Genomic DNA, 57671 nt, shown 5'->3' with positions numbered 1-57671 from the left:
GGGTTTAAAATAAGAAGGTAATACAGATTTATAGGAAAAAGGAGCCTGCTTTTAGATCTATGATTGATCAAAACAGGCTCTTAAATTTTTTTGTTGTGGGTGTCAATGGTATACCGAAAATCTTAAACCTGCGTCCAAATTGCTTTCGTATAAGCAATCTTCATTCCTACCCTTTCCATATTTTTTTGACTGACACTTCCGTACGCAGCCTGACCTACAATCAAATGACAATTGTGTTGATTCGCTTGCTGAAGTCTCTTTAATAATAATGAATTGTGCACCCCTATATTTCTTAATGCCGGAATCGTTGCTGAAGCGGCGAGTGTTCCAATACCATCATATTCGAATAAGACGCCCACTCCGGCAGGTACTCCTTTAACACTTGCAATGTAAAAGGTCCAATGCTTATTGTTATGTAAAACTTTATTATTTTGAGCGATATGTTCATTTAAGAACGATGGCATGTTAAATCCTTTTGTATAAATGTCTCCGAAGATATCAAATTCATTTTGTTCGAGTTCACGGATAGAAACAGATGCATCTGTCGAGTTTAAAATGAGTTTATTCGATAATGCACCACAGAGTGCAGTATGGAACCCACATTGAAAGTACCCCTTGTCAGAAAGGAATTTTAACAGCTTGGTAGAGGATTGTGCAGGAGTTATTTCAAATCTGGCCGGGATTTGTCTGTTACTATAAAAATCTAAAATAGAATCAATATGCTCCGTGTCGTCTTCGCTGATTCCCTTAACAGTATTAAATGAAGGGCCAGGAATATTCTTTACTGAAAATGCCGTGGCACTGCCGAACCTTTGTATTTCAACATCCATTGGATTTCCGTCAATTTCTTTAACAGCCTTGAGCCTGGATTCTAAAGCATCTATTTCCGATTGTTCTATTCTTCGAGCAAGATGTTCTGTTAAAACAAAGGACATTGCTACACCTCATTATATGTATTTATAATTAAGATTTAATTTTCATACAATCTCTCACTGATTCTATTAACTGCTTAAAAATAATTTACAAATAATGGTGAAAACCCAAATTGCTGAATGTTATTTTCCCATAGAAATCCCCCTCGTACATATCATATCCACAGGGAGAAAACTTGGCAACAGCAACATGTAAATTGTTCTAAAAAAGGGGGGCTTTTTTTGTTAATTCCTTTTCTCTTTCTATAAGGATCCCGGGAGAGAACGCTTTTTATATAAGTACATAGGTGCTACTTTTCCACAAAATGGAAAACTAGCTTTACAATACATACAAGTTATCTATTATAAAATAATGTTAAGTAAACTTTCCGTCAGGGAGGGAAGCTATGGCTGAAAAATCGACTGGAAGAAATACGAAAAATACACGGGATTAGACAAGAAGAACTTGCTAATGCCTTGGAGGTAACAAGACAGACCATTGTCTCTCTCGAGAATGGAAAATACGCTTCTCCTGTTAAGTTAGCTCTAACATCTGAAAAAGTGACAATAAAATGGTAGTCCAAATAAAGCATTCTGGAGGAAAACTCCCAATCTAGCAATACTAATATAACAAAACGGAGAAATTCAGGTTTTTTGTAATAAATCTATTGATCTTGTAATAAAAACCCTCTATCTTGGTAATCCTTGTAACAGACACTTAAACGTGTTGTAACTGCATTGGCTATTGGCATGTGGTACGATAGGCAATGTTAGAAATTGAAGGAGGGAATACCGAATGAAGAAATTAGTAGTTTCATTCGTAGCAGGAATCATGATTGCTGGCACTGCTGTAACAACTGTTTCAGCACAGGAATACGAGGTGGAAAAAGGGGACAGCCTTTGGATGATTGCCAATGAAAACGACATTACTGTAGAAGAATTGATAGAATTAAATGACTTAAACACTTCTACAATTCATCCAAACCAACTGCTCCTTATTAATCATAAAGAAAAATATAAAGTAGAAAAAGGCGATACATTGAATGCTATTGCAAATAATCACGATGTAACCGTCTCTAACTTGAAAGACTGGAACGAGCTTTCCACAGACCTGATCGTTATTGGTCAAGAACTGCTCATTCAGAATAGCAACGTGGATCAGGACAATGCTTCTGAATCAAATACAAATGAAAACACGCAAACAGCGGAAGAAACAAATACATCAAATGAATCTTCTTCCAGCGCGGGTTCTTCATCTGAAGCAACAGCTTCATCCAATGAATCAGCAGCGTCCAACAGTCAGGAACAACCAGAGGGACAAACCTTTTCCGTAACAGCTACAGCTTACACAGCAAATTGTGATGGCTGTTCGGGTATCACATCCACTGGAGTGGACTTAAACAATAATCCGGATGCGAAAGTAATTGCGGTAGATCCAAACGTGATACCATTAGGTTCTGAAGTATATGTGGAAGGATATGGATATGCCACAGCTGCCGATGTAGGCGGTGCCATCCAGGGCAATAAAATTGATATCCACGTCCCGACAAAGGATGAAGCCTATAACTGGGGCGTACGCACAGTAGACGTAACTATTGTAGATTAATATTAAAAAGGAAAGCTATCTTTATTAAGATACTTTCCTTTTTTATTTTTTATTAAACTTATATTTTTCATACTAGGATATAATGGTAGTGGAGTGGTTATTATCATCCACTATTTCATTTGGTTCATGTTCATAATTAAATCCTACAACCCCAATACCAATAATCAACATTAGAAATAAAGCGACTAATAGTTTACGCATCGTTCTTCCTCCAAAAAATATCTCATAATAAAATTATAATAGAATTTCGGCAAAAAAACTATCTATTTTTATAAAAATAACACGGTAAAAACTGTTAATATAAAATAGCTGTTTTGAAATAATATCCGCTTGAGTTACTTCCCAAAAACACAGGAATACCTTCTAGTTCTTATCGTCTAATCTGCTTGATATGTCTGATATTAGGCACTATACTCAGATAATAGAAAGAAACAAATCTGAGGAGTGTAAAGGAATGAAAGAAAAAACTAGTAGGAGTTCGAGTGTTGACAAAGCACTGCTTTTATTAAATTGTTTTACCGAGAAGAGCTATAGCTTAACACTTGATGATATAGCCAAGCTCACCGGTATCCCACGATCAACAGTATTTAGAATGCTGACTTCTTTAGAGGATTATGGGTATATAAGTAGAGTTAAACTCTCAAATAAGACATGGTATAGCCTAGGTTATACATTTCTTGAAAAAGGCCTAATGTTACATCGAAATTTAGATATTCGGGAATATGCCAGGGAAAGCATGATATCCTTAAGAAATGAACTGAATTTAAATGTACAGCTTGCAATCCAGGAGGGCGTAGATGCTTTATACATAGAGCAAATCCAGTCATGGCGGCCGATTAGACTATATCCAGCTATTGGGAGAAGAGCTCCTTTGTATGCCGCGGCTTGCCCGAGAATATTACTCGCCTTTTTAGATAAAAGTGAACAGAATAGAATACTAGAGCACTCTGATTTAAAGATGTTTACACCGAACACACCAAAAAGGATAGATGAGGTCAAAAATCTATTAGAAGAGATCAAACAGCAGCATTATAGCTATAGTTATGGAGAATTATTTGAAGGAACGATTTCCATCGCAGTTCCTGTTTTTTATCCATCAACAACCAATATTATGGCAGCTTTAAGTATTGTAGGGTTAGAATCGGATTTTGAACAGGATCATGACATCTTTATATCAAAATTACAAAAGGCAGCAGTAGAAATCTCTGATAGGATAAGTAAATAAATTCAAAAAATTATATCTTGAAGGAATTTTTTTATCTCCTGTAGAGTGTCCTGGTTTTTGCAGTTATATTAATGAAAAAAAGCCAAGAACCCATATGAATACTGGATTCCTGGCTGTTTCTATTTTTCATACATTTGTTGAGTTTTCCTTTTTTGATCACTCCTTAAATTTTCATATTACTTCTAAAGACATGTATTTCTTCCAGAAATCTAAATCTAATTCTTTTCTAATATCGGCAAGTATTTCAATCATAATGGTCAAACAGATAATGATTTTCCTGTATATGGCTACACGATGCCTTTTTTAGTCTGTCATGAAAGCTGTAATTGATGCTGTTGGTTCATTTGTTTGACCTTTTCTTCAAAATGAGCAATTAGACCATCACACTTTTATTACAGTTCATCAAGGAACCCAAGGGATTCAACTGTTTTGGTTGGTTTTAGATTGATTATTTGGTAACCATATCCCGACAGCTATATTGCCATGTACGATAGATAAATAAGTACGACCAGTTTTTTTGTTTTTCACTTTTTTGAGAAATATCTGTGCAGCTTCGTTCTTGTAATTCCTTATGTATCTAATATTATTTCGTTATATTCAACAATAGTGAACAAAATATGACAACCAAACAAAATAAAAATCCCGATACCAATAATACTATCAATGGTTTTGGGTAAATTATTGATATAAGTGCCATAAAAGTAGGGAGAAATAAAATTTTTTAAATAATTTAATTTTTTTGTTGAAGGAATTTGTTATCTCCTGTAGAATATTTAATATAATGGGATTTTAATATCATTATATGGGATGGAGGAGAAGTGAATGCAAACTGAATCAACTTCAGTTCTATCAAGTAAGTTAAAACGTGGTTTGGGTTTCGTTGATTTATGGAGTATTGGTGTAGGTGCATTAATTGGTGGTGGGATATTTACTGTCATTGGTCCTGCAGTTGCACAAGCAGGACCAGCTTTATTTATTGCGTTTGTTATAGCAGGGATAATAGCAATACTGTCATCAATGAGTTATGCGGAATTGGCTTCCATTTGGCCTTACCAAGGAGCTTCGTATGCATACTCTAAGTATGCATTTAGTCCGATATCACCTCATTTGGGTAAACTCGTAGCCTTATGGTGTGCTGGACTATATTTTTTATCGTTTGCTTTTGCAGCAGGTGCTGTTAATTTAGGGTTTGCAGGTTATTTTAATTATATCTTTCCGGGGTTACCACCATCGATAGTAGCACCTGTAGTTTCTATTGTTATTACCGGATTACTATTAATAGGGATTAAAGTAACTGGGAAAGTGAATACATTTTTTTCGATTATCCAAGTAATTGCATTGTTTGCTATTGCAGCCATTGCATTGTTTGCTAACCCAACAGGTCCATTTCAGTATTCTGAGTTATTGCCAAATGGATGGACTGGTGTTTTTGCCGCTACAGCACTTATTGCATTTGGTCAAATGCAGGTGGAAGCAGTGCTGACATTGGGTGAAGAAGCGAAAAATCCAAGAAGAAATCTACCTTTGGCGCAAATTTCAGCCCTGGTAACAGCTGTTGTGTTATATGTCTTCACTGGCTATGGAGTAGTTTCATCTTCATCACCTGTTGACCTTGCAGCATCTAGCGCCCCATTGTCATTAGCAGTTGAAAACGTCTTACCAGGGATTGGAGCAGTATTAATTGCAATTGCTGCTTTAACAGCAACAGGAACTTCAACTATTGGCTGTTTACTGGGTTCATCTAGAATGCTCTACGCTGGTGCAAGAGAAAAAGCATTTCCAGCAACTTTTGCAAAAGTAGGGTCAAAATCCGGGGTTCCAACAAATGCAATTATTTTTACTGGAGTAATTGCTTTAGCCGCAACATTTTCAAGTATTATTGGTTATGCAGAGGCTATTGGTTTACTAGTTAGTGCAGCTGTTTTTGCCAACTGGTTTATGATGGCTATTATAAATATTGCATTAGTGGTTGTGAGGGTGACGAGAAAAGATTTGAAACCATCCTTTCGCTATCCAGTAAATATTAAGAATATACCAGTCTTAGCGATTGTAGCTACATTCGCCTGTTTATGGATTCTTACCTATATTGAACCACTACCACTATTAATAGGCATTTCTTGGATTTTACTATTAACGATCTGGTATTTTGCATATGCGAAAAATCGCTGGGAATTCCTTGATGAGAGGGAAATGGAATTAATCGCTAAATCTAACGAAAACTAACATCAATTGAAAGAGGGATATTTCATGAGAAATTTATGGTTACAGGAAAACAAATGGGAAGATGTTGAAAATTACTTGAATGAAAATCAAACGATCATTATACCTTTTGGAAGTGTGGAGCAGCATGCGAAACATCTTCCGTTAGGTACAGATGCTTTCTTATCACAACAAATTGCCGAGGATGTAGCTAAACAAACAAATACATTAATTGCTCCGCCATTATGGGTAGGTTGGGCGCCTCATCATATGGCTTACAAAGGAACCATAACATTAAGACCAGAAACCTTAACAAGTGTAGTAGAAGATATGTGTGAAAGTTTAATATATCACGGATTTGAGAAAATTATTTTAATAAATGGTCATCGTGAAGCTAATTTACCTCCAATTAAAATTGGAATGACGAAAGTAAGAAACAAAACAGGTGCATTCATGGCAATCGCAGACCCGTTCTATATTAATGCTCAAAAAGGTAAGGAATTGAGCGAAGTGGATGAAGGAGGAATTGGTCATGCTGAAGAATTAGAAGCTTCACAAATGTATTATCTATTTCCCGATTTGTGTGAACCATCTAAGTCTACCAAAAACATACCTGAACATCACCGTTTTTTACAACATGATCCTCATGTAGAAGGGGATAGAATGATTACTGCAAGTGATGTAGCTAGCTATAAAGAAGCCACTAAAGGTATTGGGGTTATGGGGGATGCTACATTAGCGACTAAAGAAAAAGGAAAAGCATATCATGAATCATTGGTCAATAACATTGCAGAGTTTATAAACTACTGTGAGGGTAGTGTAGAAGTTAATATTCGCAATCAGAAGGTTCCTCTTTGATTTAAATGAGATTCATCATTATTCGAGAAATAAATAGATTATATGAGCGACCACCTTGAGGTAACTCATGTTTACTATAAATGAATTTTGTGAAAAGTTAATACCTCCATCATTAAAGGCACAAAATAAAAAGATGTTAAGTAGTTTTTGATGAGGAAAAAAGTATAAGTATATATATTCTGATGAAAGATAAAATATGGAATTTACTTCTTTTACGCTTAACGATTTTCATTAAACATTTGGATTGCTTTATGTTAAACTAAAAAATAGTGAGAAGAAATGAGACTTTGAAATACGTAAGTACAATAATGAAAGCGTTTATTGGAAAACCTAGTTTATCGTGAGGTCTTGATGGCGAAACAAAACCTAGTTGCAATTATGCAGGTAAGAAAGCTCTATACTTACCTGCCAAAAAAGGAGGACATTATAAATGTCGAGTAAGATACTTGATACATTTTTAGATGAAAATCTTGCAGAGTTGAAAGAAAAAGGCTTATATAATGAAATTGAAACGGTTCATGGTGCAAATGGGCCGGAAATCAATATTGATGGGAAAAAGTTAATTAACCTGTCATCCAATAACTACCTTGGTCTAGCTACAGATGAGCGGTTAAAAGAGGTAGCCAAAAAGGCAGTAGACTCCCATGGTGTTGGAGCAGGAGCGGTAAGAACGATTAATGGCACACTTGATTTGCATATAGAACTGGAAAAAAAGCTGGCCGAATTTAAAGGTACCGAAGCAGTGATTTCTTATCAATCCGGCTTCAATTGTAATATGGCTGCTATTTCTGCAGTGATGGATAAACATGATGCCATTCTTTCTGATGAATTAAACCATGCTTCCATCATTGATGGCAGCCGTCTGTCCAAAGCAAAAATCCTGCGGTACAATCATTCCGATATGAAAGATCTCCGTGAAAAGGCAAAAGAAGCAAAGGAATCAGGTCAGTATAATAAAATAATGATTATTACAGATGGTGTTTTCTCCATGGATGGGGATATCGCAAAGCTTCCGGAAATTGTGGAAATAGCTGAAGAATTTGACTTAATTACGTATGTGGATGATGCACACGGTTCCGGCGTGCTCGGAAAGGGCGCAGGCACGGTAAAACATTTTGGCCTGCAGGATAAAGTGGATTTTCAGATGGGTACACTGTCCAAAGCAATCGGGGTCATCGGCGGCTATGTTGCCGGTAAATCCAATTTAATTGACTGGTTAAAAGTCCGTTCCCGTCCATTTTTATTTTCCACTGCTGTTTCACCGGCGGATGCGATTGCAAGTACAAAAGCGGTTGAACTGCTGATGGAAAGCACAGAACTTCATGATAAGCTGTGGGAGAATGCGGCGTATTTGAAAGCAGGTTTGAAGGAGTTAGGTTTTGACATCGGCGAAAGTGAAACACCGATTACGCCTGTTGTCATTGGGGATGAAAATGATACGCAGAAATTCAGTAAACGCCTATATGAAGAAGGGGTTTACGCGAAGTCGATTGTATTCCCGACAGTGCCGCGTGGAACAGGACGGGTAAGAAATATGCCGAGTGCAGCCCATACAAAGGAAATGCTTGATCGTGCCATTCGGATATATGAAAAAATTGGTACGGAAATGGGCTTCTTAACACGTTAATTTGTATAGAATGAGAAGGGATTTAAGTAATGAAGAAAATTTTAGTAACAGGGGCGCTCGGACAAATTGGCTCCGAGCTTGTGGAGAAATTACGTGAAACTTACGGAACATCAAATGTCATCGGGACGGATATTCGAAAAGATGAAGAGAAGGTGGAAGAAGGTCCTTTTGAAATCGTGGACGTAACGGATGCGGATAAATTATTTTCCGTTGCAAAAAAAAATCAAGTTGACACCGTTATGCATTTAGCGGCTTTATTATCTGCCAAGGCGGAAGCAAACCCAAAATTTGCCTGGGACTTAAATATGGGAGGCCTAATCAATTCGCTGGAGGTTGCGCGGGAGTTGGATTTGCAATTTTTCACACCAAGCTCCATCGGGGCATTTGGCCCTTCCACGCCGAAAGATCAAACACCTCAGAAAACAGTGCAGCGTCCTACAACGATGTATGGGGTCAATAAAGTAGCAGGTGAGCTGCTTTGTGATTATTATTATCATAAGTTTGGTGTAGACACGAGAGGTGTTCGTTACCCAGGCTTAATTTCCTATGTTTCGCCTCCTGGCGGTGGAACGACAGATTATGCCGTAGAAATATATTATGAAGCAGTCAGGAAAAAGTCTTACGTATCAGATATAGACGCAGGTACCTATATGGATATGATGTACATGCCGGATGCGCTTCAGGCTATTCTTCAATTAATGGAGGCAGACCCGGAAAAGCTGGAGCATCGCAATGCTTATAATATTTCAGCCATGTCTGCCGCACCAGAGGATTTTGCCATAGCCATCCGAAAACATATTCCTGATTTTAAGCTGACTTATGATGTCAATCCGGTGAAACAAAATATTGCAGAAAGCTGGCCAAACAGTTTGGACTCCTCAGCAGCAACAGAGGAATGGGGCTTTAAAGCAGGATATGATATAGATAGTATGACAAAAGATATGCTTGAAAAATTGCATGGTAAGTAATGCTGAAAAACGTTTCCTTGCCGTAGAAAAAATGCCAAGTAACATCACAAATAGCACACAAATTGGATTTGCTTATAACAACTGTTTTTTTACACCCGATTTAACATTAAAAACGCTTGGATAGGTTATTGGACTTATCCAAGTGTTGTTTTGTTTTTATTGTTATTTCCACAATTGCGTCCTTTTCATGAACAAACAAAGGTAAACTCTTGTTAGCTGTATAGCTGATAAAATATTATTTTGGCTCTTCTGTTGCAAGCCACGCTCCCAACCCAATCATTGTCAATCCTGATAATTGATTCATTAGTTTATCTTTATTGAAAGAGCCATTGATTCTTGAGAGTAACCAACCAGCAAATGCATATATCCAGGCACAAACAAATTCAATCAAGATATAAGAAATACCTGTGATGAAGATTAGTATAGGAATATTGCCAGCTTGAACACTAATAAACTGGGGTAAAAATAATGCAAATAATATATAAGCCTTAGGATTAGACATTGCTACAATAAATTCTTGTTTAATCGCTTTTTTTACTGAGTGAATATCCTCTCCTTTTTTTGTTGCTGCACTTTGACGAAGCATTTGTATACCTAATACAATTAAATACACGACACCGATCCATTTTACAATCTGAAAAAAGACTGATGATGCTGTTAAAAGGGTTCCTAAACCTAAAGCTACAGTAACAACCATTAACAGGAAAGCACTGAACCGACCACTCACAGCACTTATTGTCACTTTTATGCCTGGATTGTATCCATTTCTTAACGATAATATTTGATTTGCCCCAGGAGTAATTGCCATGATTATAGAGGCTGTAATAAAGGAACCCCAGGTAATGCTACTCAGATTTGAAACATTAATAAGTAAAATTAGGATAATTGGAAATAAAACAAAGAAAACAATTATCAAAAACAATTTGAGATTCACTATCGCACCCCCTAAAGTGAATATACGTTGTCTAACTGTTGTACTATTCCCTATGTCAGGTTTGAAACACCACAAAATCTTTATTCCGTTAAATGGCCCGTTCGCAGAATTAATAACTGCATTGTTAATATAGCTTTTTACACATATTTAACAATCCGACTTCTTTCTAATACTTCAATACAATGTCAAATTGAATTCTTGGTTCCTGGCTGGTAATTAGTGCAATAATGGCATCTACATCCAGAACGAACTCATATCCAACAATAATAACAGGGCGCTGCTTAGTTTGACGTGTTCCTTTAAAAAGAACATCTGCCAACCCAACATCACCTTGCTTCATTTTACTGCTCATTGTATATGTCAATCTCCCCGTTATCCCACCAGGAGTTATTTTCGCCAATAATATAACATCCGTAGCCATATATTTTGCCTTGATTTTATCGAGTACCTTTTGCCTTTATTGTTCACTCAACATGTCAAATTCTTTTATGATTTTTTCGGGAATGGACATATTACATACTTCCATTACGTTATACACTTATTATACCAAAGCAGGGCTCCGTTATAAATCATGTGCATAAAAGAATCGTACAGGATTATCGGAAACGAAGGTAAAGGAGATCATAGTTGAGTTGGAAAAATGGAGCGGTGCACGCATGATCAGAAAACACATGATAAATTTTTCCACCCAGCAAAAAAGCGCCCTTAACAGAGCGCTCTTCTTTTAACTCGCATACATTTCATCCACTTGTTTCTGCAGTTTTTCATCTGCTACATATTCATTGTAGCTCATTTCTTTGTCGATGATGCCATTCGGTGTGATTTCGATCAGTCTGTTCGCGATTGTTTCCACAAATTGATGGTCATGTGACGTAAACAGAATCGAACCTTTAAATTTGATCAGCCCATTATTCAATGACTGAATCGATTCGAGATCCAGGTGGTTTGTCGGCTCATCCAATAACAGCACATTGGCATTGGAGAGCATCATTTTCGACAGCATGCAGCGCACCTTTTCTCCACCTGACAGGACACGAGCTTTCTTCAATGCTTCTTCCCCGGAAAACAGCATTCTTCCCAGGAAACCGCGCAGGAATGTTTCCGTTTCATCGTCCGGCGAATATTGACGCAGCCAGTCTACAAGCGGCATATCATTATTTTCGAAATAAGCCGCATTATCCTTTGGAAAATAGGACTGGGATGTCGTAACGCCCCATTTATATGTGCCGGCATCCGGCTCCATCTCGCCCATCAAAATTTTGAACAATGTCGTTTTGACTATATCGTCTTTTCCTAAGAGAGCAATTTTGTCATCCTTATTCATTGTAAAACTAATATTATCCAATACTTTTTTGCCGCCGATTGTCTTGGTCAGTCCCTCTACACGAAGCAGATCATTGCCAATTTCACGTTCGGGCTGAAAAGCAATGTACGGATATTTCCGCGATGATGGTTTAATATCATCAAGCGAAATATTATCCAGCATTTTCTTCCGGGATGTTGCCTGTTTTGATTTGGACGCATTAGCACTAAACCTGGCGATGAACGTCTGCAGTTCTTTAATTTTCTCTTCCTTTTTCTTATTTTCCTGCTGTGCCATTTTTGAAGCCAGCTGACTGGATTCATACCAGAAATCATAGTTGCCAATATAAATTTCAATTTTTCCAAAGTCAACATCCGCGATGTGTGTGCATACTTTATTTAAAAAGTGTCTATCATGAGAAACAACAATAACTGTGTTTTCAAAGTTAATCAGAAACTCTTCCAACCATTGAATAGCATGGATATCCAGGCCGTTTGTCGGCTCATCCAAAAGTAAAATATCCGGATTCCCGAATAACGACTGGGCAAGGAGGACCTTTACTTTTTCATCGTTAGATAAGTCAGCCATTTGCAAATCATGACGAGATTCAGGAATACCAAGCCCTTTTAAAAGAATCGCAGCATCCGACTCAGCTTCCCAGCCATTCATTTCGGCAAATTCGCCTTCGAGTTCTGCAGCCCGCATGCCATCTTCTTCGGAAAAATCACCTTTCATGTAAATGGCGTCTTTTTCCTGCTTGACAGCATATAATTTTTCGTGGCCCATTAGCACTGTTTCCAGGACTTGAGATGCTTCATAGGCAAAATGGTCCTGTTTCAAGACGGCAATTCGTTCACCGCTGGAAAGGGATACCGATCCCGTTTGCGGCTCAACCTCACCGGACAGCACTTTAAGAAAGGTGGATTTACCGGCACCATTGGCACCGATCAAACCATAGCAGTTGCCGGGTGTGAATTTCAGATTAACATCTTCAAATAACTTTTTATCACCATATCGTAAACTAACATTCGTTACATTGATCATCCGTTAGTAAGCCTCCATTAAAAAATTGTACCAACGCTAGCTTACGGCATTTATTGGGTTTCGTCAATATCAACGGAAAAAGCGTAAAATTTAACTTGTATATTTGCGCTTTTTTGGCAGATAAGAAATTGCAAGCTTCCCTTGTCTGCATAAATACAACTAAGGCATGCACCGAAAATCCTTGGCGAATGACAAGTTTTCTAATATAGTAGAACATAAGGGGAAATTAAATGGGGAGGGAGAGAAAGGTAGTGAAGGAAAAAGAAATTTATTTTCTTTTTACAGATACGGGGAGTTTGCTGGCAAAAGTAATTAATCAAATTACCGGGCATTCATACAATCATGTTTCCGTCGGTTTTGATGAAGCATTGCAGGAAGTTTACAGTTTTGGCAGAAAAAATGAAAAAAATCCTTTTATCGGCGGATTTGTGAAAGAAAATATAAATTGTGATTTCCTGAAAAATGCTGTTTGTGAAATTTACAGTTGTAGCGTATCAGCAGAAGAGTGTGAGACTATTTTTCGTAAGATAAAGGAAATTCAAGCCGAAAGCAATCATTATAAATATAATTTTATTGGCCTGTTTGGTATCTTGCTGCAAATTGAAATTAACCGGAAATGTGCCTTTTTTTGTTCACAGTTTGTAGCAACGGTAACAGAAGACACAGAGATATTTAAGTTTTCCAAACCGGCCTGTTTTGTTACACCGGCTGATATACGCTCACATAAACAGCTAAAGCTATTATATAAAGGAAAGCTTTCCGGCTATACAAATACATTGCTCCAGAAAGAAGATAAAGCGGATCTCAAGGATTACAAAGACAATCATGCTTTTGGAAAAAACGAAATAATGGTTACCAGGTAAAATTGCCGGTTTTCTGAAAAAATGGCTGGATGTTCCTATTTTTTCCAGCCTCAAATCTTTTACATGTTAAATATACATACATATAACGGCTGAATATCAGGGGAGTGAGCTGAACATGGAAAAAGGCAGTAACTACCGATTATTAAAATTGAGGGAATTATTATTTGAAGAAACCGATGAACAGCATGAACTGGGAATCAACGAAATAGCTGAAAAACTGCGTCAATTCATTCCGGACAAGCCGATTGATCACCGGACAATTAAACGCGATCTGGAAATTTTGGATAAAATTGATTTTGAAATCATGCGGAATGACGGAAAATATGGAAAGATTCTTTACAGTCATCAGTCCAGGCTGTTTGAAACGTACCAGCTCCGCTTGATTATTGATGCCATTTTGTCTGCTCGATTTGTCACCACCAATGAAAAAAAGAAGCTGATAAAAAAGGTAAAACAATTAACTAGCAGGCAAATTGCCAAGACATTGCCTGAGCCAATTCTGTTCAGTCAGTCGGCAAATATGGATTATGAGCAGGTGAAGCTGAATATTGACTTTGTTCACCGGGCTATCTCGGATCAAAAAGTATTGGCCTATCAATACGGAAAGTTCAATATAGACAAGGATTTTGAGTACAATCGTGATGGGGAAATTTATTTTGTTGACCCCTATGCATTGATTTGGCAAAATGATTACTATTATTTGATTGGCCGTTTCCGCAGAACGGATGAAGTAAGGCATTACCGGCTTGACCGTATGCGGAATATAAGTATTTATGATAAAAAATTTAAAAAAGAAGATTTCAATCTGCAAAGTTATGTCAATCAAAGCTTTCATATGTTTGCCGGCGAAGAAATCCGGATCAAGGTCCGCTTTCATAATGATCTCGTGAACGTCGTCTTGGATAGATTTGGACGCGATGCGGATATTAAAGCAGAAGGAGAGGAGCATTTTATCCTGTCCACCAAAGCCAAATTATCGGATGGATTAATTAATTGGATTTTGACATGGGGACACAAGGCAAAAGTGCTGGAGCCGGAGCACCTGGTTGAAACAATGAAGGACAAGATTGGGAAAATGATGGAAGTGTATGAATAAAATAGTATAGGGGAATTATCACTGTTTCAAGAAAAACCGGACATCTATCATTGTCCGGTCTCAAATCCTTCCAGGTCGATCCCAAGTGTTCGGTATGGCACATTGATTTTAAAAGCCAGATTATTCCCTTCTAGATCAATATGCTCTACACCTACGACAAAGTTACTGCGGATATCCATATCAGTTACTGCAACGTAAATCTCTTCTTCATTCGGATTAATACTTACCCATTCCGGCATCGGCAAATGGCGTTTCATATATTCCATAATACGCTGGTTGGGCAGTTCTAATAAGCCGACGGAGATCGAACGCTGCTGTAAAATTAAATCCCCATTTTCCTGGACAATGGGTTCAAAATGAACGGATAGAGGGACGGTAGAGGAAAATACGGGCAGTTCTCCCATCAAATGTACATCCTCATCCAAGTTTATATGATAACTATGATTGCTTCCGGCCGAGACTTGCTCTATATAAGCGTTCACCAGATCATTTAAATTATCCTTTGTCGTTCTTACGACAAACTCCGAGCTTTCATACGGAATTTCACTTTGTATCGTGGAATAATCCGTCTCGGACACTGGCCAAAAAATTAATCCGGCAACGACAAGAAGCAGCAGGCTATTAAATCCCAGCAAGATAAAGAAGGACCGCTTCCATTTATTTCTCTTCATTCTTTTATCTGACCTGTTCGCCATTGTTATCATCCTTCTTCATCTGTCAAATAATCCAAAACACGCTGTGCTATTCTACGGTAGCCTTCATCATTTGGATGAAAATTATCCGCTGCGAATAATTCCTCATCATGATCCTCAAATAAATCTTCAATGGGTATAAACGTCATCGAATCAAAATCATCGGAAACTGTTTCTCCGGTTTCATTCCACTCATTTACAATCATGTTTAGTTCGGAAATATCTTGAAAGTATTTGTCAAACGGATTAAAAAAGCCGAGTAAAAATATATTTGAACGGGGATTGATTTCTTCCATTCTTGAAAAGATCTCATAAAGTCTTTCTTCATAAAGCCCATTTTCATGGATGAAATCCTGTATCTGCAAATTTGTTATATTTTCTCTGAGCACGCTCATTACATCATTGGCACCAATCGTTACGAGTATAATATCCGCCTGCCCTATAGCCTCTTCTACTTCCGGATCTTCCAGTCTTGCCAAAAGCTGATCACTGCGGTTCCCCCGTACACCTAAGTTTTCAAAGGTAACCAGCTCCTCCTCCGCATTAATGGAACGCTCTAAAAGGCCTACATAGCCACCTTGTTCCCGGCTGTCACCAACCCCTTGCGTTAAGGAGTCACCTATGGCAAGGATGTTTAATCTTCTGCTGGATAAGAAATCAACCGTTGCATTCACTGCTTCAGACAAAGCACCCTGTAACTGATCCTGTGTATTTTCTCCTTCGTTTTCTTCTTCCTCAGGCTGACCTTCTCCATCCACTGGTTCTGCCTGATGTTTTTCACCATTCTCTTGCATGATTTCTTCCTCATCTTCTTCAAGCGTTATGTTCTCAAAATCGATCCTTGGCTCGTTTATAAAAAATAAAATGGATGTACCAATTAATAAGCATGCAATAACAGCAGTAATATATAACTTTTTCTTCACGTCAATCACACCTGGCTGTTGATAAATAGTATATGTTCATACCCTTCATTGTCTCATGTATAGTTGATTTAAGAAAGTATTTTCTAAAGGGTTTCCACAATCTGGGGCACAATGCGCAACGTAATTTTTTTTGTAAAGAGATCAACAGCCGTTACCATAAAGTGTACCATTTATAATTTTTCCAACAATATTGAAAAGTAAACCTGTAACAGGGTTAGTCCTTTGATTTATAAAAAATCGTAATTAATTTTATGTAGTACCTTGCATAATACAGTAGTTTATGTATAATAATAATTACAGTACTGTACAATGTATAGTAGTGAAAAAGTAAAGGAGCAAGGACACATGAATATACAATTTAAAAAAGGTGTTCTGGAACTATGTGTGCTGGTGCTTTTGGATAAACAAGACCGGTACGGCTATGAGCTTGTACAAAAAATTTCCGAGAGAATTGCCGTATCGGAAGGCTCCGTATACCCATTATTAAGACGGCTGGCAAAGGAAGGATATTTTACGACCTATTTGCAGGAATCCAAGGAAGGCCCTTCCCGGAAATATTACAGTCTTACGGACAAGGGAAGGGATTATTTAATGCAGCTGCGGAGTGAGTGGATTACATTTTCCGCCGGCGTAAATGAAGTGATTAAGGAGGGTGCGCTTGATGAATGAAAAACAATTTTTAGCAGAGCTTAAATCAGGATTGCATAAGCTGCCTGAATCAGAAAGAGAAGATATTATCATGGATTTTGAGGAACATTTTTCGATTGGAAAGGAAGGCGGAAAGACAGAGGAGGAAATTTCGGAAGCACTTGGCTCTCCCCAGCAGATTGCCAAGGAGATGAAGGCTGCTTATTATCTTGAACAAGTTGACCATGTTTCTTCAGCAGGAAATATATTCCGGGCAGTCTGGGCAACAGTTGGTTTGGGATTTTTTAATTTAGTCTTTGTACTTGGACCATTTATTGCACTGCTCGGGATAATTTTTGCCGGCTGGATCACAGCTTTTGCATTTATAACTGCCCTGCCGCTCGTACTCATTCAAGCACTTACTTCACCTGGATTGTTTTTATGGTTTGATGTATTTACCTCCATCGCCCTATTAGGGGTGGGGTTAATTCTCTTGATCGGCATGCTGTATGTAACCCGGGTGTTTTCGAAAGGGTTTGTACGGTATTTACACTTTAATACCAGGCTTGTCAAAGGAGGGATGAAGGATGCTTAATGTAAAAAAGGTTTCCTTGATTGCATTATTGTTAATCGTTGTTGGCGTTATAGGAGCTATTTTAACTTTCAGCCTGAATGAAGAAATGACGCTTACTGAGGAAAGAGAAGTTGATGCAGCAAATATAGAAAGAATTGATATTCAAATAGATAATGGCAGCGTAAATATTTTCCCGACGGATGCAGCACAGGCCACAGTCAGTTTGGAAGGGGTGGTAACGGCAAGGGATGAACCAAACTTTTCGGTCGAAACAGAAGGGGATACCTTAGCAATCCAAGTTGAAGAGAAATGGAGATTTTTTCGAATGGATCTCTTTTCAGCTTCACCAGGGCTGAATATATATCTGCCTGAGAAAAGTTATCAAATTCTCACCGCAGATATGAATAATGGAGCATTTCGGGCAGAAGATCTGTCCGTGAAAGAAATACGGGTAGAAAACGATAATGGGAGCGTCGGATTAGATAGGATATTGGCTGAAACAACAAATGTAAGCACGGCCAACGGTAAAATTGAATTGCATCATGTAGAAGGAGATATTGAAAGTAGATCAAATAATGGAGCCATTTCACTTGCTGTTGGAGATTTGGATCGTGATTTGAATCTGGAAACAGATAATGGCAGGATTACAGTTCAGACAGAAAGTGAACCGACAAATGCGGTCATTGATGCCCGGACAGATAATGGAAGGATCACGGTTTTCGGTAATTCAGACTGGGATACGATGATCGGAGATGGAGATCATGAAATTAGACTGAGAACAAATAACGGGAGAATAACGGTAGAGCATTAATTTTTATGTCAGCATGTAACGAGAAAAATAAGAAGAAGGCATACACTGTTACAGACTGGTGTATGCCTCCTCCATTAATAGCTTTATTTGTTAGCAGCTACTACGTTTACTGTCCGCTGCGTAAACGTGCAACTTCGTCAAAAGGGTTTTTCCCTGTAATTACTGTAATCCCCGCAGCCCGTGCGTGATCTATTGTTTCCTCATTTCCTTCAGGCTGTTCCACGAGCAGTACTTTTCCCTGTTTATTAATAAATTGCTCGATGGTGCCTGCTGGCAGCTCTGTTCCATTGATCCAAACCGCATCAACCTGAGGCTCCTCTACTATGTTTGAATAGGAATCATCAGCAGATTCTCCGATAGATACGAGCTTAAACCCGAATGATTGCAGTTTTGCTGCAGTGTCCCCGGCTTTGTTTGCCTCTGCAAGGGCAATTACTTTTTGCCTTGGAGCACCTTCACTTCGATCGAATGGAGATGAGAATAACCAGTTAGAAGCATCTTCTTCTGATACCTCGAATACCGCTTCTTCACCGGTTGCCTTGGCAATGCCCTGATCCAGTGTGAAGAGAATGTCCTGTGCCGATTCCAGTCCAACAGAAAGCCGTACAAGTTCCTCTGTTACACCGGTGGAAGCGAGCTGTTCCTCATTTAACTGCTGATGCGTCGTGGAAGCAGGATGGATAATCAGTGATTTCGCATCTCCCACGTTGGCGACATGGGACCATAGCTCAATATTGTCAATTAATTTTCTTCCTGCTTCTCTGCCGCCCTTAATGCCAAACGTAATGATGGAGCCAAATCCACCACGCAAGTACTTCTTCGCCAGGTCATGGGATGGATGCTCTTTCAGGCCGGGATAATTCACCCATGCAACAGCAGGATGTTTCTCTAAATATTTTGCTGTTTCCAGTGCATTCTCATTGTGACGTTCAATCCGTAAATGCAATGTTTCCAGCCCTTGTAAAAATTGAAATGCATTTTGCGGACTTAAAGAAGCACCGGTATCTCTTAGTAGCTGTACCCGCAATTTGGTAGCAAAAGCTGCAGCCCCTACATCAGCAAACCGTAGTCCATTATAGCTTTCATCCGGTTCGGTAAAGCCGGGGAATTTCCCATTGTCCCATTGAAATTTGCCGCCATCAATGACAACACCACCAATAGAAGTACCATGGCCGCCAATCCATTTCGTTGCGGAGTGGACGATAATATCCGCCCCCCAATGAAATGGTTTGGAAAGCGGGGCAAAAGTGTTGTCAATGATTAACGGAATGCCGTGTTCGTGCGCTACTTCAGCTACATTTTCCACATCAAAAATGTAAAGGCTCGGGTTTGTAATGATTTCGCCAAAAATAGCTTTCGTTTTGTCGGTGATTGCCGATTCAATTTCTTCTATATTTGTGCCATCAACCAATTTTACGTTGATGCCATAACGTGGCAATGTATGAACGAACAGGTTATAGGTTCCCCCGTACAGATTGCTGTCTGCAATGATTTCATCTCCGCTGGAAGCTACATTTAAAATGGCATAAGTGATCGCAGCCATCCCGGAAGCAGTGGCCACTGCAGCAACCCCGTCTTCCAGCTGAGCCACCCGCTCTTCAAAAGCACCAACAGTAGGATTCATAATGCGGCTGTAAATATTTCCCGGCTCCGCGAGTCCAAATAAATTTTGGGCATGCTCCGTGTCACGGAAAACATAGGATGTCGTTTGATAGATTGGCACAGCACGTGAACCTGTGGCAGGATCAACCTCCTGGCCACCGTGAAGTAATACTGTTTCTGGTTTTTGGTAATGAAAATGAGACATGATAAATTCCTCCTTGAGTTTGTTTTTTTAAGTTATCCTCAACTATTGATGCTATCTGGAGGAAGAGGAGTACAATGAAAAAGCCCTCTTCCTAAGAAGAGGGCGTTATGTAACCGGTCCTCCTCTTATCTTCCAGATCGGACTTGATCTGTAGGATTTAGCACCAGAAAAGCAAGTGTCACTTGTCTTCAGGTTGCCGGGCTTCACAGGGCCTATTCCCTCCACCACTCTTGATAAGAGATTTACTTTTTAAATTACTGACTATTATATGGGTGAAGCATTGCCGTTGTCAAGGATTATTTTGAAAAGAGTTGGGCGAGTAATTGAAAACTACTGTCAGTGCCATGTTTGTTTTTCAGTGGATCAGCATAAAAATAATTATTTTCTTTTAGCCAAGTCTTCTAACCAATCAGTGAAGATTCTGCTAAGTACCAATGAAAATATAAATGCTAACAGGAGTGAAATTACGCCTACAAAGAAAGAGAGGGCTCTATTATAGAAAAATAGGTCCGCTATGCTGCTCGCTATAAGGAATAAAGTCGCAAAAATAATTATAAATGAAACCACATGAATAAAAGGTCTAAACTTTAGTTTCATTTTTATCACTCCTGTTAGTCTTTTTTCAGTCCATACTGCTGTAATAAATAAAAAGAAGATGTGAACTAAAGATTAATTTTGCGTAAGATTTCATTCTTCATATAAATCTCCATTATTATCTTCTTACAGAAGGCAATATGTTATCAAACGTAATTTTGGTGATAAATAGATTAATTAAAAGGACAGTAACAATTGTTGATAACCGGTAAAACTGGTTTTCAAAGGTGAAAAAGTAATTAATGAAAAAGAAAATAATGCTGGTTAAGGTTGTATAAAAAGGAATTGCGATCATAAAGTAACTGACTTTATTCATTTGGAGCCTCCTTTTTAAAAGGCAAAGAATGGATCGTAATTTAGCTTACAACCCATTGTTGACTTTCCCCCATTATTTAAGATCCCTTCATAGGTTAGAATAGGAATTATTAAGTAATGAAATATTGTTGATTTCATTTGTGATTTCTGTATTAACTGCCAATCAGGCTAAGATATTTCATCTAAAAATTACCTTCTTTCGTATTTTTAATTCTAAATAAGAAAGAACGCCTAGTAACAATGATATCCACGCACTTGCCAGAATGATAAAATTGCTGTAAACGAAAAAGTAACCAGCAAAATAAATAATACCCAATAACGTCATCACTTTATAAACTTTCAAGTGAAGTGATCGACCGGTATCATTTTTATTCGAAAACAGAAAAGCAGCTATAATGATGGCAATTGTTTCATTAAATATGGTTAAAGTAATTAGCACATGAGATACAATATAAAGTGGCAGCATAATTTCTGATGTAAATACAAAACTAAGCAAATAAAATAAGTAAATAAGTGCAGAGACTCCAATAACTTTTATCAATGCACCGGTTCTATGTTCATTATTGACCATAGACTTAAAATAGAATCCAGTTATGTTTTCTACTTTTGATTCTTTTGTTTTATGTACCCACCAAATAATCCCTTGCTGTAAAAGAGCTACAAACAGTACAAGTAATGCTCCATTCAAACCGTTTTCAGCATACACCCAATTTGCCCACGGGTCTACCGTGATTTGAAGCTGTTCTTCAAACATTTCTTACCTCCGTATTATGAACTCTTGTGCTTATATACATATAACCAAGACATCTCAAAAGAGTAAATTATAAAGTTAGACCAAGTAAGTTATAATTACAACTATTACAGTAGCAATTACTACCAAAAGCGTCCAGTTATTGTTAAAATAGATTGCTTTGGTTCTTCTGAGTATTTCCACTCAAAAAATGCTCTAACGATGTAATCACAAACGGTTAAAAGGACTACTACAATAACAATTAAGTAAATTGAAATATTAGAATTACTTATTATGTACCCAAGGAAAAATAAAAGGATAATCATAGAGATACTTCTTAATCCCCAATCAACTTTTCGGTGTAATCCATTTATATGATTATATGAAAAAGGCATTTTTCTTACTTTCTCTACTTTGAGTGCTCTTCTTAATAAGCGTCTAATTAGCGTGTTAATGATAGCCGTGAAATAAAATTATTCCTTATCTTTACCAAATCATATTGTCCCCCTTAAATCTTCCTTTATAATTATTTAAACCTATAATGAAAGTGTAATTGTTTCGTAACTATTTTAATAGTATGATTGTTTTAGGTGGTTGTGCTGTAGAATCATTTTGACGCAATTTAAAATTCATCCACTCATTGTGGCGTATCATATTAAACGAAAAATATTAGAGTACACAACTTATAAATTTTATTGCTAATCTTTATTTTTATTTAACTTTTTAATACAATCAACTATATATAATGTGCAAGCTACAATTAATACACTTAAAAAAATAAACCCCATATATACTGGACCAAAATAACTTGTACTAGGGTTATTATCAACCCCTGGGAATAAGAAACCAACGTTGCCACCTATAATAAATATAAATACATAACTACAAATTACTGTTATAAGTATCGCTTTCAAGTTTTTAACTCCTTTCTATTTTAAATAAATACTCAAAATTCCCATTGAATAATATGAATATTTGCAGTTAAACAAATATAATTTTAAATTATTCTACCAGAAAAATCCTCTTAAAACTAGGTATAAACTAATTTTAAGGGTCAGTTAAACAATATATTATTTTAATTAGGGTTAATTTGACACACGCGCATCTTCCCACGCTTGTGCTACAGTTTGCATTCCCCAGTTAAAGTTTATTGATCCATAACCTGGTATGGAAAATCCAGGACTAATGCTGAGAGTAGTGTGCCCATAAGCTGCATAGGCTGATAAGTCCTTTCTATTAGCGCTATTACCTCTTAAATCAAAATGGCCACTTCCTGAACGAGCCCACCAATAGTTATCATCTTGTGTCATAGAAATTCTTACACCTCTACCAGCAGAATTTGGTCCACTATTTGATAATATAGTCCCGGTTCCATACCGAGTTCCTGGTGCTCCAGTTTGAGGCACATATGTTACAGACGCACGACTACCAGTAACAGACCAGTCATTCCAAGAAACTCCAATTATATCAGTCGTTTTAAATACTGGAACCCCACTCCAGGTCCAAGTAAATCCCAACCTTGCATTAGTTCTATTTGTAGAACTGTTATGAGTCACATAATGTGCATTGAGTCTAAGATTTAAAGTTGCTGCTAGTCTAATAGTTTCTTCTTCTGTTCCCTTATAGGTTCTTAGCAAATCAATTTGGCCCTCTGAATAACCTAGGTTATCTAATTCATTATCACTAAGTTTGCTATAAGACTTTAAGTGATTAGCATATTCTTCTTCTAAATTCTGAATAACTTTAATTTCATCTTTGCTATATCCCATGTTCATTAATTGGCTTGAACTATTTTTAGATAACTGTTTTAGAGCTTCATACTCATTAATATAAACATCGTTATCATTGTTTGACTCTTTTTCTGCAGCGCTTATACTGACAGAGAATATAAATAAACTTAATAATACTACTAACAAACCAACTATTTTCTTCATCTGAATTCCTCCTTGCATTATATATTTGACAAATAATTTACAATTTACTGTAAAGTAGTCTCCTGACTTCCTCTTGACTTATTGACCACTGTGATGAAAGATTGAAAAGCTTCACTGATTAGTTCAACAGAACTATAAAACACGTTATAGATTATCGATTTTTTCAACCAGCCCATAAAACTTCTATTGAATTCAGTTACGGGCTGTACGGAGGATGAAACATGAATTGCAGTTGATCCATTTGTACTAATGCTCCCCTCCGATATGCTTCCCATCATCTGGATCTACTTCATTGTAAATTTCATACATTTTACCTTCGTCCGTTTCACTAATCATGTAGGTAGTATTAAAAGCAGCGCCAATCAGAATAATACATGCTCCGAAAACAACAATAGATCTTTTCAATAAATTCAACACTCCTTTCTCCCTTCAATCTTATAATGATTACATGTATAATTAATCTAGGTGACTAGTTTTATTTTAAAGGTAGAAAATTTGAACTTCGAGTGTCACTTATGTCACTTTTATTTCAAAATGTGAATATTTCTAAAAGGGGGATTTAATGTTTGATAATATTCCTGAAAGAATTGGAGAGAATATTTTATATTATCGTGGTTTACGGGGAATGACACGTGAAGAACTTGCTGAGGGTATTTGCGATAAACGCACCCTTCTTAGAATTGAAAAACATGGACAAGGTGCAGGGATTGAACTCGTTTATAGACTCTGCTCCCGGTTAAATATTCCAGCGCATTATATTTTTCAACCATTGTCAAGCAATCATATAAAATATGTAAATCGTGTAAAGCAACTGTGCCGTGAATTTGTTTACAAGAAGGAATATGTTGCTCTGGAAAGTCTTATTCAAGAGGCTGGGATAGAAACAGAAAAAGATTCTCATTATATGAACACAGATATTGAGAAATATCTTGTGTGGCATAAAGCAATTCTGATCCTTAAAGTAGAAGGTAATATCCCCAAGGCCAAACAGCACCTATTAGATATTATCCCGGATAATTTGATCACAGAAACCGACATTGGTATAGCAAATTCGCTCGGTATGATTTTTTTAGATCAAGACCGGGAAAATAAAGCCTTTAAGCATTTTCATAATGCTTTTCATACCATTAAGCATATCCCTCTTATTGCAGATAGAAGTTTATTTGTTCGCGTCGGATACAACTTAGCTTTAACATATGCCAACAAGAAAAATCATGACCGCACGCTTGATATAGCTTACGAACTTCTATATTATCTTGAGTCTAATTCTTCAGAATACATGAAAGGAAGAGTCCATCATATGTTGGGAATTTCCCATGAATATTTGGGTTATTATGATAAAGCAGGACATTACGTATTAACAGCAATTCAAATCTTTAAAGAAAAGAAACAGGATTTGCATGTAATTGAAGGCTTGTGTTCATTATCTGAAATTCAGTTTAAAATGGGGGAAAGAGAGCAAGCAAGATGTGCGTTGAAAAGGGCTGATAATAAGCTGCAGCAAATAGGGGAGAGACAGGATATTCGTGATAGAATAGATGAAATAAGTTTAGTTTATTTGCAGGGAGAACAACATATTATTTAAGTAAAGTTCAATAACCAAATGTTCAATCAATGACTGAATAGGCATGAGGATTTTATTGGCAATATAAGAGAATACATTATGGGGGGCTTTGCTAAATTTTTTATGACCAATAAAGTGATTAAGTTATCAACAAGGTAACTTACAAGAGTTGGAAGTGCTTAAAAAGATATTGAGATTGGAATGGATAGATTGATCAATAACATAAATATACGATTAATAGATTATTGTTTATTGATGTAAAATAAAGCGCTTACGTTATCCACAAGTTAGTAAGATTAAGTGAACAAATAATCATTATTAATAGAGTCACTTAATTTTTCTAGTGGCTCTATATCTTTTTTTGAGGTGATGAGAAGTATGGTTATTACACCGAGCTATTTGCCACTATGGGTTTTTTTAATTATTATTGGTGCAGCAATTATATTATTTTTAAATAAAAAAAAAATAAAAGTTATATGTATCTTGTTTTTTTCTCCATTTTTTATGTTTATATCTTATTTACGCTCAGCTATACACAATTTCCAATTTACATACAAACCCCAGAGGGACTAAGGTTGTCATATAGTGAAATTTTCCAAAACAATATTATATACATCCCCCAACTGTCGGAATTAATCTCACCCGCCGGCCTTGCAAATATTGTAATGACAATACCATTCGGTTTCGGATCAGGCTTTTTAATTAGAGTGAATTTAAAAAGGATAATATTGTTCGGCATTTTATTTAGTTTTTCCTTAGAACTGCTCCAATTCACAAATATGGTGATTACGCAAATCTCACAAAGAACTGTCAATGTTAATGATTTAATTAATAATACAATTGGAGCCGTTATTGGATACTTTCTATTTGTACTATTTGTAAAGTGTTTCAAATCTGTAATAGATAAATACAATATTCAATTAAATAGAATGATGCAATATATAAATGATTTAACAAATAGTAAAATTAATTAAGAGTTAATTTATAATTTGTAAGCAATTGATATCAATCCTACTAATGCTGTAGAAACCACAACAGCAATATGTAGAAGGAAATTCTAAAATGATGCATAAGAGAGATAAAAAGCTATATATCTAGGAAATGCAGGAAAACGCTTTCAAAGATTGCACTAATAGAATAAGATAATAGTAGGCATGATTTCACAGATTATTACAGAGGGGGATCCGTATGACTAAAAAATCTGCTCATTTTGAAACGAACGTAATTCACGAAGGCTACGATTCAAAAGATATGCTTGGAAGCTTGGCAACACCGTTATTTCAAACATCCACTTTCACCTTTGACACAGCGGAACAGGGAGAGGCACGGTTTGCCGGTGAAGAAGCAGGGTACATGTATTCCCGGCTTGGCAATCCGACCGTAAAAGTGCTGGAAGAACGAATTGCCGCGCTTGAGAATGGAGAAAGGGGACTTGCTTTTGCATCAGGTATGGCTGCTGTTTCAGCTATCTTGGTTGCCCTGACCAAAGCAAATGACCATATTTTATGCTCCTCCGGATTATATGGCTGTACATTTGGCTTGCTTACACTAATGGAAGAAAAATATAATATTATGCATGATTTTTCCATGATGAAAACAAAAGAAGAGGTACGCTCCCAAATTAAACCGGAAACTGCCTGTATTTACGTGGAAACGCCAATCAATCCAACAATGAAATTAATTGATTTAGAGTTGGTCGCCGAGGTGGCAAAGGAATACGATATTCCTGTAGTCGTGGACAACACATTTGCATCACCTTATCTGCAGCGTCCTATCGAACTGGGCTGTGACGTCGTGATACACAGTGCCACGAAATATATTGGCGGTCACGGCGATGTGGTTGCAGGGCTTGTTGTCGGAAAAAAGGACTTCCTTGATAAAGTGGCCATGACAACACAGAAGGATATAGGCGGGATTATGTCCCCGTTTGATGCCTGGCTGTTGCTCCGGGGATTGAAAACATTGCCAATCCGGCTTGACCGGCACTGTGATAATGCAGAAATCATCGTAGAAAAACTGCGTAACCATCCAAAAGTGGAAAGTGTGTATTATCCGTGTGATGAAGCAAACCCGGATCATGTTATTGCAAAAAAACAAATGAAACGCGGCGGCGGAGTGATTTCCTTTGATGTAAAAGGCTCGAAGAAAGAAGCGCAGCAGTTGTTGAATAACTTAGGCTTTTTAAAGATTGCTGTAAGCCTTGGTGATGCAGAAACACTGATTCAGCATCCGGCCACAATGACACATGCGGTCGTGCCAAGAGTAACCCGTGAAAATATGGGCCTCTCTGATCAGCTTATTCGGTTATCAGTCGGCCTGGAATCCTGGGAGGACATCTGGAAGGATTTGGATCAGGCACTAAATAAAATTTAAAAGTAAAAAACACAATCAGTAAAAAGCATGGTAATTCATTCTCGGATGAATGGACCATGCTTTTTGTTATGTTTAAATCTAAGGTGAGGATTTAACCGATGTAACATATATATTGAAATATGTAAGGTATATATTATATAATGTAATATATATATATTGAAAAAAGAGCAAGAGGTGGTTGTAATTGTGAAAAACACGCTCAAGGTTGCCCGTGTCCAAGTAGATCTGACACAACAACAGCTAGCTGAAAAAACAGGCGTTACCCGTCAAACGATCAGTTTGATTGAAAAAGGGAAGTATAATCCGACTTTAAAACTATGCCTGCAAATTTGTTATGCAGTAAACAAAACATTGGATGAAGTTTTCTGGCTGGAGAAGGGAGATTGGTAAAATGATGAAAAAAATTAAAGATGAACGTTTAAAATTGAAAAACCTGCAAAATATACGCATAGCTTATGGTATTCAAACACTTGGAATCCTTGGGATTTTAGGGTACGACCTTATCACCAAAGGTATGGATGGAATGACTGATAATCCCTTATGGTTTGTATTTATGATCACAGTTATCGTATCTCTTTATTTATCCATGAGTATTAGCGTGGAAAATCATCGTACGAAAACATCACCAAAAAAAGGATTAATTATTTCGCTGTCTGTATTGATAGCGATTTGCCTTATCGTTGGTGTTTTAGTCACTTTAACAGATGGATTTGGCATATTAAATGGTCTTTTAATAGGTGGGATATTTTTCATTTGTGGTTTTGTCCCTATAAGTTACATTTATCATTTAAGGAAAAAAGCCATGGATAAAAATGCGGATGAATAATCAATATAGACTGCCTGCACATGTAAACAATCGCCCAATAATTAACAGTGAATAAGGAAAATATGCTATATTATCATTAGTGAATAATCACAGGAAATCAATCTCAGGCTATGTGGTGAGAATGAGAAGGTGCAAACTTTTTAACTTCAAAACAACAAATGGGGATTTTCGCATCGAATCCTGTGTATGGCTTTCGTAATGGTGTAAAATACTATCGGGGCTTTTATTGGCGAAAACCGGGTTTTTTTATATGTGGAGGACGTTGAAAATGGACATACTAACACTGCTATTGGGAATCATATTAATATTAAATATTGCCTTGGGTATTTCGATTATATTTCTGGAAAGAAAAGACGCTCCTGCCACATGGGCCTGGCTGATGGTATTGCTATTTATTCCGATTGCCGGATTTTTCATTTATCTGATTTTTGGTAAGCCAATCAGCAAACGGCGGATATTCACATGGGATACGAAAAGTAGATTAGGGGTAAAAACAGCGGTGCAGTCACAATTGCGGGCACTGGAAGATAAAAACTTTGATTTTAAGCATGAATCCATCGCAGAGTACGAGGATCTTGTTTATTTGCATCTGAGGAATGATGATGCGATATATACCCAGGATAATAAGATAGATATTTATACAGATGGTGCTAAAAAATTTGATGCCCTGATTCAGGATATGGAAAGAGCGGTGGATCACATCCACCTTTTATACTATATAATCCGCAACGATAACCTGGGAAGGCGGATTGCAGATGTGCTCGTTAAAAAGGCAAATGAAGGCGTGGAAGTGCGCTTGCTTTATGATGACATGGGTTCACGCCGATTGGGCAGAAAATACATAAAGCGCCTGCGAAATGCCGGTGTACAGGTAGAATCATTTTTTCCACCTAAAATTCCAACGTTTAATTTTAAGATCAATTACCGGAATCATCGTAAATTGGCAATCATTGATGGAAAAATCGGCTATATAGGCGGTTTTAATATCGGCGACGAATACCTTGGCAGGAAAAAGAAATTCGGCTATTGGCGGGATACGCATCTGCGTATTTACGGAGATGCTGTCAGGAACATGCAGACAAGGTATATACTTGATTGGAATCAGGCTTCGCGCAATGATATTTTATACGAAGACAGGTTTTACGACGCCAAAAACCGGGGAGACGCCGGTGTTCAAATTGTTTCCAGCGGGCCTGATTCGGATTGGGAACAGATCAAAAACGGCTATATTAAAATGATCATGTCGGCGAAGGAATATATTTATATACAGACACCTTATTTTATACCTGATGAAAGTTTGCGGGATGTTTTGCGTATTGCTATCTTATCCGGGATTGATGTAAAAATCATGATCCCGAATAAACCCGACCACCCATTTGTTTACTGGGCAACATTAAGTAATATTGGTGATATGCTCAACGCGGGAGCGGAAACCTATATTTACCAGAATGGTTTTTTACACGCTAAGACGATCATTGTAGACGGAAAAATCGCTTCTGTCGGTACGGCAAATATTGATGTGCGAAGCTTTCGCTTGAATTTTGAAGTGAACGCATTCTTGTATGACAGGGAAATTACACAGGAGCTGGAACAGGCTTTTTTCGATGATATGGAAGTATCTACACAAATGTCGAAAAAATTATACGAAAACCGTTCGCTTGGCATCCGATTTAAAGAGTCTATTTCCAGGCTGATTTCACCGGTGTTGTAGCATGAAAAAATATGCATCATCCAAGTAACAAAAGGGAAAGGTTAAGAATGAAACCCCACAAAAAACGGTTATGAAAGTGCTATGAAACAACAAAAAGAAAGGATGAACCCCGATGGATGAAAAGCCTTGCTCGTATTCGTTAGCAGTAAAAACATCCCATGTCCTGCCCCCTGATACAAATTCGCACGGCACGTTGTTTGGCGGCAGGCTGATGGCTTATGTGGATGATGTAGCAGCCATAGCTGCAGTGAGACATGCGAGAAAGCCTGTAGTAACAGCTTCTACAGATTCGGTTGATTTTCTCGCACCGGTAAAAGAGGGGGATTCTATTTGTCTGGAAGCTTTTGTTACTTGGACACACCGGACATCGATGGAGGTATTTGTTAAGGCAGTGACAGAAAATCTGCTAACCGGAGACCGGAAAGTATGTACCACTGCCTTCTTAACATTTGTTGCCATTGGAGAAGACGGTAAACCTTCAGCCGTTCCAGAGGTTTATCCGGAAACAGAGCAGGAAAAGGCACTGAATAAGCTTGCATCCTCTCGAGCACTGCAGCGCCAGGAACGACGTAAGCAATCCAAGGAATTTGCAGAGATATTTGGGACAGATTTCCCCTGGGCCAGATAGGGCAATCAGTTGTTATTGAGTGGCAATAATAATGTTTCTTTCACAGCAATGGTCATCCTCAGTCGGCCATACTGCCGAGCAGCATAGAATATTACAAAATATACTTTCCGGACGTTGAACTACTGGAAAGTATATGCTTTTATTTTCCACAAAAGGGACAATGCCCCTAATAAAGACTAGCGTATATCCATATTAGGGCTATATATTGTTGAGAAAGGGGAAAGAAAAACTACCCCGAAAAGAATGCTATTGCTTACATATTTTTTTGGCTAGTCAGACGTTTCCTTTTTAACTTCATAATGCAATTCAACAAACTGATTAAAGGTTCTGGTTTCTTTCAATGAGAGGTCTATTAGATCGTGTTTACACTTTAGAAGGATAAACCTTTCACGCATAAGGGTACGTCTTTCTTTTTGGCTCATTTGGGCTTTCAAAGACTTTCTGACGTTATCTAATGCTTGATTAGCCATTCTAACTACATGGAACTTATCTACGACAACTTTAGCGTGTGGAAGGATAGTGTTCACTGCGTCTTTGTAGGGCTTCCACATATCCATTGTGACGTACTCAATATTAGTCCTGTCACTGATTTCTGAAAGACGTTGGATGACTGTTTCCTTGTTACGGTTAGGCTTTATGTCATAGATAGTCATACGTTCAACATTAGTCAATACAAGCCGAGGTTTACGAATAATATGTATCTCGTCTATCCCAAGCCATTTAGGAGTCTCAAACTGGTATTCACGTTCTTTGAGTGTCACATAATCCTTAAAGACGTTCCTAACGGTTTTCTCGTCAACACCAACGCTTTCTGCGACTATCTACAAAGGTCTGAGACATGGATTGCTCTTGAATGGACTTTAAAAGCCTTTTGGTCATACTACGTTTTTCATCAACGGATATTAGGCGTTCCTAGAAGGTAGATCCGCATTCACGACACTTGTATCGTCTGCGGTTCAATTGTAAGCCCACTCGCTTTAAACGAATGGGCAAATCCATAATTAGTTGCTTTCTTGAACTGTGTTTGTACAACTTGTCAAAACCACATTCAGGACAACGTTCAGGTGGCTCGACTGCTTCAACTTTAAACATCATATCGGTGTCATTTTCTTGTGGTGGTTCAATTGCAGTTAGATCTGCAAGACATAGTAGGTCTGTCATGTTGTTCATCCTTTAAACAGAAGGTGGGAAATGTCCCTGCTTCGTTACTGTATAGGAACTAATATTTCACACAAATGATTATCAATCATTTGTGAAGTATATCTTTCTATAATTGGTCGTTCTCTTATTGATAAATTATTTCTTTCTATCTCAGAAAAAATATTGCCCCAAAATTCACTGACTGCCTCTTTTGTATGGTCAAGCAAGAAAACAGCGTATTTCCCACCAGAAAATTCACCAACATGAGCTGGTTTTTCCACATTAAAATCTTTATTTATAACAACGCAAACATCATAACGACATTCCTCTTTAGGAGTAATCTCTGGATTATCTTGCGGTATACCTAAAATTGTAGAATTATCAAATACACCATTCGATTTTGCCCACATTTTAAAATTCTCCATTAATTCTTTGTTTTGCTTTTCACCATACTCCCTAACATTTCGGAAATAAGCAATCCTTGATTCAGGTAATTCTTCAATAGTTATTTTCATATTTTAATCCTCCTTTCTTAGATAAGGTAATTCGATTTAAAATGTTTTTCAAGTTCTTTTTTAAAAGATTTTGACTATAGTATGGTTTAATTAATCCATTATTCCACTATATAATCCGATTTATGATGTGATTTTTATCAAGTAATTAAAATAGTAATTCCACTATATATTCCGAAGACCCGATAAAAACAGAAAACCAGAATGCAGGTAAATGGATCCCAGCTACTTTAAGATTTAATGATAAGCAAGAGGCTATCGAGTTTATATTAGGATTCGGAAATAAAATCAATGTAATTTCGCCAAAGGATCTTCCGAATGAGGTTGTGGCATCGGCTATAGCTGTTATTGATTTTTACAAAAATAAATAAAAATGGTAAGTAACAATAAAATTTCCCACCTGCAATAAAGATGTTTCTCAAACGGGTGATGAAGGATCGTAAAAGCTTGGTTTAGGTCGTGTTGAATTAGTGTCTTCCAGCTTCTGTAAATTATAAAAAGCAGCTAAAAGAATGATCTTTTAGCTGCTTTCTTATGTGTTTACTTTTCACCTTTTTTATCTTTTACCCCTTTAAATATCGAAACAAGCATAATCAGGAGAATAACGGTGAATGGCAATGCTGCTGTTAATGATGCAGTCTGCAATGCCTCAAGTCCACCAGTGAATAATAATACAAGGGCAATAGCTGTGATAAGGACACCCCAGATAATTTTGGTGATCAGCATAGGATTCAAGGTTCCCTTTGATGTCATACTGCCCAGAATATAAGAAGCTGAGTCAGCGGAGGTTACCATAAATGTAAAAATAAGCAAAATGGATATAATAGAAAGAATATCCGTAAACGGTACAACACCCAAGGCTTCAAACAGGGCTACCGTTACATCTTCGTCTACAGCTTCGGCAATTTGCGTTCCATTATTCAAATCACTATAAATCGCTGTACCGCCAAATACTGCTATCCAGACACAGGCAATTGCCGGGGGTACGACCATGACACCAGCAACAAATTCCCGAATGGTTCTGCCTCTGGATACGCGTGCAACAAATGCTCCTACAAATGGGGACCAGGCAATCGCCCATGCCCAGTAGAATATGGTCCAGTCATAAACCCAATCACCGCCGGTATACGGGGAGAGACGCAAGCTGTACTGTACAAAACTGGTAATATAATCACCCATGCCGAGTACAAATGTGTTTAAAATAAATACGGTTGGGCCTAAGATAAATACAATGACCATAATTAAAAGAGCCAATCCCAAATTGATATTGCTTAGCCATTTAATTCCTTTATCGAGCCCCGTTACACTGGAAGTCAGATATGCCGCCAGCATGACAAGTGCTATAACAACCTGTATGCCAATGTGATTTGGTATATTAAATACGGATGATAACCCTCCGTTCAGCTGAATAAACGAGAGGCCGACAGTTGTTGCTACCCCCATAACGGTAGCTATTACCGCCAAAATATTAACCGTATTTGCTACTGTCTTGTTTTTGCCAACTACTGGTTCTATTGCTGCAGAAACCAGCCCGCTTCTGTTTCTTCTAAATTGGAGAAAAGCGATCGCCAGTCCTGCAAGTGCAAAAACCGCCCACTGGCTGATCCCCCAGTGAAAAAAGGAATACCCCATGGCTACTCTTGCAGTTTCTTCCGTCAGCGCTTCCAGTTCGGGAAACGGTGGAACAAAAAAATGACTCATCGGCTCTGCAACGCTCCAGAAAACAAGGGATACCCCAAAACCAGCCGAAAACAACATGCCAATCCATGTGAAAAATGGGTATTCCGGCCGCGAATCAGATGGGCCTAATCGCGTTTTCCCGTGTTTACTGATAGAAATACCAACAAGGAATAGAATGATAATGAAAACGGCAAGTAAATAAAACCACCCAAAGTTTATAGTTGTAAAATCGAAAAGTGTTTGCGAAACCGCACCAAATTGTTCTGGCATGAATGCTCCAATGATCACTAATAAACCAACGATAATTGCAGAAGTAAAAAATACTGGATTTTTATACGACTCTCTTTTCTTCATAAACTTCCTTCCCATTCAAAAAATAATTTAGTTTGTTCTTTGAAATCGTTAATAACTGGAAACAAATAATGATATACTTAAATTGCCCAAAATAAATTTGACTAGTCATGTGTGGTGTTTAAGAAAGATTATCATGAAACAGGCTGTTGTTCAAGAGAAACCGGACCATATAATCGCAGCATCACAACACACTTGATTTTCATTTAGAAAACGCTTACAATGTAAGAAGTCAATATATTTATAACTTTGAGGTGTTTGCAATGTGCTGTCTAAGCAGACCATTAAATAAATACATAGAATATGCAGGAGGCGTGGTTTAATCCAACGCCTCCTTTTATTTTTTCTGCTTTATTCTGTTAAAGCAATACTGCGGGGGTGTAACATGGTTATATTAACAGGGAAAACATTGACTTGGAACGAGGCAGAGCAGGTGATTTTCCATCATGAACATGTTCAATTAGCGAGAGAAGCTTCGGTAAAAATAAAAGAAAACAGACGTGTGGTAGAAAAAATGATTGCGGAAAAGAAAACAATGTATGGCATTAACACAGGGTTCGGGAAATTTAGTGATGTCATTATAGAAGAAAAGGATCTGGATGAACTGCAGCTGAATCTGATTCACTCGCATGCTTGCGGGGTAGGGGAGCCATTTTCCGAGGAAATCAGCCGTACAATGCTCTTGCTTCGAGCCAATGCATTGGCACAGGGATTTTCGGGTGTGCGAGTGGAAGTGCTGCAGCAGCTGATAGATTTTATCAATGCCGGGATTCATCCGGTTATTCCACAGCAGGGTTCCCTGGGAGCCAGCGGTGATCTTGCACCACTCGCGCATCTGGTGTTGGCACTTCTTGGAGAAGGGGAAGTTTATTTCGAAGGGAAACGAATGACAGCATCAGCGGCTATGGCCGAGGCGGGCCTCGAGACTTTAACATTAAAAGCAAAGGAAGGGCTGGCGTTAATTAACGGCACGCAGGCAATGACGGCAGTTGGCATCATTACCATAATTGAAATAGAAAAACTGCTATATCAAAGTGAAAAAATTGCTGCCATGACAATAGAAGGGGTAGGCGGCATTATGGACCCTTTTGATGCAGAACTGCATAAGGCACGCGGGCATAAAGAACAGATAAGCACTGCTGGACGCATTCGCAGCCATTTGAGTGACAGCAAATTAACGACAAAACAAGGGGAGGAGCGAGTGCAGGATGCCTATTCTATACGCTGTATTCCCCAAGTGCTTGGTGCCTGCTGGCAATCTTTTCATTACGTGAAGCAACTGATAGAAACAGAGATGAATGCAGTGACAGATAATCCACTGATTTTTACAGAAACAGAAAAAGTGATATCAGGCGGCAATTTTCACGGCGAGCCTGTGGCACTTGCCATGGATTTTTTTAAGCTGGCGATTGCTGAACTGGCAAATATAGCCGAAAGACGTCTGGAAAGATTAGTCAACCCGCAACTGAATGATCTTCCGCCGTTTCTGAGTCCAAATCCGGGTTTGGAATCAGGAGCAATGATTATCCAGTATAGTGCAGCAGCGCTTGTGTCGGAAAATAAAACTTTAGCACATCCGGCAAGTGTGGATTCAATTCCCTCATCGGCTAACCAGGAGGACCATGTCAGCATGGGGACGATTGCTGCGCGCCATGCATATCAAATGCTTGCCAATACAAGGCGTGTTATTTCCATGGAATTAATATGTGCTATGCAGGCTGCAGAATATCGTGGTATTGAAAAAATGAGCACAGCAACAAGAGCGTTATATGATAAGGGGCGGGTATTCGTGCCAAGCATTGATAAAGATAGAATTTTTTCTACTGATATTGAAAAATTGACGAAATGGCTGAAGGAAGCAGATGAAAGTTATATCCGTCAGGAAAGCTTTTCTTCATTGCATTGATGCTTTAAAAAAAGGAAGGAGGTAGCTATTTATGCGCAATATAAAAGCAAAAAAAGGACTCGAGCTGGAATGCCAAGGCTGGGAGCAAGAGGCGGCATTGCGAATGCTTTACAATAACCTTGACCCAGAAGTCGCAGAAAAACCGGACGAACTGGTCGTTTATGGCGGAATTGGAAAAGCTGCAAGAAATTGGGAGGCTTTTGATGCGATCGTCAGAACACTGCGGACATTAAAAAATGATGAAACGATGCTGATCCAATCCGGCAAGCCTGTTGGCGTTTTTAGAACACATAAAAATGCGCCGCGTGTACTTTTATCCAATTCTGTGCTGGTTCCAAAATGGGCAAATTGGGAGCATTTTCATGAGCTGGATAAACAAGGATTGATGATGTATGGGCAAATGACAGCCGGAAGCTGGATTTATATCGGTACACAGGGGATTTTGCAGGGGACGTACGAAACATTTGCCGCACTTGCAAAAAAACATTTCAATGGATCTTTGAAACATACCATTACATTAACGGCAGGTCTCGGGGGAATGGGAGGAGCTCAGCCCTTGGCAGTTACGATGAATGAGGGAGTAGTGATCGCGGTTGAGGTAGATGAAAACCGCATTGAAAAGCGACTGCAAACCTCTTATTGTGACATTATGACACATTCTCTTGCTGAAGCTGTTCGGCTGGCAACGGAGGCAAAACAACAAGGAGCACCTCTATCCATTGGACTGGTCGGAAATGCTGCAGAAATCCATCATCAACTGCTGGAAAAAGATATCCAAATTGATATTGTTACAGACCAAACATCAGCACATGATCCGTTAAACGGCTATATTCCTGTTGGCTATTCGTTGGAAGAGGCGGAAAATTTACGCGAAAATCATCCGGACAACTATACAAAATTAACCAAAAGCAACATGAAGACCCATATAGAAGCCATGTTGAATTTTCAGAAAAACGGTTCTATTGTTTTTGACTACGGGAATAACATCCGGCAGGTGGCAAGCGATGAAGGCTTGCATGAGGCATTTGATTTTCCGGGCTTTGTACCTGCATTTATACGCCCGTTGTTCACTGAGGGAAAAGGTCCGTTCCGCTGGGCAGCACTATCCGGAGACCCGGAGGATATTTACCGTACCGATGAGCTGATTAAAGAACTTTTTCCTGAAAATGAGGCGCTGACCCGCTGGATCGATATGGCTCGGAAAAAGGTGTCTTTTCAAGGGCTGCCGTCAAGGATCTGCTGGCTAGGCTACGGGGAAAGGATGAAAATGGGACTGGCGATCAATGAATTGGTGAGGAAAGGGGAGATCAAAGCGCCTGTTGTCATAGGCCGGGACCACCTGGACAGTGGTTCGGTTGCCTCGCCCAACAGAGAGACGGAGGGGATGAGAGACGGGAGTGATGCGGTGGCTGACTGGGCTGTATTAAATGCCCTCGTAAACACAGCAGCAGGCGGATCCTGGATTTCCTTTCATCATGGCGGCGGTGTCGGGATGGGCTACTCGCTTCATGCCGGGATAGTTGCGGTTGCAGACGGTACGGAACTTGCCAGGGAGCGGCTGGAACGCGTCTTGACAACAGATCCGGGAATGGGAGTAATCCGCCATGCGGATGCAGGCTATGAATCCGCGATCCATTTTGCTGGAAATAACGATATCCGATTACCAATGAAAGAGGAATAGAAAGGGGAAGGAACATGCAGGTCGATACACTAATAACGAACATAGGAGAACTTTTAACAATGGACAAAGCCGTACCGGTAAAGGGAGCGGAAATGAATGACCTACTTATTTCTGAAAATATGGCCATCGCTGTGAAGGGGGAAGAGGTTGCCTGGCTCGGTCACGCTGATGATGCTGTTGGCATGGAAGCCAGGCGTGTGATTGATGCGAAAGGGAGACTTGTCACACCTGGCCTTGTTGAAGCGCATACCCACCTTGTTTTTGGCGGTTCTCGTGAAGGCGAGATGGCACTGAAACAGCAGGGAGTCCCGTATTTGGAGATTTTAAAGCAGGGCGGCGGCATTTTATCTACTGTTGAAGCAACACGAGAAGCGACAGAAGCAGAATTGCTGGAAAAAGCTATGTTCCACCTTGACCGCATGGCAACCTACGGGATCACAACAGTAGAAGCCAAGAGCGGCTACGGGCTGAATAAAGAAACAGAGCTGAAGCAGCTTAGGGTAGTAAAAGAGGCGAATGAAAAACATGCACTTGATATCGTATCCACATACTTAGGCGCCCATGCCATTCCAAAAGAATATAAAGAAGATCCGGATGCATTTTTGGATGAAATGGCAGAGTTATTTGATCAAATCAAAGCGGAAAATCTAGCAGCATTTGTGGATATTTTTACAGAAACCGGCGTTTTTACGGTAGAGCAGTCAAGAACGTTTTTACAAAAGGCGAAGGATAAAGGATTTGATGTGAAGATTCACGCCGATGAAATTGATCCGCTTGGAGGAACACAGCTGGCAGTGGAAATGGGTGCAATAAGCAGTGATCACTTGGCTGTTTCAACAGATGAAGGGATTAAACAATTGAGTGAGTCGAATACCATCGGGGTCATCCTGCCGGGAACAAGCTTTTATCTCGGAAAAGAAACTTATGCAAGAGCAAGGGAAATGATTGATGCCGGTGCTGCCATTGCGATTTCCACTGATTTCAACCCGGGCAGTTCGGTAACGGAAAATCTGCAATTTATCATGACGCTTGCTGCTTTGAAATTAAAAATGTCACCGGCTGAAATCTGGCACGCAGTTACCATTAATGCAGCTCACGCGATAGGCAAGGGAGCGGAAGCAGGAAGCATCCGTGAAGGCGGTAATGCAGACATCGTGATCTGGGACGCGCCAAATCATATGTATATTCCGTATCATTACGGGGTAAATCATGTGAACACGGTTGTGAAAAATGGAACCGTGCTGTATGAAAGGCAGGAAGTTGGATAATGGAACTGCGCCATGTAAAACCTACGGGAGAAGCGATTTTTAAGGATCGTTATACAACAAAAGCTAAAGAACTGCTGATGGACTGGAAAAACGGGGAGAAGGGAGCGTTTGGTCTTGTAGGGGTGCCCTTTTCCAAGCCTTCCATCAGCCATTCGGGTGCCTCTTTTGCTCCGAAGACGATTCGTGATGCGTTGCAAAGTTATTCTACTTATTCCGGAGAAGAAAAATTACAGTTAACGGACAGGATTTTGGATTTTGGTGATGTGATGATGAATCCGACAGATGTTATTGGGAATCATAAACGGGTGGAGGAAGGCTTAACAGATGTGTTTGCTACTGAAGCTGCAGATAATTGGATGATACTAGGCGGGGATCATTCTATCAGTTATGGCTCCATTAAAGCATTCGCTGAGAAAAAAACAGTTGGTGTTATTCAGTTTGATGCCCACCATGATTTACGCAATACAGAAGACGGGGGACCGACAAATGGAACTCCCTTCAGACGTTTGCTTACAGATCAGGTGGTTAAAGGAGAGCACCTAGTGCAAATAGGAATCCGTGACTTTACGAACGCTTTTGCTTATGATGAATATGCCAAAGCGCAAGGGGTTTCAGTTTACACGATGAAAGAAGTTGAAAGTATGACCCTGGTGAAAATAATGGAAAAAGAGTTGCAAAGGCTTTCTGAACAAACCGATTGTATTTATGTGTCGGTTGATATGGATGTGCTTGATCAGGCATTTGCACCAGGCTGTCCGGCGATTGGGCCAGGAGGCATGGACTCGAAGACTTTGCTGGAGGGGATTTTATTTGCAGGTAAACAGGAAAAAGTGAAAGCAATGGATATGGTGGAAATGGATCCAACGATTGATTTTCGTAATATGACAAGCAGGGTAGCGGCATATCTCATGCTGCAATTTATGAAAGGGAAGCGGATGATTTAGTTTGATTCATGAAATGGAAAAATAAAAGAAATCGGCACGTTATACGCCGATTTCAATCTCTTTTTCATTTTGCCTGTATATCGTTCAAAATAGAAGCTTTTATTCTAATATTCGCCATACATCCGTTTTAGGCATTTTGTTCCTCTGATGCTTCAGCTGTTACATGATGGTCTGCCCAGGATTGAATTTCCTTAATAACAGGTTCCAATGCTTTTCCTTTTTCAGATAGAGAATATTCTATGCGGACAGGGAATTCGGAATATACCGTGCGTTCGACAATTCCTTCTTTTTCCAGCATTTTCAAACGTTCTGAAAGTAATCTGCCGCTAATTGGCAGTTCCGCTTCCATTTCTGAGAAGCGCTTCGTCCCTTTTAATAAATCAAATAATATCAAACCCACCCAGCGTGTGCTTAGCAGGTTCATCGCTTTTTCAAAACGAGGACATAAGGCTGTTTCCATGATCATCACCTCACTGTACTAGCTTTAATTCTGTATATTGAATTAGATTAATCAATAATTACAAAAAGTAACTTGTATATTATAATAGCACATCCTTCCTATTCCGTAAATAGGGGGTGGTTTTGCCGATGGCTGATCTTACACTGAAAATTTTTTGGTAATTTGGATCTCTTTATGAAATAATAGCTAATATAAACTTAATTTGTGGAGGTAAATGTATGATAAATGACAAAATACAAGAGAAATATGCCGAACTGGCTTTAAAGACAGGGGTTAACCTGCAAAAAAACCAGGCATTAATGATAAATGCGCCGATTGAAGGGGCGGATTTCACCCGTACTGTTGTTGGAAAAGCCTATGAGATGGGAGCGAAGAATGTACATATCAATTGGGTTGATGATGAACTGACGTTATTAAAATATGAGCATGTCTCGGATGAAGTCCTGACCGACATACCCCAATGGAGAGTGGATATGCAGAACAGTTTCGCAGAAGACGGTGCTGCGGTACTGAATATCCGCTCCACCAATCCGGATTTGTTGAAGGATATTGATCCTGGAAGGGTGGCGAAAGCAACGAAAGCGGCCTCAGAAGCGATGAAAAACTTCCGCAAATACACGATGAATGACAAGATTGCATGGTCAATTATTTCAATTCCGACAGGTGACTGGGCGCAAAAGGTTTTTCCGGATAAGTCAAAAGAAGATGCTGTGGAAAACCTGTGGGAGGCGATTGTGAAAATTGTGCGTGTAGATCAGAATGACCCTGTTGCGGCATGGGAAGCGCATAACGCGACATTAATAACTGCCCGTGAAGTGTTAAACGGGAAAAGTTATCAGAAGCTTATTTTTAAAGCACCGGGGACGGATTTGGAAATGGAGCTGCCCGAAGGACATATTTGGAAAGGCGGGTCAGCAGAAACAGAAGGCGGTGTGACATTTAATCCAAATATGCCGACGGAGGAAGTGTTTTCTCTGCCGCATAAACATGGTGTAAACGGAACTGTAGCCAGTACGAAACCATTAAATTATGGCGGTAGCCTGATTGATAACTTCAGTCTCACTTTCAAGGATGGAATGGTCGTAGATTTTAAAGCAGAACAGGGTGAAGATACGTTAAAACATCTGCTGGATACGGACGAAGGTGCTCGCAGGCTTGGTGAAGTTGCCCTGGTCCCGCATGAATCTCCGGTTTCTCAATCCGAACTGGTCTTTTATAATACATTGTTCGATGAAAATGCATCCTGTCATATTGCATTGGGTAAAGCGTACCCAACGAATCTGGAAGGTGGTTCAGCAATGGATGAAGCTCAGCTGGACAAGCATGGCGTTAACGACAGCTTGACGCATGTGGATTTTATGATCGGGTCAGAAGAACTTGATATTGACGGCGTGAAGTCAGATGGTACAACAGAAGCTGTATTCCGCAATGGAACGTGGGCGTTGAATGTGAAGGGGAATAATTAAAGTTTCAATAAAAATGGCGTACCAGTGAAAAATCAGCATAAATGAACTTCATTGTTCAGCAGAAAATATAAAATAACCATTGGTGTACAAAATATTCATAGATGGTATACTATAGGTAGAGGATCATACAATAATAAAACCGTCCCATGCTGGTAACATGGAACGGTTACAATAGGCTAACCCCAACAAGAGAGGTTAGACACAAGTGGAAAATAATCCCTCAAGCGTCTGGCAGTGAGCATGAGGGATTATTCGTGTTTATCGGACATGATAAATGCTACTAACGTGCCGAAAGAAATCATCAGTGTTAATACATCATTCATAGCCATGAGCATCACCTCCTTCCCTGGGAGATATCCCGCAGGAGGTGTACCTAATCCCTCAAGTGAAACCAGCCTATTGTTCTTGTCAGTATACCATAAAAGAACACTTGTTCCTATATCTATTCTAAAAATCCTCCTTGGAATATGTTATTCCAAGGAGGATTTTTTTACATTAGTTCATTTTTTACTAGAATGGCCTTAATCTTTTCATAATCATAACCCTCAGGCAGTGCTTCCTTCAATGGCTTCAGACGGAGTTCTTGAATCGTTTCCCTAGCTTTCAGCACAGCCGTTTCCTCTTCCGCATTAAAAAATATCTCCCACGCAATTGGATAGCCGTCTTTATATGCTTTGAACAAATGATCTTCAACCGTTTGTATCCTCATTTCTCTGATGGAAGCAATATTATTAATGGATTTTCCGGATTGAAACATCTGGTAGCTGATTAAGTGGCTTGGTCTGTCATCGTCAGGTCGGTTTGCCCGGGGCTTTGGTGTTTCCTCAATCCGGACTTTTTCATTTACATCCGGATTTTTGCCCCGCCATTCTTGAATCACAGCCAGAAAAGCTTCGCCATACTGTTCATATTTTCTCTCGCCAATTCCTTTTATGGTAAGCATATCTTCTTTCGTTACAGGGAAATATCTGCTGAGTTCCTTCAGTGTCATATCGGAGAATAACACATAAGGCGGCACATTTCTCGCGTCAGCCATTTCTTTTCTCAGCTTGCGAAGTGCCTGGAATAACTCCTCATGATAATCAGCAGTTTCAGAAACGGGGATAGGTGCGGTACGCATAAGTACTGTTCGCTCCCCCTTCAGCACGTTAAGAGAATTGTTATTCAGTTTTAATGTCGGAAACTTGCCTTCCTCTGTAGCCAGCAGCTGTTCGGCAACTAAAAAGTGAATCCATTCCGTGATCTCTTTTTCTGTATATGCAGACAAAAGCCCGTAAGTGGAAAGTCTGCTTAAACCAAATGTGTTTACTTTCTTATCTCTGGAGCCTTTCAACACTTTGGCAGTCATGGAAACACCAAAACGTTCATCCATCCGTTTTACACAGGAAAGAATCATTTGTGCTTCCGTCGTCATATCCGTTTCTTCCTGGCGGCTGACACAATTGCTGCATCTTTCGCATGAAAAACTCGTATTTGCATCATTAAAATAATCTAAAATATGAGAGGTCAAGCAGCTATGTGTATGACAATAGTTAATCATCGCTTGCAGTTTTCGGTATTCACCTTGTTTCCCTTCCTCATCCATATTAGACTGTTCGATTAGAAATTTCTGCAGCTGAATGTCTTGCGGCGAAAACAACAGGATGCAGTCACTATTGATCCCATCACGGCCTGCCCTGCCTGCTTCTTGATAATAGGATTCAATATTCATTGGCATTGCATAATGGATTACAAATCGCACATTGGATTTGTCTATCCCCATACCAAACGCATTGGTGGCGACCATGACATTCACTTCGTCATGAATAAAAGCAGCTTGCGCCTGTTTTCGTTCCTCTTCAGGCAGTCCTGCATGATATTTTGCTACCTTTACACCCCGATGATTCAGCTGTTCATATAAGCTGTCTGTCTGCTTACGGGTAGCTGTGTAAATAATACCTGATTCTGATTCATGCGCTTTTAAAAAGGAACGGACGTAAGTGGCTTTATCCTTTCCCTTTACAACGTGAAATGCCAGGTTATCGCGTTCAAACCCGGTGTGTATCACTTGGTTGATTTGTAGCAGCCGACGAATATCCTCTACAACTTCTTCTGTTGCTGTTGCGGTCAGTGCCATAAAAACAGGGATATTGGATAGCTGTTTTAAATTAGGCACGATAGACCGATAGCTTGGCCGGAAGTCATGCCCCCACTGGGAAATACAATGCGCTTCATCAAAAGCGACAAGGGAGAGCGGTATGCGGCTTACTGCCTTTGTGAAATAACCTGATTCAAATCGTTCCGGCGCAACATATACAAATTTGTACCTGGATTGCATCATGTCTTGAAGCCGTTCCTGCTGCTCTGGGGCGGATAAGGAGCTGTTTATGTAAGTGGCAGGAATTCCCAGGGATTGCAGAGCATCCACTTGATCTTTCATAAGGGAGATGAGCGGGGAAATGATAATGGCAGTGCCCTCCAGACTTAAGCCGGGTATTTGATAACACAGGGATTTACCTCCGCCTGTAGGCATAACAGCCAGCGTGTTCTGCAGTTCCAGGACATAATTAATTGCCTCTTCCTGGCCGGGACGAAAGTTTTCATACCCAAAATACGTTTGCAAAATATTTTTTTCTTTTACAGTCATCATAATCCTCCCTTCATACATGTCATTTTACCATATATTATTTGTTAATCACAAAAACATTTGGAATATATCTTCCAAATGTTTTGCATAGTTTGCTGCTATTCCAGCAGTACCACAAATACACGCCGCTTCCAAACCTCTGGATACAAGTGAGACGACCCTTCAAATTCCTGTTCGTCCCAGATCTTGATAGGGGAACAAGTATAACTCGCAGTCTCCATTTTTTAAAAAACAGCCTTGCAGAAAAGCAAATATTTAACAACAGATTAGCCTAAGCAGTATCAGCCTTTTTTCCTGCCAATCAGCCAGCCGATCAGACCTGCGATAATAGCGGGTATAAGCCACGCGAGCCCGATATCATACAGTGGCAGACTTTCCATGAATGGAGCAACTGACGAAAGCTCAAAACCGAATTCCACCAGCCCGTCATAAAAACTGATGATGGCTGCCACAAAGATCGACAACCGGTAAACTGCCTGCACACCATCAAACAGCCGATGCAGAAATGTCAGCAGAATTAATACGATGGCAATCGGATAGATGAACGTAAGTACCGGCACGGAGAAACCGATGATGGCATCCAGACCCTGATTGGAAATGGCAAAGCTGATCATTGTAACAATCAGCACAAGCATTTTATAGGAGATGGATGTAATTTTTGCGAAAAATTGGGCAACAGCTACAACCAAGCCAACTGATGTAGTAAAACATGCCAATGTGACGATCACCCCAAGTAAAAGGGCACCGTAAACGCCAAACATTTGATTGGCGGCAGCGGATAATATTTCCCCTCCATTGGTGAATGTACTGTGAGTGGACATTTTTGCGCCAATCCACCCTATGGATGCATACACGGCGATTAAAGCAATTCCTGTAATAAGGCCAGCTTTAAGTGTGGACTTCACCATATCTTCCCTGGTAGTAACCCCGCGTTCTTTAAATGCACTGACAACTACAATACCAAATGCCAGGGCGGCAATCGCATCCATTGTTAAATACCCTTCAACAAAACCGGTGAAAAATGGCGCATCCAAGTATCTTTCCATGGGGCCATCCAGCGGTGCAGTAAGCATTAAAAGTCCACCAATACTTAATGCCACGATAGCGATGAGTAAAATCGGGGTTAAGTACTTTCCGATCCGATCCACCATTTTAGAAGGATTCAAACTTACATAATATACCAAAACAAAGAAAATGATTGTGAAAATCAGCAATATGAACGCAGAAGAATCAGTTAAGAAAGGCTCTACACTCATTTCATATCCCACAGTAGCTGCACGTGGTATCGCAAAAAACGGCCCGATAACAAGGTAAACCGCAGCGGTGAAAATAAGACCAAATGTCGGGTGAACCCGGTCTGCCAGTTCTCTCGCATCATCTTTAACGAAAGAGATAGCCGTCACAGCTAGAATCGGCAGCCCAACCCCGGTAATAACGAATCCGGTGATTGCAGCCAGATAGGAGGTGCCTGATTCCATACCGAGTATAGGAGGATAAATAAGGTTTCCAGCTCCGAAAAATAGTGCGAAGAGCATAAAGCCTATAATGAAAATGTCTTTATTCATGATGTATTCCCCCAATTTTTTAGTTACTGGAACGCTTACAAAAAATACGCCTCAAATATCAGCAAAACTAATTTTCAGCTGATAATAATGCTTTCTACTACACTACCACCGACTAACCACTGGAAATATACATTTTCATTATTAACAGAAAAATAACAGCTATATACAGAGCAATATAAAATGATTTTCCGTTTGCCGAGGTAAGTTTATAAAAAAACCAATAGCTTGTCAATGAAGATTAAATCTTAAAACCAAAAATTATGTGACAACTTATTCGGGCTACGTTACCAATACCCTCCCTCCTTGAACGGGATACAACAAACAAAGTAAAAATAATCCAAATTTATACCTCTTCAGCTCTAGCTATAGATTCCCAAAATGCAGTTCTCATCCGTGCCGTCAATTATGAAAAGGACTGTCTTAACATATTAAGTTTCTCCGGTTGAATATACTTTCTAGAAATCAATCCATGATTTTAAGAAGAAATTGTTTACATTATCTGTTTATAACGTTAGAATGATTTTTATGTTTTTTCATTTAGGAGGGATTATATTGGAACCTTCGTTATTATTTCAAATTATGCTAATAGGTATTCTGGGAATAGGCTCCCAATGGCTGGCATGGCGCTTTCGAATGCCGGCTATTGTAATTATGTCCATCACGGGGCTCCTGGTGGGGCCATTTTTAGGGTTTATTAATCCGCAAGAAGACTTTGGCAATTTATATAGTCCGATTATTTCTGTAGCAGTTGCAATTATATTATTTGAAGGCAGTCTAAGCTTGAGCTTTAAAGAACTGAGGGGACTGGAAAAACCAGTGTTCCGGATTGCTTCGGTTGGTGCATTTATTGCCTGGATCCTCGGCTCTTTGGCTGCGCACTATGTTGCCGGGCTGTCGTGGGCTGTAGCCTTTGTCATTGGCGGTCTGTTTATCGTGACAGGGCCTACTGTTATCATGCCATTATTAAGGCAGTCGAAACTCCGGCCGAGACCAGCAAAAATACTGAAATGGGAAGGAATTATTGTTGATCCGATTGGGGCGTTATTAGCTGTATTTGCTTTTGAAATCATCACATTTTTATCCGCCAATGACCCGAATGTGACACAATTAATGCTGTTCTTTGCAGCTTCTCTTTTTGCTGCAGTATTTGGCTGGGCATGCGGCCGGGGACTTGGCTGGATGTTTGAGGCAGGACATGTTCCGGAATTTTTAAAGTCCCCTGTTGTAGTTACAGTAGTTATTTTATGTTTCACAGGTGCAGATGTAATCATGCATGAAACAGGGCTGCTCTCCGTAACGGCAATGGGAATTACACTCGCAAATATGGGAGTCAGTTCGATTTCGGATATGCGCCATTTCAAGGAAAATATTTCTGTACTGCTTATTTCGGCAATATTCATTATGCTCACAGCTTCTCTGCAAATGGAAACATTACTGCAGATTTTCAGCCCGAACATTATTGGTTTTGTATTGTTAATGATGTTCATTGTAAGACCGCTGTCCATATTTTTATCAACCATCCGTTCAGGGCTTTCATTCAATGAAAAAGCATTGGTAGGCTGGATTGCGCCAAGAGGGATTGTCGCTTTAACCGTAGCAGGTTATTTTGCAGGAGTTTTACAGGAAGCAGGTTATGAAGATGCTGAAATCCTAACAACGCTGACGTTTGGGCTCGTACTTTTCACTGTGATTGCCCACGGATTTTCCATTGGCTGGCTTTCGAAAAAACTGAATTTATCCATGGAAGGTCGTCCCGGCACATTAATTGTTGGAGCGAATCCATTTACGGTGGAGCTGGCAAAATCATTAAGGAAAGCAGATATTCCAACGATTATTGTGGATTCATCTTACAGAAGGTTGAGCGAGGTGCGAAAAGCAGGACTGCCGTTTTACCATGGAAGCATTCTTTCCGAGCAAACGGAGTATAATCTCGATACCGTGCCTTATGAGTTTTTGCTGGCAGCAACCGATGACAATGCTTATAATTCATTGGTCTGTACGACATTTATGCCTGAATATGGCAGAACAAATGTATTTAAAGTGAGCCCATATCGTAAGCATAAAAATGGAAATTCGGAGATTGTTACGAAGGTTGGCGGAAGAGTCCTGTTTGATAAGAAGTTTCCAATGGAGGATCTCAATGAAAAATTGGAAAACGGCTATGTATTCCGCCAGACGACATTGACACCGCAATACAATTATAAGCAATATGTGGAGGATAAAGATGATTCCACTGTATTTTTGTATTTAATCAAGCCTTCAGGAAAGCTGAAATTTTATTCGGAGGAAATGCGGACAGTACCGACAGTTGGAGATAAGATCATCAGTTTTACACCACCTATAAAAGAAAATGCAAAAATAAAGGAGAGAATTGAAGTTAAGCGGAATGGGGAGTCAAAGAATAATAAAGTGTGAAGTTTGAGGTATTCCGGGGGACTTCTCAGTGTACCGGCCAAGGTTAAAAAGAAGCCGCAGGGTACTTGAAATGTCTTTTCTGAGTACCGTTTGGATGAAAAACCCCTTCATCGGTTACTCGAGAAAGCTTTTCAGTATACCGCTTGTCCCGAAAAATTGATGCCCAGGTACTCGAGAAAGTCTCTCGGAGTACCACTTGGGCCAAAAATTTCCTCATCAGGTATTAGAGTCAGCTTTTCAGTGCGGCTCTTGAGGGTCTTATCCAATGGTACCAAAAAAAGCGCTTCTTCCTGCCGTGCAGGGAGAAGCGCTTTATCTAAAAAATAACAAGTATATCTTATTTCATTACCTCCAGCTGATGGTTAACCTCACTAATTTCTTTTTCCAGCCGAATTAACTGTGCTTCAGCGGAGGAAACCCTGCCACGGACATATTCCAATTTATCCATATCGCCCTGAATCCGGGTATAATCTGATTTTAATTCATCTAGTTTTTGTATCAGTTCTTTTTTATTCATCCCTCATCACCTCGCTACCAGTTTAGCTGAAGACTACTTTACAAAACAACTAATTTGAGTAAAATAAAATACTAAAAAGGAGTAAATCCATGAAAATTAAAATGGAATCGTCTGTGAAATCCTATTTGGAAAAAGTGGAAACCTTATTATTAGAAAAAGAAGCATGCAATAATTTGATACTTGGATTACTTGATCGCCTTCAATCGAATAAAATGAACTGTTATCTAGGGTATGTGGAAGAAAACGGTCGGGCGGTCTCAGCATTTATGAGGACACCTCCCCATAATTGGATCATTGCCGATGTTGAAGGAAGGAACAAAGATGTTTCTTATGCTATTGCTGATTACCTCTATGAGGGAGGCCTGGAAGTACCTGGAGTGTTAGGGCCTGTATCTGAGGTAGAGGCTTTCGTGCATAGATGGGCCGATTTGAAAAATACAACTGCAGCTATACATATGAACCAATTAATCTATCAATTGGATGAAGTAAAAATAACCCCATCTGTCAAAGGTCAACTGGTAAATGGAACAGAAGATGAGCTGGAGCTAATTGCTGCCTGGCTCGTTATATTTGGCGTAGAGGCAAACGAACCGATTACTGCAGAAAAAGCTGAAAACATGGCTTATCAATTTGTGAAAAACCAGTCCATATATCTATGGAAGGTTGATAACCAGTTTGTTTCCATGATTAACAGATCAAGAAAAACGAAGAATGGCGCTACAATTAATGCAGTCTTCACCCCGGATCAGTTTAAGCGGAAGGGCTATGCAACAAACGCCGTGGCTGTTTTAAGTCAGCAGCTGCTTGATAAGGGTTTTCAATTTTGCAGTTTATATACTGATCAAAGCAACCAGACATCCAACAATATTTATAAAAAGATTGGGTATTATGCAATAGGTTCATCTATTGTTTATCATTTTGGAAAAAGGGAATGATTTTTTCCAATTTAAAACAAAGGCAGTTTTCTATGGTACAGGCTAGTCCTGGGTTCTTCTTTCCCGTGTATCATAGCCTGCTTCTCTGATACATGCTTAGCTCAATTTCAGCTTCCCCATGTATCATAGCCTGCTTCTCTGATACATGCTCACCTCAATTTCAGCTTCCCCATGTATCATAGCCTGCTTCTCTGATACATGCTCACCTCAATTTCAGCTTCCCCGTGTATCATAGCCTGCTTCTCTGGTAGATGCTGACCTCAATTTCAGCTTTCCCGTGTATCATAGCCTGCTTCTCTGATACATGCTCACCTCAATTTCAGCTTCCCCGTGTATCATAGCCTGCTTCTCTGATACATGCTTACCTCAATTTCAGCTTCCCCGTGTATCATAGCCTGCTTCTCTGGTACATGCTTAGCTCAATTTCAGCTTACCCATGTATCATAGCCTGCTTCTCTGATACATGCTTACCTCAATTTCAGCTTCCCTGTGTATCATAGCCTGCTTCTCTGGTACATGCTTAGCTCAATTTCAGCTTCCCCGTGTATCATAGCCTGCTTCTCTGATACATGCTTACCTCTAATTCCGTTAACCCATGCACCATAGATTGATCCCATCCCTTAAAATACACTAAAATAAAAACGGGGCCACCGGTTAAGTCATTTATTATCAACAACTTAAAGGAAAGCCGCCCTTTTGATTTGCGCTAATCCGTTAGATCAGCGCATCTTCCTCATCCTTTTTTGATTTCCTGTACGTTTGATAAAAATGAATAATAATCGTCCGGACAAGTGCATAAAACGGTACGGCAAACAGGATACCGATGAAACCTGCAATGCTTCCTGCTGCAAGCACGACTGTAATCACTGTTAATGGATGGAGCTTGAGCACCTGTCCCATTACATTTGGTGAAATAAGGGTGCTTTCAATTTGCTGTGCAACAAACATAATCAGGGAAATCCATAAAAGATTCCACGGGTCCTGAATTCCTCCGATGATTAATGCGGGAATGACCGCCAAATATGGACCGAGAAATGGAATGACGTTGGTGAGCATCCCAAATAATGCAAATGCCAGCGCAAATTCAAGTCCGATAATAAGATAGCCGATCAGCAATAATAAACCGACGAAAAAGCTGACAAGCAGCTGTCCCTGAATAAATGAGGCAAGCACATTATCCATTTTTGACATTAAGCTTTGGATGTTCTTCGCTTTCTTTTTACTGAAAATCTGTGTAACAAAAGGGGACAGTTTATGACCATCCTTCAACATAAAGAACAGGAAAAACGGAATAAGAAAAATCCCAATTACAACAGATACAACCTGTCCAATGAAGCCGCCGATTATTCCGAAAAGATTATTCGCGATTGATTCCAGGTGCTGCGGGATATCGGCAATAAAGTCATTGACCCAGCTTACCGCTTCATCAGGGAAGGTTTGATAATTTGATTGAAACCACTGGAATGTTTCCTCTGCCCACTTAACCATCTGCGGTATACTGTCAACCATATTGTTTATTTGCTGCTGAGCAATCGGCCAAATATAAACAACGAATAAGGAAACGACGAGAATAATAGTTAAATAGACGAGAAGGATAGAAACAATCCGGTTCATTTTAAATCGCATGTATAAATGCATTAACGGCTTTGTTAAATAATACAGAATACCCGCTCCAAGAATCGGCAGGGCAACAGCGCCAATTAGCCTTACCACCGGTATAAAAAGAAAATCCGTAAGGGCAATGAGCCATACGAGCAGGAAAAACATAATAAAAAAGAGCATGATTCTAAACCAGCGTTTTTGCGTCAACATCATCACTACTTTCTTTTAATTACTTGATACTATAACGAACATGCTTCTATATATGTTTCATTTTTTCATATTTTTAATTCTACCTTATAAACTAAATTAATAGAAAGTATTCTATCGTTAAATCTTTAAGATGGGACGAGCATTTAGCGCAGCCCAAGGCACCTATAAAGGCACATATCCTATTATTACCTCAAAATAGGTAAATAAAACGGTGACGTGGAATATTTCCTATACCTATGCTAGAATCAAGCCATATACATATATTTGGAGGAAATATATTTATGGGTGACTGGGAAAAAGTTTATCAGAAATGGCGTACATTTCATAATTTGGATCCATCTTTAAAGCAGAATTTAACGGAGATGGAAAATGATAGAGAGGCTTTGGAAGATGCTTTTTATAAAGAGCTGACATTTGGAACAGGCGGCATGCGAGGGATTCTTGGCCCTGGCATCAACCGTATGAATGTATATACAATAAGAAAAGCGGTGCACGGGCTGGCAAACTATCTGCTGAATACAACAGAAAATGTAAAAGAACGCGGGGCAGTCGTAGCGTATGATTCACGTCATATGTCCCAGGAATTTGCTATAGAATCGGCAAAAGTGCTTGGTGCATCCGGTATACGCACGTACGTATTTGATACATTAAGACCGACGCCACTGCTTTCCTATGCGGTGCGTTATCTGGGGACAGCTGCAGGGATTATGATCACCGCAAGCCATAACCCGCCAGCGTATAATGGGTTTAAAGTATACAATGAAGACGGTGGTCAAATAACGCCCGATGAAGCACAGGATATTATTGCCTCTATTCAAAAAACGGAGAATGAATTGGCTGTACCTTTTAAAGAAGCAGATGAACTTGAAAAAGAGAATCTGCTCATTTGGCTGGGAAAAGAAGTGGATGAGGCTTATTTAGAGCAATTAAAAAAGATTTCTAAAATGTCTATTGAGGAGCAGGATGAAAACAAAGACTTGAATATTGTCTTTACGCCTTTGCATGGCACTGCTTTGTATCTCGGTACACACGGTCTTGATCAGCTTGGATTTTCTAATGTAGAAGTGGTAGAGGAACAGGCGAAACCTGATCCGGAGTTCTCCACCGTAGCATCTCCAAACCCGGAAGAACACCAGGCATTTACATTTGCGATTGAACAAGGGAAACAAATGAATGCGGACATTTTGCTCGCAACAGACCCTGATGCAGACAGGCTTGGTGTAGCTGTGAAAAACGAGGCAGGGGATTATCAGGTATTAACAGGCAATCAACTGGGCGCATTGCTGCTTGATTATGTTTTATCCCGTAGTGATGAGCAATCAATAAAAAACGGCAGGATGCTGAAAACGGTAGTTACCTCAGAATTAGGCCAGGCTGTTGCCGATCACTATCAAGTGCAGACAATTAATACACTTACAGGTTTTAAATATATCGGGGAAAAAATCCGTCAGTTTGATGAAACTGGAGAAACCTTTCTCTTTGGCTATGAGGAAAGCTACGGATATTTAATCAGTGCTTTTGCGCGGGATAAAGATGCGGTACAGGCAGCAGTGATGGCTGCAGAAATGGCATATTACAGGAAGCAAGAAGGAAAAACCTTGCTTGATGCATTGCATGTATTGTATGAGAAGCATGGTTATTATCTGGAAGGCCTTTCTTCTTTGAAATTGGAAGGAAAAACAGGCACAGAACAAATAAATAAAATCATGACAGAAATCCGTAAAACCCCACGGAAAGAAATAGCGGGGATGGCTGTGAAAGTTATTGAGGATTATGCTGCAGGGGAACGCACTTATACTGGTAAAGAGAATAAAAAAGAGACGATTGACCTTCCAAGTGAAAATATGATGAAATTTTTATTGGAAGAAAACAGTTGGGTATGTCTGCGTCCTTCGGGTACGGAACCGAAGATTAAATACTATTATGGTGTTTGTGGAAAAAGTGCAAAGGAAAGTGAAGAGAAACGCGATATGCTGAAAAAGGCAATGGATGAAATCATTCAGGAAATCATTTCTTAAGCCGGTGCAGAAAGTTGTTAAAACGTTTGATTAAAGGAAAGTGATGAAACTTTTTGTTGACATATTCCCTCTTTAACGGTTAAATAGATATAGATATTAAAGGGGAGTAGCTGTACAATTTAAGCCGTCATTTCACGAGAATATATCTCCGGCTTGATTGGCAACTCACGTTGTTTGCGAGACCTTTACCACTAACGGGTAAGGTCTCTTTTTTATTGGTCTTGCCTGTTGGTGAGACCATTTTTGCTGAGGAGAGAAATGATGGAGAGCGCATTAATTGTTGAATATCTATGGGTGCTTATTATTTTGATTGGTCTGGAAGGTCTGCTGGCAGCGGACAATGCGCTAGTACTGGCAATCATGGTAAAACATTTGCCGGAAAAGCAGCGGAAAAGAGCATTATTTTACGGGCTGGCGGGAGCCTTTGTTTTACGATTAGGTTCATTATTTGTTATTTCCTTCCTTGTAGACGTCTGGCAGGTACAAGCTTTAGGAGCAGCATACTTGCTGTTTATTGCCATTAAGCATTTATATGATAAACTGAAGCCCGTCAAAGAAGTGCAAGCAGATATGAAAGAGAAAGAGAAAAAGGGAAGCGGCTTCTGGATGACGGTCGTGAAAGTCGAATTTGCCGATTTGGCGTTTGCAGTCGACTCCATTTTAGCAGCCGTTGCTTTGGCTGTCGCACTCCCTCCTACAGGACTCGGTACAATAGGTAGCCTGGATTCCGGTCAGTTTTTCGTTGTATTTGCCGGAGGAATGATTGGACTGATCATCATGCGGTTTGCGGCGAATATTTTTGTGGAATTATTGTACAAACGGCCCGGGCTTGAAATTGCGGCATTCTTAATTGTGGGCTGGGTCGGTGTAAAATTAACGATGATTGTGCTTGCCCATCCGGATGTTGCCTGGATTCCGCATAACTTCCCTGAGTCAATGGCATGGAAGCTTATTTTCTATAGCATTTTAATTGGTATAGCCGTAGCAGGATGGTTTTTATCTGGCCGGGACTTGAAAAAAGTAAAAGAAATTGAATAATGAACAGGAAGAAGCAGCCAAGTGTTTGCTTCTTCTTTTTATGGGTAAGGAATGGATAGAGGGGGGGTATGAATATGCCTGTACAAATAAAACGCATTTATGAGGAAAAAAATAATGACGATGGTATCCGTGTACTGGTAGATAGAGTCTGGCCAAGAGGAATGTCCAAAGCGGATGCTGGCTTGGACGAGTGGATTAAGGAAATTGGACCGTCCAGCAATTTAAGGAAATGGTTCAATCATGACCCGGAAAAATTTGCGGAATTCAAGAAAAAATATAAAGATGAATTACAAAGCGGGGAGCAGAAAAAAGCATTGGATCAGTTGAAAGACATTATAAAAAAGCATCGTAAAGATGTAACCTTGTTATTTGGATCTAAAGAGGAAAAATATAATCAGGCAGCGGTGTTGAAAGAGATTTTGGATCACCAGTAAAAAAGTATGTTAAGTTTATGTAAATTTTAAGATAAGCACCGGGGTTGTATGTTATTTTATAAAGTATCAACAGTTTATGGAGGAAGCTATGCAAAAGAGAAATTCATTGTTGGAAATTTTCCTTACATCGTTAAAGCTGGGGCTCACCTCCTTTGGTGGTCCTATTGCTCATTTAGCATACTTTAAAGATGAATACATAGACCGGAAAAAGTGGCTCGATGATAAGACATATGCAGATATCATTGCGGTCTGCCAATTCCTGCCTGGTCCGGCAAGCAGCCAGGTCGGGATTTCTATTGGAATGCTCCGCGGTGGTTTTTGGGGCGGGGTCCTTTCCTGGTTTGCATTTACAGTCCCCTCGGTTGTGGTCCTTGTTTTATTTGCGATATTTTATCAGTCATTTACATTAGATGACGCCGCGTGGATTACAAGTTTGAAAATCGTTGCCGTAGCTGTAGTGGCTCACGCGATTCTTGGCATGGGGAAAAACCTGACGCCGGACCGGCCGCGACTTGCTATTGCGCTCATTGCCGCAATGATCATGATTATTTTTCCATCAGCCGTGGTACAAATTTCAGTGATCGCCGGTGCTGCTATTATCGGTTACTTTCTATTTTCCAAAAAAGTCGAAACGAAAGTGCAGCCTTTTAAAGTATCGATCAGTAAAAAACAGGGTATTATTTCTTTATCCATTTTAGCTATTTTACTGGCAGGATTGCCTATTGTTTCGCAAATTGTTTCGAATACATATGTAACGATATTTGATATATTTTTCCGGGTGGGCTCTATTGTTTTCGGGGGTGGACATGTGGTGCTGCCCCTTTTGGAACAAGAAATGGTGCCGACTGGACTGTTGTCGGCAGATGAGTTCCTGGCAGGTTATGGTATGGCTCAAGCCGTGCCTGGTCCGCTATTCACTTTTTCCAGCTACTTGGGAACAATGGTTAGCGGGATAACAGGTGCGGTCGTTGCAACGATAGCCATTTTTCTTCCGTCATTTTTACTTATAGTTGGAGTCCTGCCGTTTTTAGGCGAATTAAGGAAACGCTCCGGCTTTCAGGGGATATTGACCGGAGTGAATGCAAGTGTTGTCGGGATTTTGCTGGCCGCTTTTTATAACCCGGTATTTACAAGCTCGATTACAGACGGTTCCCATTTCGGACTTGCGGTCATTTTGTTTGCACTGTTACACTTTTGGAAGATGCCCGCCTGGATGATTGTAATTTTAGGTGTTGTACTTGGTGAGATCATGGCATTCTTTTTGTAATGAAATTTTGTTATGAGGTGATTTTTTGGCAGAGCATCATTTTCATTTGAAAGCAGATTGGCCTGGTGGCAGAAATAGTGAGGGTTATATTGAAGCAGGAAATTTAAAAACGAAAATTTCGATTCCTCCTGAAATGAATGGCCCTGGGATTGGGACTAACCCGGACGAAATGCTGCTTGGGGCAGCGGCGACCTGTTATATTATTACATTGGCAGCCATGATTGAGCGCGCTGCATTGCCGCTTCAGGAAATGTCGCTGGAATCAGAAGGTATTGTGGACGTAACCAATGGTGGATTTACGTATAAAAAGATCATTCATAAACCAACTGTTTCTCTGAAGGATGGAGCAACTGAAAAGGAACATAAGACGCTCGGGAGACTGGTTGAAAAAGCGGAAAAAAGCTGTATGATTTCCCGTGCGATTAAGGGGAATGTGGAAGTAGAATTAGCGTTTGATGCATAATCAAGTTGTATAACGAAGACGGTTCCATGCAGTCTGTTTGACGATGGAGCCGTTTTTTTATTGCTTAGCGTACTATGTTAAATAATTTTTGATCTGTGGATAATCTTCTATATAAGAATAGCCACGTCCAGCTCCAGCGCCCAGCGACAGCGGGTCTTTACGGTGGGACGAGGAACGACTGTACCGCAGTCCCAGACTTCCTTCACCTCCGTGCGATAAGCCAACATCGGCTCCTTACGGGTAAAGGAAGGCCGACTAACTACGACCTTGCCGGTCAACGTCGGCATACCCCCGATACGGGAGCATGTTTCCTTTATCTCCTACCATGAAAATAAAGTTCTAAAATAAGGAATAAATGTCAATACTAAAGTAGACGCAGCTCATTCATTTTTTTAAAAGGAGTGCGCCATCACTCAAAATCTATAGGAAT

At 39.5% G+C, this 57671-nt stretch carries 53 protein-coding genes, 2 pseudogenes and 1 riboswitch; of the genes and pseudogenes, 32 read left to right on the top strand and 23 right to left on the bottom strand.

Annotated features, from left to right (window positions below):
• Positions 1-122: 122 nt before the first annotated feature.
• The gene (locus ACDX78_RS16870; protein WP_486029327.1) at positions 123-935 is read right to left on the bottom strand and encodes a GNAT family N-acetyltransferase; all 813 of its coding nucleotides are present in this window, start codon (positions 933-935) and stop codon (positions 123-125) included.
• 387 nt (positions 936-1322) lie between these two features.
• Here ACDX78_RS16870 and ACDX78_RS16865 point away from each other — a divergent pair, with 387 nt between their 5' ends.
• Positions 1323-1490 carry a helix-turn-helix transcriptional regulator gene (locus ACDX78_RS16865; RefSeq protein WP_486029338.1) on the top strand — a complete coding sequence of 56 codons (168 nt, stop codon included), beginning with the start codon at positions 1323-1325 and terminating at the stop codon, positions 1488-1490.
• A gap of 217 nt (positions 1491-1707) precedes the next feature.
• Positions 1708-2517 (top strand): 3D domain-containing protein, encoded by an 810-nt coding sequence (locus tag ACDX78_RS16860; RefSeq protein WP_486029326.1) that lies wholly within the window; start codon positions 1708-1710, stop codon positions 2515-2517.
• Positions 2518-2589: 72 nt separating this feature from the next.
• Here ACDX78_RS16860 and ACDX78_RS16855 read toward each other — a convergent pair whose 3' ends face one another.
• Complete coding sequence (locus ACDX78_RS16855) at positions 2590-2718, bottom strand: hypothetical protein (protein ID WP_486029325.1); 129 nt, start codon at positions 2716-2718, stop codon at positions 2590-2592.
• A 253-nt stretch (positions 2719-2971) separates the two neighbouring features.
• On the opposite strand from ACDX78_RS16855, the gene ACDX78_RS16850 reads away from it, so the two are divergent.
• Complete coding sequence (locus tag ACDX78_RS16850; RefSeq protein ID WP_486029324.1) at positions 2972-3742, top strand: IclR family transcriptional regulator; 771 nt, start codon at positions 2972-2974, stop codon at positions 3740-3742.
• Between the two features lie 332 nt (positions 3743-4074).
• On the opposite strand, the pseudogene ACDX78_RS16845 reads toward ACDX78_RS16850, so the two are convergent.
• Positions 4075-4285 (bottom strand): annotated as a pseudogene (locus tag ACDX78_RS16845) (IS1634 family transposase); the annotation flags it as partial.
• Between the two features lie 279 nt (positions 4286-4564).
• On the opposite strand from ACDX78_RS16845, the gene ACDX78_RS16840 reads away from it, so the two are divergent.
• From ACDX78_RS16840 to ACDX78_RS16825, 4 genes are all read left to right on the top strand, one after another.
• Complete coding sequence (locus tag ACDX78_RS16840) at positions 4565-5965, top strand: APC family permease (RefSeq protein ID WP_486029323.1); 1401 nt, start codon at positions 4565-4567, stop codon at positions 5963-5965.
• A 24-nt stretch (positions 5966-5989) separates the two neighbouring features.
• A complete protein-coding gene (locus ACDX78_RS16835) occupies positions 5990-6799 on the top strand; it encodes a creatininase family protein (RefSeq protein ID WP_486029322.1) in 810 nt (269 codons plus the stop codon).
• Between the two features lie 430 nt (positions 6800-7229).
• Entirely contained in the window at positions 7230-8426 is a 1197-nt protein-coding gene (locus ACDX78_RS16830) for a glycine C-acetyltransferase (RefSeq protein ID WP_486029321.1), read from the top strand.
• A 29-nt stretch (positions 8427-8455) separates the two neighbouring features.
• Positions 8456-9394: an L-threonine 3-dehydrogenase gene (locus ACDX78_RS16825; protein WP_486029320.1), complete on the top strand. Its 939-nt coding sequence runs from the start codon at positions 8456-8458 to the stop codon at positions 9392-9394.
• A gap of 235 nt (positions 9395-9629) precedes the next feature.
• Here the strand turns inward: ACDX78_RS16825 and ACDX78_RS16820 are convergent, their stop codons facing one another.
• The 3 genes from ACDX78_RS16820 to ACDX78_RS16810 form a co-directional block, all read right to left on the bottom strand.
• Positions 9630-10328, bottom strand: coding sequence for a LysE family translocator (locus tag ACDX78_RS16820; protein ID WP_486029319.1), 699 nt, complete (start codon positions 10326-10328; stop codon positions 9630-9632).
• Positions 10329-10494: 166 nt separating this feature from the next.
• A complete protein-coding gene (locus ACDX78_RS16815) occupies positions 10495-10728 on the bottom strand; it encodes a hypothetical protein (RefSeq protein ID WP_486029318.1) in 234 nt (77 codons plus the stop codon).
• 324 nt (positions 10729-11052) lie between these two features.
• A complete protein-coding gene (locus ACDX78_RS16810; protein ID WP_486029317.1) occupies positions 11053-12675 on the bottom strand; it encodes an ABC-F family ATP-binding cassette domain-containing protein in 1623 nt (540 codons plus the stop codon).
• Positions 12676-12905: 230 nt separating this feature from the next.
• Between ACDX78_RS16810 and ACDX78_RS16805 the strand changes: the two genes are divergently transcribed.
• Positions 12906-13538 (top strand): hypothetical protein, encoded by a 633-nt coding sequence (locus tag ACDX78_RS16805; protein WP_486029316.1) that lies wholly within the window; start codon positions 12906-12908, stop codon positions 13536-13538.
• 115 nt (positions 13539-13653) lie between these two features.
• Complete coding sequence (locus ACDX78_RS16800; protein WP_486029315.1) at positions 13654-14634, top strand: helix-turn-helix transcriptional regulator; 981 nt, start codon at positions 13654-13656, stop codon at positions 14632-14634.
• 47 nt (positions 14635-14681) lie between these two features.
• On the opposite strand, the gene ACDX78_RS16795 is transcribed toward ACDX78_RS16800, so the two are convergent.
• Both ACDX78_RS16795 and ACDX78_RS16790 read right to left on the bottom strand, forming a co-directional pair.
• Positions 14682-15329, bottom strand: a complete 648-nt coding sequence (locus ACDX78_RS16795; protein WP_486029314.1) for a YpmS family protein — start codon at positions 15327-15329, stop codon at positions 14682-14684.
• A gap of 5 nt (positions 15330-15334) precedes the next feature.
• On the bottom strand, positions 15335-16249 hold the full coding sequence (locus tag ACDX78_RS16790; RefSeq protein ID WP_486029313.1) for an SGNH/GDSL hydrolase family protein: 915 nt from the start codon (positions 16247-16249) through the stop codon (positions 15335-15337).
• Positions 16250-16594: 345 nt separating this feature from the next.
• Here ACDX78_RS16790 and ACDX78_RS16785 point away from each other — a divergent pair, with 345 nt between their 5' ends.
• Genes ACDX78_RS16785 through ACDX78_RS16775 form a run of 3 tightly spaced genes read left to right on the top strand, consistent with a single transcriptional unit; the run spans position 16595 to position 18261 of the window.
• A complete protein-coding gene (locus ACDX78_RS16785) occupies positions 16595-16918 on the top strand; it encodes a PadR family transcriptional regulator (protein WP_486029312.1) in 324 nt (107 codons plus the stop codon).
• Positions 16911-17471, top strand: coding sequence for an HAAS signaling domain-containing protein (locus ACDX78_RS16780; protein ID WP_486029311.1), 561 nt, complete (start codon positions 16911-16913; stop codon positions 17469-17471). Before ACDX78_RS16785 ends, ACDX78_RS16780 begins: the two co-directional genes overlap by 8 nt.
• Positions 17464-18261, top strand: a complete 798-nt coding sequence (locus ACDX78_RS16775; RefSeq protein WP_486029310.1) for a DUF4097 family beta strand repeat-containing protein — start codon at positions 17464-17466, stop codon at positions 18259-18261. The genes ACDX78_RS16780 and ACDX78_RS16775 overlap by 8 nt, the downstream gene beginning before the upstream one ends.
• Positions 18262-18367: 106 nt before the next feature.
• On the opposite strand, the gene ACDX78_RS16770 is transcribed toward ACDX78_RS16775, so the two are convergent.
• The 7 genes from ACDX78_RS16770 to ACDX78_RS16740 form a co-directional block, all read right to left on the bottom strand.
• The gene (locus tag ACDX78_RS16770; protein WP_486029309.1) at positions 18368-20068 is read right to left on the bottom strand and encodes an O-acetylhomoserine aminocarboxypropyltransferase/cysteine synthase family protein; all 1701 of its coding nucleotides are present in this window, start codon (positions 20066-20068) and stop codon (positions 18368-18370) included.
• A 122-nt stretch (positions 20069-20190) separates the two neighbouring features.
• Positions 20191-20308, bottom strand: a riboswitch (SAM riboswitch).
• A 472-nt stretch (positions 20309-20780) separates the two neighbouring features.
• Positions 20781-20978: a hypothetical protein gene (locus ACDX78_RS16765; RefSeq protein WP_486029308.1), complete on the bottom strand. Its 198-nt coding sequence runs from the start codon at positions 20976-20978 to the stop codon at positions 20781-20783.
• A gap of 177 nt (positions 20979-21155) precedes the next feature.
• The gene (locus ACDX78_RS16760) at positions 21156-21731 is read right to left on the bottom strand and encodes a hypothetical protein (RefSeq protein WP_486029307.1); all 576 of its coding nucleotides are present in this window, start codon (positions 21729-21731) and stop codon (positions 21156-21158) included.
• 119 nt (positions 21732-21850) lie between these two features.
• Complete coding sequence (locus tag ACDX78_RS16755; protein WP_486029306.1) at positions 21851-22102, bottom strand: DUF4181 domain-containing protein; 252 nt, start codon at positions 22100-22102, stop codon at positions 21851-21853.
• A gap of 303 nt (positions 22103-22405) precedes the next feature.
• Positions 22406-22621, bottom strand: a complete 216-nt coding sequence (locus ACDX78_RS16750) for a hypothetical protein (protein WP_486029305.1) — start codon at positions 22619-22621, stop codon at positions 22406-22408.
• A gap of 171 nt (positions 22622-22792) precedes the next feature.
• A complete protein-coding gene (locus tag ACDX78_RS16745; RefSeq protein ID WP_486029304.1) occupies positions 22793-23641 on the bottom strand; it encodes a hypothetical protein in 849 nt (282 codons plus the stop codon).
• A 246-nt stretch (positions 23642-23887) separates the two neighbouring features.
• Positions 23888-24055 carry a hypothetical protein gene (locus ACDX78_RS16740; protein WP_486029303.1) on the bottom strand — a complete coding sequence of 56 codons (168 nt, stop codon included), beginning with the start codon at positions 24053-24055 and terminating at the stop codon, positions 23888-23890.
• 148 nt (positions 24056-24203) lie between these two features.
• Between ACDX78_RS16740 and ACDX78_RS16735 the strand changes: the two genes are divergently transcribed.
• The 7 genes from ACDX78_RS16735 (at position 24204) to ACDX78_RS16705 (ending at position 30743) form a co-directional block, all read left to right on the top strand.
• Entirely contained in the window at positions 24204-25226 is a 1023-nt protein-coding gene (locus ACDX78_RS16735; protein WP_486029302.1) for a transcriptional regulator, read from the top strand.
• A gap of 455 nt (positions 25227-25681) precedes the next feature.
• Positions 25682-26179, top strand: a complete 498-nt coding sequence (locus tag ACDX78_RS16730) for a VanZ family protein (protein ID WP_486029301.1) — start codon at positions 25682-25684, stop codon at positions 26177-26179.
• 214 nt (positions 26180-26393) lie between these two features.
• Entirely contained in the window at positions 26394-27578 is a 1185-nt protein-coding gene (megL, locus tag ACDX78_RS16725) for a methionine gamma-lyase (RefSeq protein WP_486029300.1), read from the top strand.
• A gap of 186 nt (positions 27579-27764) precedes the next feature.
• Positions 27765-27968, top strand: a complete 204-nt coding sequence (locus ACDX78_RS16720) for a helix-turn-helix transcriptional regulator (RefSeq protein ID WP_486029299.1) — start codon at positions 27765-27767, stop codon at positions 27966-27968.
• A 4-nt stretch (positions 27969-27972) separates the two neighbouring features.
• Entirely contained in the window at positions 27973-28404 is a 432-nt protein-coding gene (locus ACDX78_RS16715; protein WP_486029337.1) for a hypothetical protein, read from the top strand.
• 268 nt (positions 28405-28672) lie between these two features.
• Positions 28673-30115 (top strand): cardiolipin synthase, encoded by a 1443-nt coding sequence (gene cls, locus ACDX78_RS16710; protein ID WP_486029298.1) that lies wholly within the window; start codon positions 28673-28675, stop codon positions 30113-30115.
• A gap of 112 nt (positions 30116-30227) precedes the next feature.
• On the top strand, positions 30228-30743 hold the full coding sequence (locus ACDX78_RS16705; RefSeq protein ID WP_486029297.1) for an acyl-CoA thioesterase: 516 nt from the start codon (positions 30228-30230) through the stop codon (positions 30741-30743).
• A gap of 353 nt (positions 30744-31096) precedes the next feature.
• Here ACDX78_RS16705 and ACDX78_RS16700 read toward each other — a convergent pair.
• Positions 31097-31904, bottom strand: a pseudogene (locus tag ACDX78_RS16700) (ISL3 family transposase); the annotation flags it as partial.
• Positions 31905-31948: 44 nt separating this feature from the next.
• Complete coding sequence (locus tag ACDX78_RS16695) at positions 31949-32398, bottom strand: AraC family transcriptional regulator (RefSeq protein WP_486029296.1); 450 nt, start codon at positions 32396-32398, stop codon at positions 31949-31951.
• Positions 32399-32562: 164 nt separating this feature from the next.
• Between ACDX78_RS16695 and ACDX78_RS16690 the strand changes: the two genes are divergently transcribed.
• On the top strand, positions 32563-32766 hold the full coding sequence (locus ACDX78_RS16690) for a WCX domain-containing protein (RefSeq protein ID WP_486029336.1): 204 nt from the start codon (positions 32563-32565) through the stop codon (positions 32764-32766).
• A 169-nt stretch (positions 32767-32935) separates the two neighbouring features.
• On the opposite strand, the gene ACDX78_RS16685 is transcribed toward ACDX78_RS16690, so the two are convergent.
• Positions 32936-34429, bottom strand: coding sequence for a BCCT family transporter (locus ACDX78_RS16685; protein WP_486029295.1), 1494 nt, complete (start codon positions 34427-34429; stop codon positions 32936-32938).
• A gap of 382 nt (positions 34430-34811) precedes the next feature.
• Here ACDX78_RS16685 and hutH point away from each other — a divergent pair, with 382 nt between their 5' ends.
• The 4 genes from hutH to hutG are packed head-to-tail and all read left to right on the top strand — an operon-like array spanning position 34812 to position 40225.
• Positions 34812-36332, top strand: a complete 1521-nt coding sequence (gene hutH / locus ACDX78_RS16680) for a histidine ammonia-lyase (protein ID WP_486029294.1) — start codon at positions 34812-34814, stop codon at positions 36330-36332.
• Positions 36333-36363: 31 nt separating this feature from the next.
• Positions 36364-38013, top strand: coding sequence for a urocanate hydratase (hutU, locus tag ACDX78_RS16675; RefSeq protein ID WP_486029293.1), 1650 nt, complete (start codon positions 36364-36366; stop codon positions 38011-38013).
• Between the two features lie 14 nt (positions 38014-38027).
• Positions 38028-39281 carry an imidazolonepropionase gene (gene hutI, locus ACDX78_RS16670; RefSeq protein ID WP_486029292.1) on the top strand — a complete coding sequence of 418 codons (1254 nt, stop codon included), beginning with the start codon at positions 38028-38030 and terminating at the stop codon, positions 39279-39281.
• Positions 39281-40225 carry a formimidoylglutamase gene (gene hutG / locus ACDX78_RS16665; RefSeq protein ID WP_486029291.1) on the top strand — a complete coding sequence of 315 codons (945 nt, stop codon included), beginning with the start codon at positions 39281-39283 and terminating at the stop codon, positions 40223-40225. The genes hutI and hutG overlap by 1 nt, the downstream gene beginning before the upstream one ends.
• Before the next feature lie 127 nt (positions 40226-40352).
• Here the strand turns inward: hutG and ACDX78_RS16660 are convergent, their stop codons facing one another.
• Positions 40353-40685: a winged helix-turn-helix transcriptional regulator gene (locus ACDX78_RS16660; protein WP_486029290.1), complete on the bottom strand. Its 333-nt coding sequence runs from the start codon at positions 40683-40685 to the stop codon at positions 40353-40355.
• Between the two features lie 218 nt (positions 40686-40903).
• On the opposite strand from ACDX78_RS16660, the gene ACDX78_RS16655 reads away from it, so the two are divergent.
• Positions 40904-42151 (top strand): aminopeptidase, encoded by a 1248-nt coding sequence (locus tag ACDX78_RS16655; protein WP_486029289.1) that lies wholly within the window; start codon positions 40904-40906, stop codon positions 42149-42151.
• A 490-nt stretch (positions 42152-42641) separates the two neighbouring features.
• Here ACDX78_RS16655 and recQ read toward each other — a convergent pair whose 3' ends face one another.
• Both recQ and brnQ read right to left on the bottom strand, forming a co-directional pair.
• Positions 42642-44777: a DNA helicase RecQ gene (recQ, locus tag ACDX78_RS16650; protein ID WP_486029288.1), complete on the bottom strand. Its 2136-nt coding sequence runs from the start codon at positions 44775-44777 to the stop codon at positions 42642-42644.
• Positions 44778-45058: 281 nt separating this feature from the next.
• Complete coding sequence (brnQ, locus tag ACDX78_RS16645) at positions 45059-46342, bottom strand: branched-chain amino acid transport system II carrier protein (RefSeq protein ID WP_486029287.1); 1284 nt, start codon at positions 46340-46342, stop codon at positions 45059-45061.
• Positions 46343-46894: 552 nt separating this feature from the next.
• On the opposite strand from brnQ, the gene ACDX78_RS16640 reads away from it, so the two are divergent.
• Positions 46895-48757: a cation:proton antiporter gene (locus ACDX78_RS16640; RefSeq protein WP_486029286.1), complete on the top strand. Its 1863-nt coding sequence runs from the start codon at positions 46895-46897 to the stop codon at positions 48755-48757.
• Positions 48758-49094: 337 nt separating this feature from the next.
• Here the strand turns inward: ACDX78_RS16640 and ACDX78_RS16635 are convergent, their stop codons facing one another.
• Positions 49095-49274, bottom strand: coding sequence for an SE1832 family protein (locus ACDX78_RS16635; protein WP_486029285.1), 180 nt, complete (start codon positions 49272-49274; stop codon positions 49095-49097).
• Positions 49275-49363: 89 nt separating this feature from the next.
• On the opposite strand from ACDX78_RS16635, the gene ACDX78_RS16630 reads away from it, so the two are divergent.
• On the top strand, positions 49364-50209 hold the full coding sequence (locus tag ACDX78_RS16630; RefSeq protein WP_486029284.1) for a GNAT family N-acetyltransferase: 846 nt from the start codon (positions 49364-49366) through the stop codon (positions 50207-50209).
• A 714-nt stretch (positions 50210-50923) separates the two neighbouring features.
• Here ACDX78_RS16630 and ACDX78_RS16625 read toward each other — a convergent pair.
• The gene (locus ACDX78_RS16625) at positions 50924-52021 is read right to left on the bottom strand and encodes an AI-2E family transporter (protein WP_486029283.1); all 1098 of its coding nucleotides are present in this window, start codon (positions 52019-52021) and stop codon (positions 50924-50926) included.
• A gap of 281 nt (positions 52022-52302) precedes the next feature.
• Between ACDX78_RS16625 and ACDX78_RS16620 the strand changes: the two genes are divergently transcribed.
• From ACDX78_RS16620 to ACDX78_RS16600, 5 genes are all read left to right on the top strand, one after another.
• Positions 52303-54039, top strand: a complete 1737-nt coding sequence (locus tag ACDX78_RS16620) for a phospho-sugar mutase (protein ID WP_486029282.1) — start codon at positions 52303-52305, stop codon at positions 54037-54039.
• 261 nt (positions 54040-54300) lie between these two features.
• Complete coding sequence (locus ACDX78_RS16615; protein WP_486029281.1) at positions 54301-55077, top strand: TerC family protein; 777 nt, start codon at positions 54301-54303, stop codon at positions 55075-55077.
• A 74-nt stretch (positions 55078-55151) separates the two neighbouring features.
• Positions 55152-55511: a DUF488 domain-containing protein gene (locus tag ACDX78_RS16610; RefSeq protein WP_486029280.1), complete on the top strand. Its 360-nt coding sequence runs from the start codon at positions 55152-55154 to the stop codon at positions 55509-55511.
• A gap of 88 nt (positions 55512-55599) precedes the next feature.
• On the top strand, positions 55600-56778 hold the full coding sequence (gene chrA / locus ACDX78_RS16605; protein ID WP_486029279.1) for a chromate efflux transporter: 1179 nt from the start codon (positions 55600-55602) through the stop codon (positions 56776-56778).
• 25 nt (positions 56779-56803) lie between these two features.
• Positions 56804-57241, top strand: a complete 438-nt coding sequence (locus tag ACDX78_RS16600; RefSeq protein ID WP_486029278.1) for an OsmC family protein — start codon at positions 56804-56806, stop codon at positions 57239-57241.
• Positions 57242-57671 lie beyond the last annotated feature (430 nt).

Origin of the sequence: Virgibacillus oceani (assembly GCF_041521345.1) — a bacterium.
Lineage (GTDB): Bacteria > Bacillota > Bacilli > Bacillales > Amphibacillaceae > Virgibacillus_N > Virgibacillus_N oceani_A.
This window is presented reverse-complemented; position numbering and strand designations above follow the sequence as displayed.

Coding starts and splice junctions, on each gene's coding strand:
- ACDX78_RS16835 (WP_486029322.1), top strand. CDS start 5,990: ATGAGAAATTTATGGTTACAGGAAAACAAATGGGAAGATGTTGAAAAT.
- ACDX78_RS16760 (WP_486029307.1), bottom strand. CDS start 21,731: ATGTTTGAAGAACAGCTTCAAATCACGGTAGACCCGTGGGCAAATTGG.
- ACDX78_RS16795 (WP_486029314.1), bottom strand. CDS start 15,329: ATGGCGAACAGGTCAGATAAAAGAATGAAGAGAAATAAATGGAAGCGG.
- ACDX78_RS16840 (WP_486029323.1), top strand. CDS start 4,565: ATGCAAACTGAATCAACTTCAGTTCTATCAAGTAAGTTAAAACGTGGT.
- ACDX78_RS16860 (WP_486029326.1), top strand. CDS start 1,708: ATGAAGAAATTAGTAGTTTCATTCGTAGCAGGAATCATGATTGCTGGC.
- ACDX78_RS16770 (WP_486029309.1), bottom strand. CDS start 20,068: ATGTCTCATTTTCATTACCAAAAACCAGAAACAGTATTACTTCACGGT.
- ACDX78_RS16625 (WP_486029283.1), bottom strand. CDS start 52,021: ATGTTGACGCAAAAACGCTGGTTTAGAATCATGCTCTTTTTTATTATG.
- ACDX78_RS16800 (WP_486029315.1), top strand. CDS start 13,654: ATGGAAAAAGGCAGTAACTACCGATTATTAAAATTGAGGGAATTATTA.
- ACDX78_RS16635 (WP_486029285.1), bottom strand. CDS start 49,274: ATGAATAAAAAAGAACTGATACAAAAACTAGATGAATTAAAATCAGAT.
- ACDX78_RS16655 (WP_486029289.1), top strand. CDS start 40,904: ATGATAAATGACAAAATACAAGAGAAATATGCCGAACTGGCTTTAAAG.
- ACDX78_RS16610 (WP_486029280.1), top strand. CDS start 55,152: ATGCCTGTACAAATAAAACGCATTTATGAGGAAAAAAATAATGACGAT.
- ACDX78_RS16745 (WP_486029304.1), bottom strand. CDS start 23,641: ATGAAGAAAATAGTTGGTTTGTTAGTAGTATTATTAAGTTTATTTATA.
- ACDX78_RS16785 (WP_486029312.1), top strand. CDS start 16,595: ATGAATATACAATTTAAAAAAGGTGTTCTGGAACTATGTGTGCTGGTG.
- ACDX78_RS16615 (WP_486029281.1), top strand. CDS start 54,301: ATGGAGAGCGCATTAATTGTTGAATATCTATGGGTGCTTATTATTTTG.
- ACDX78_RS16755 (WP_486029306.1), bottom strand. CDS start 22,102: ATGCCTTTTTCATATAATCATATAAATGGATTACACCGAAAAGTTGAT.
- ACDX78_RS16630 (WP_486029284.1), top strand. CDS start 49,364: ATGAAAATTAAAATGGAATCGTCTGTGAAATCCTATTTGGAAAAAGTG.
- hutI (WP_486029292.1), top strand. CDS start 38,028: ATGCAGGTCGATACACTAATAACGAACATAGGAGAACTTTTAACAATG.
- cls (WP_486029298.1), top strand. CDS start 28,673: ATGGACATACTAACACTGCTATTGGGAATCATATTAATATTAAATATT.
- ACDX78_RS16870 (WP_486029327.1), bottom strand. CDS start 935: ATGTCCTTTGTTTTAACAGAACATCTTGCTCGAAGAATAGAACAATCG.
- hutG (WP_486029291.1), top strand. CDS start 39,281: ATGGAACTGCGCCATGTAAAACCTACGGGAGAAGCGATTTTTAAGGAT.
- ACDX78_RS16775 (WP_486029310.1), top strand. CDS start 17,464: ATGCTTAATGTAAAAAAGGTTTCCTTGATTGCATTATTGTTAATCGTT.
- ACDX78_RS16705 (WP_486029297.1), top strand. CDS start 30,228: ATGGATGAAAAGCCTTGCTCGTATTCGTTAGCAGTAAAAACATCCCAT.
- ACDX78_RS16730 (WP_486029301.1), top strand. CDS start 25,682: ATGTATCTTGTTTTTTTCTCCATTTTTTATGTTTATATCTTATTTACG.
- ACDX78_RS16780 (WP_486029311.1), top strand. CDS start 16,911: ATGAATGAAAAACAATTTTTAGCAGAGCTTAAATCAGGATTGCATAAG.
- ACDX78_RS16855 (WP_486029325.1), bottom strand. CDS start 2,718: ATGCGTAAACTATTAGTCGCTTTATTTCTAATGTTGATTATTGGTATT.
- ACDX78_RS16825 (WP_486029320.1), top strand. CDS start 8,456: ATGAAGAAAATTTTAGTAACAGGGGCGCTCGGACAAATTGGCTCCGAG.
- hutU (WP_486029293.1), top strand. CDS start 36,364: ATGCGCAATATAAAAGCAAAAAAAGGACTCGAGCTGGAATGCCAAGGC.
- chrA (WP_486029279.1), top strand. CDS start 55,600: ATGCAAAAGAGAAATTCATTGTTGGAAATTTTCCTTACATCGTTAAAG.
- hutH (WP_486029294.1), top strand. CDS start 34,812: ATGGTTATATTAACAGGGAAAACATTGACTTGGAACGAGGCAGAGCAG.
- megL (WP_486029300.1), top strand. CDS start 26,394: ATGACTAAAAAATCTGCTCATTTTGAAACGAACGTAATTCACGAAGGC.
- ACDX78_RS16685 (WP_486029295.1), bottom strand. CDS start 34,429: ATGAAGAAAAGAGAGTCGTATAAAAATCCAGTATTTTTTACTTCTGCA.
- ACDX78_RS16620 (WP_486029282.1), top strand. CDS start 52,303: ATGGGTGACTGGGAAAAAGTTTATCAGAAATGGCGTACATTTCATAAT.
- ACDX78_RS16735 (WP_486029302.1), top strand. CDS start 24,204: ATGTTTGATAATATTCCTGAAAGAATTGGAGAGAATATTTTATATTAT.
- ACDX78_RS16805 (WP_486029316.1), top strand. CDS start 12,906: ATGGGGAGGGAGAGAAAGGTAGTGAAGGAAAAAGAAATTTATTTTCTT.
- ACDX78_RS16765 (WP_486029308.1), bottom strand. CDS start 20,978: ATGAATAAAGTCAGTTACTTTATGATCGCAATTCCTTTTTATACAACC.
- ACDX78_RS16695 (WP_486029296.1), bottom strand. CDS start 32,398: ATGAAAATAACTATTGAAGAATTACCTGAATCAAGGATTGCTTATTTC.
- ACDX78_RS16660 (WP_486029290.1), bottom strand. CDS start 40,685: ATGGAAACAGCCTTATGTCCTCGTTTTGAAAAAGCGATGAACCTGCTA.
- recQ (WP_486029288.1), bottom strand. CDS start 44,777: ATGACTGTAAAAGAAAAAAATATTTTGCAAACGTATTTTGGGTATGAA.
- ACDX78_RS16830 (WP_486029321.1), top strand. CDS start 7,230: ATGTCGAGTAAGATACTTGATACATTTTTAGATGAAAATCTTGCAGAG.
- ACDX78_RS16850 (WP_486029324.1), top strand. CDS start 2,972: ATGAAAGAAAAAACTAGTAGGAGTTCGAGTGTTGACAAAGCACTGCTT.
- ACDX78_RS16715 (WP_486029337.1), top strand. CDS start 27,973: ATGAAAAAAATTAAAGATGAACGTTTAAAATTGAAAAACCTGCAAAAT.
- brnQ (WP_486029287.1), bottom strand. CDS start 46,342: ATGAATAAAGACATTTTCATTATAGGCTTTATGCTCTTCGCACTATTT.
- ACDX78_RS16810 (WP_486029317.1), bottom strand. CDS start 12,675: ATGATCAATGTAACGAATGTTAGTTTACGATATGGTGATAAAAAGTTA.